General features: G+C 43.1%; 43 protein-coding genes, 1 tRNA gene and 1 riboswitch. Of the genes, 31 read left to right on the top strand and 13 right to left on the bottom strand.

Translation table 11 applies throughout. The annotated features are described in order from the left end of the window. Window positions 1-166 precede the first annotated feature (166 nt). Window positions 167-646, top strand: coding sequence for a SixA phosphatase family protein (locus tag H8B19_RS17935; protein ID WP_186508398.1), 480 nt, complete (start codon window positions 167-169; stop codon window positions 644-646). Between the two features lie 34 nt (window positions 647-680). Here the strand turns inward: H8B19_RS17935 and H8B19_RS17930 are convergent, their stop codons facing one another. Beyond that, on the bottom strand, window positions 681-2,528 hold the full coding sequence (locus H8B19_RS17930; RefSeq protein WP_186508397.1) for a M2 family metallopeptidase: 1,848 nt from the start codon (window positions 2,526-2,528) through the stop codon (window positions 681-683). 149 nt (window positions 2,529-2,677) lie between these two features. Continuing rightward, on the bottom strand, window positions 2,678-3,808 hold the full coding sequence (gene ald, locus H8B19_RS17925; RefSeq protein ID WP_186508396.1) for an alanine dehydrogenase: 1,131 nt from the start codon (window positions 3,806-3,808) through the stop codon (window positions 2,678-2,680). 136 nt (window positions 3,809-3,944) lie between these two features. On the opposite strand from ald, the gene lrp reads away from it, so the two are divergent. The 6 genes from lrp to serS all read left to right on the top strand — a co-directional run bounded on the left by lrp (window position 3,945) and on the right by serS (window position 10,673). Beyond that, complete coding sequence (gene lrp / locus H8B19_RS17920; RefSeq protein WP_186508395.1) at window positions 3,945-4,427, top strand: leucine-responsive transcriptional regulator Lrp; 483 nt, start codon at window positions 3,945-3,947, stop codon at window positions 4,425-4,427. A gap of 137 nt (window positions 4,428-4,564) precedes the next feature. Further along, a complete protein-coding gene (locus tag H8B19_RS19280; RefSeq protein ID WP_186508394.1) occupies window positions 4,565-7,006 on the top strand; it encodes a DNA translocase FtsK 4TM domain-containing protein in 2,442 nt (813 codons plus the stop codon). Window positions 7,007-7,021: 15 nt separating this feature from the next. Continuing rightward, on the top strand, window positions 7,022-7,657 hold the full coding sequence (gene lolA / locus H8B19_RS17910; protein WP_186508393.1) for an outer membrane lipoprotein periplasmic chaperone LolA: 636 nt from the start codon (window positions 7,022-7,024) through the stop codon (window positions 7,655-7,657). Beyond that, complete coding sequence (locus H8B19_RS17905) at window positions 7,638-8,966, top strand: replication-associated recombination protein A (RefSeq protein WP_186508401.1); 1,329 nt, start codon at window positions 7,638-7,640, stop codon at window positions 8,964-8,966. The genes lolA and H8B19_RS17905 overlap by 20 nt, the downstream gene beginning before the upstream one ends. Next, window positions 8,959-9,342, top strand: a complete 384-nt coding sequence (gene crcB / locus H8B19_RS17900) for a fluoride efflux transporter CrcB (protein ID WP_186508392.1) — start codon at window positions 8,959-8,961, stop codon at window positions 9,340-9,342. Before H8B19_RS17905 ends, crcB begins: the two co-directional genes overlap by 8 nt. Before the next feature lie 41 nt (window positions 9,343-9,383). After that, window positions 9,384-10,673, top strand: a complete 1,290-nt coding sequence (gene serS, locus H8B19_RS17895; RefSeq protein ID WP_186508391.1) for a serine--tRNA ligase — start codon at window positions 9,384-9,386, stop codon at window positions 10,671-10,673. A gap of 55 nt (window positions 10,674-10,728) precedes the next feature. Here serS and H8B19_RS17890 read toward each other — a convergent pair whose 3' ends face one another. The 5 genes from H8B19_RS17890 to H8B19_RS17870 all read right to left on the bottom strand — a co-directional run bounded on the left by H8B19_RS17890 (window position 10,729) and on the right by H8B19_RS17870 (window position 12,843). Continuing rightward, complete coding sequence (locus tag H8B19_RS17890; RefSeq protein ID WP_186508390.1) at window positions 10,729-11,067, bottom strand: TusE/DsrC/DsvC family sulfur relay protein; 339 nt, start codon at window positions 11,065-11,067, stop codon at window positions 10,729-10,731. A gap of 7 nt (window positions 11,068-11,074) precedes the next feature. After that, on the bottom strand, window positions 11,075-11,359 hold the full coding sequence (gene tusB, locus H8B19_RS17885; protein WP_186508389.1) for a sulfurtransferase complex subunit TusB: 285 nt from the start codon (window positions 11,357-11,359) through the stop codon (window positions 11,075-11,077). Between the two features lies 1 nt (window position 11,360). Next, window positions 11,361-11,720, bottom strand: coding sequence for a sulfurtransferase complex subunit TusC (gene tusC, locus H8B19_RS17880; protein WP_186508388.1), 360 nt, complete (start codon window positions 11,718-11,720; stop codon window positions 11,361-11,363). Next, the gene (tusD, locus tag H8B19_RS17875; protein WP_186508387.1) at window positions 11,720-12,109 is read right to left on the bottom strand and encodes a sulfurtransferase complex subunit TusD; all 390 of its coding nucleotides are present in this window, start codon (window positions 12,107-12,109) and stop codon (window positions 11,720-11,722) included. The genes tusC and tusD overlap by 1 nt, the downstream gene beginning before the upstream one ends. 65 nt (window positions 12,110-12,174) lie before the next feature. After that, window positions 12,175-12,843, bottom strand: a complete 669-nt coding sequence (locus tag H8B19_RS17870; RefSeq protein WP_186508386.1) for a Bax inhibitor-1/YccA family protein — start codon at window positions 12,841-12,843, stop codon at window positions 12,175-12,177. A gap of 256 nt (window positions 12,844-13,099) precedes the next feature. Here H8B19_RS17870 and H8B19_RS17865 point away from each other — a divergent pair. From H8B19_RS17865 to H8B19_RS17850, 4 genes are all read left to right on the top strand, one after another. Next, window positions 13,100-13,191 (top strand) — tRNA-Ser (locus H8B19_RS17865). Between the two features lie 301 nt (window positions 13,192-13,492). Further along, entirely contained in the window at window positions 13,493-14,308 is an 816-nt protein-coding gene (locus H8B19_RS17860) for a sulfite exporter TauE/SafE family protein (RefSeq protein ID WP_186508385.1), read from the top strand. Next, the gene (locus H8B19_RS17855) at window positions 14,308-15,177 is read left to right on the top strand and encodes an MBL fold metallo-hydrolase (protein WP_241737670.1); all 870 of its coding nucleotides are present in this window, start codon (window positions 14,308-14,310) and stop codon (window positions 15,175-15,177) included. Before H8B19_RS17860 ends, H8B19_RS17855 begins: the two co-directional genes overlap by 1 nt. A 13-nt stretch (window positions 15,178-15,190) precedes the next feature. After that, window positions 15,191-15,610 carry a protein tyrosine phosphatase family protein gene (locus tag H8B19_RS17850; protein ID WP_186508384.1) on the top strand — a complete coding sequence of 140 codons (420 nt, stop codon included), beginning with the start codon at window positions 15,191-15,193 and terminating at the stop codon, window positions 15,608-15,610. Between the two features lie 166 nt (window positions 15,611-15,776). Here the strand turns inward: H8B19_RS17850 and H8B19_RS17845 are convergent, their stop codons facing one another. Continuing rightward, window positions 15,777-16,784 carry a LysR substrate-binding domain-containing protein gene (locus H8B19_RS17845; RefSeq protein ID WP_186508383.1) on the bottom strand — a complete coding sequence of 336 codons (1,008 nt, stop codon included), beginning with the start codon at window positions 16,782-16,784 and terminating at the stop codon, window positions 15,777-15,779. Window positions 16,785-17,134: 350 nt separating this feature from the next. On the opposite strand from H8B19_RS17845, the gene H8B19_RS17840 reads away from it, so the two are divergent. The 4 genes from H8B19_RS17840 to H8B19_RS17825 all read left to right on the top strand — a co-directional run bounded on the left by H8B19_RS17840 (window position 17,135) and on the right by H8B19_RS17825 (window position 22,609). Then, complete coding sequence (locus H8B19_RS17840) at window positions 17,135-18,727, top strand: flavin monoamine oxidase family protein (RefSeq protein WP_277816422.1); 1,593 nt, start codon at window positions 17,135-17,137, stop codon at window positions 18,725-18,727. After that, window positions 18,717-19,358, top strand: coding sequence for a c-type cytochrome (locus tag H8B19_RS17835; RefSeq protein WP_186508382.1), 642 nt, complete (start codon window positions 18,717-18,719; stop codon window positions 19,356-19,358). Before H8B19_RS17840 ends, H8B19_RS17835 begins: the two co-directional genes overlap by 11 nt. Then, window positions 19,358-19,864: a RidA family protein gene (locus H8B19_RS17830; protein WP_186508381.1), complete on the top strand. Its 507-nt coding sequence runs from the start codon at window positions 19,358-19,360 to the stop codon at window positions 19,862-19,864. Before H8B19_RS17835 ends, H8B19_RS17830 begins: the two co-directional genes overlap by 1 nt. A 138-nt stretch (window positions 19,865-20,002) precedes the next feature. After that, window positions 20,003-22,609, top strand: a complete 2,607-nt coding sequence (locus H8B19_RS17825) for a TonB-dependent receptor plug domain-containing protein (RefSeq protein ID WP_186508380.1) — start codon at window positions 20,003-20,005, stop codon at window positions 22,607-22,609. A 26-nt stretch (window positions 22,610-22,635) separates the two neighbouring features. Here H8B19_RS17825 and H8B19_RS17820 read toward each other — a convergent pair whose 3' ends face one another. Both H8B19_RS17820 and H8B19_RS17815 read right to left on the bottom strand, forming a co-directional pair. Then, entirely contained in the window at window positions 22,636-23,298 is a 663-nt protein-coding gene (locus tag H8B19_RS17820) for a hypothetical protein (protein WP_186508379.1), read from the bottom strand. Between the two features lie 369 nt (window positions 23,299-23,667). Then, the gene (locus tag H8B19_RS17815; protein WP_186508378.1) at window positions 23,668-25,200 is read right to left on the bottom strand and encodes a serine hydrolase domain-containing protein; all 1,533 of its coding nucleotides are present in this window, start codon (window positions 25,198-25,200) and stop codon (window positions 23,668-23,670) included. Window positions 25,201-25,397: 197 nt separating this feature from the next. Between H8B19_RS17815 and H8B19_RS19180 the strand changes: the two genes are divergently transcribed. Together H8B19_RS19180 and H8B19_RS17805 are read left to right on the top strand one after the other, a co-directional pair. Further along, window positions 25,398-25,949, top strand: coding sequence for a type II secretion system protein (locus tag H8B19_RS19180; protein ID WP_186508377.1), 552 nt, complete (start codon window positions 25,398-25,400; stop codon window positions 25,947-25,949). 126 nt (window positions 25,950-26,075) lie between these two features. Then, entirely contained in the window at window positions 26,076-26,288 is a 213-nt protein-coding gene (locus H8B19_RS17805; protein ID WP_186508376.1) for a DUF2061 domain-containing protein, read from the top strand. A gap of 51 nt (window positions 26,289-26,339) precedes the next feature. Here H8B19_RS17805 and fabA read toward each other — a convergent pair whose 3' ends face one another. Beyond that, on the bottom strand, window positions 26,340-26,858 hold the full coding sequence (fabA, locus tag H8B19_RS17800) for a bifunctional 3-hydroxydecanoyl-ACP dehydratase/trans-2-decenoyl-ACP isomerase (protein WP_186508375.1): 519 nt from the start codon (window positions 26,856-26,858) through the stop codon (window positions 26,340-26,342). A 160-nt stretch (window positions 26,859-27,018) separates the two neighbouring features. Here fabA and H8B19_RS17795 point away from each other — a divergent pair, with 160 nt between their 5' ends. The 5 genes from H8B19_RS17795 to H8B19_RS17775 all read left to right on the top strand — a co-directional run bounded on the left by H8B19_RS17795 (window position 27,019) and on the right by H8B19_RS17775 (window position 30,964). Further along, window positions 27,019-27,264, top strand: a complete 246-nt coding sequence (locus H8B19_RS17795; RefSeq protein WP_186508374.1) for a hypothetical protein — start codon at window positions 27,019-27,021, stop codon at window positions 27,262-27,264. Window positions 27,265-27,295: 31 nt separating this feature from the next. Beyond that, window positions 27,296-28,261, top strand: coding sequence for a magnesium transporter CorA family protein (locus tag H8B19_RS17790; protein ID WP_186508373.1), 966 nt, complete (start codon window positions 27,296-27,298; stop codon window positions 28,259-28,261). Between the two features lie 12 nt (window positions 28,262-28,273). Continuing rightward, a complete protein-coding gene (locus H8B19_RS17785) occupies window positions 28,274-29,140 on the top strand; it encodes a mechanosensitive ion channel family protein (protein WP_241737669.1) in 867 nt (288 codons plus the stop codon). 78 nt (window positions 29,141-29,218) lie between these two features. After that, a riboswitch (FMN riboswitch) is annotated at window positions 29,219-29,378 on the top strand. Window positions 29,379-29,487: 109 nt separating this feature from the next. Continuing rightward, window positions 29,488-30,138, top strand: coding sequence for a 3,4-dihydroxy-2-butanone-4-phosphate synthase (gene ribB / locus H8B19_RS17780; RefSeq protein ID WP_186508371.1), 651 nt, complete (start codon window positions 29,488-29,490; stop codon window positions 30,136-30,138). 76 nt (window positions 30,139-30,214) lie between these two features. Continuing rightward, entirely contained in the window at window positions 30,215-30,964 is a 750-nt protein-coding gene (locus H8B19_RS17775; protein WP_186508370.1) for a hypothetical protein, read from the top strand. On the opposite strand, the gene H8B19_RS17770 is transcribed toward H8B19_RS17775, so the two are convergent. Together H8B19_RS17770 and H8B19_RS17765 are read right to left on the bottom strand one after the other, a co-directional pair. Beyond that, window positions 30,961-31,500 (bottom strand): mechanosensitive ion channel domain-containing protein, encoded by a 540-nt coding sequence (locus H8B19_RS17770; RefSeq protein WP_186508369.1) that lies wholly within the window; start codon window positions 31,498-31,500, stop codon window positions 30,961-30,963. The genes H8B19_RS17775 and H8B19_RS17770 overlap by 4 nt on opposite strands. A 199-nt stretch (window positions 31,501-31,699) precedes the next feature. Beyond that, on the bottom strand, window positions 31,700-32,980 hold the full coding sequence (locus tag H8B19_RS17765; protein ID WP_186508368.1) for a citrate synthase: 1,281 nt from the start codon (window positions 32,978-32,980) through the stop codon (window positions 31,700-31,702). Between the two features lie 358 nt (window positions 32,981-33,338). Here H8B19_RS17765 and sdhC point away from each other — a divergent pair, with 358 nt between their 5' ends. The 9 genes from sdhC to glnS all read left to right on the top strand — a co-directional run bounded on the left by sdhC (window position 33,339) and on the right by glnS (window position 45,199). Beyond that, on the top strand, window positions 33,339-33,713 hold the full coding sequence (gene sdhC / locus H8B19_RS17760) for a succinate dehydrogenase, cytochrome b556 subunit (protein WP_186508367.1): 375 nt from the start codon (window positions 33,339-33,341) through the stop codon (window positions 33,711-33,713). Next, on the top strand, window positions 33,707-34,057 hold the full coding sequence (gene sdhD / locus H8B19_RS17755) for a succinate dehydrogenase, hydrophobic membrane anchor protein (protein ID WP_186508366.1): 351 nt from the start codon (window positions 33,707-33,709) through the stop codon (window positions 34,055-34,057). The genes sdhC and sdhD overlap by 7 nt, the downstream gene beginning before the upstream one ends. Beyond that, window positions 34,054-35,826 carry a succinate dehydrogenase flavoprotein subunit gene (gene sdhA, locus H8B19_RS17750; protein ID WP_186508365.1) on the top strand — a complete coding sequence of 591 codons (1,773 nt, stop codon included), beginning with the start codon at window positions 34,054-34,056 and terminating at the stop codon, window positions 35,824-35,826. Before sdhD ends, sdhA begins: the two co-directional genes overlap by 4 nt. Before the next feature lie 15 nt (window positions 35,827-35,841). Next, complete coding sequence (locus H8B19_RS17745) at window positions 35,842-36,552, top strand: succinate dehydrogenase iron-sulfur subunit (protein WP_186508364.1); 711 nt, start codon at window positions 35,842-35,844, stop codon at window positions 36,550-36,552. Between the two features lie 104 nt (window positions 36,553-36,656). After that, window positions 36,657-39,485 (top strand): 2-oxoglutarate dehydrogenase E1 component, encoded by a 2,829-nt coding sequence (locus H8B19_RS17740; protein ID WP_186508363.1) that lies wholly within the window; start codon window positions 36,657-36,659, stop codon window positions 39,483-39,485. Then, a complete protein-coding gene (gene odhB, locus H8B19_RS17735; protein WP_186508362.1) occupies window positions 39,485-40,981 on the top strand; it encodes a 2-oxoglutarate dehydrogenase complex dihydrolipoyllysine-residue succinyltransferase in 1,497 nt (498 codons plus the stop codon). The genes H8B19_RS17740 and odhB overlap by 1 nt, the downstream gene beginning before the upstream one ends. A 206-nt stretch (window positions 40,982-41,187) precedes the next feature. After that, window positions 41,188-42,354, top strand: a complete 1,167-nt coding sequence (gene sucC, locus H8B19_RS17730) for an ADP-forming succinate--CoA ligase subunit beta (protein WP_186508361.1) — start codon at window positions 41,188-41,190, stop codon at window positions 42,352-42,354. Continuing rightward, on the top strand, window positions 42,354-43,226 hold the full coding sequence (gene sucD / locus H8B19_RS17725) for a succinate--CoA ligase subunit alpha (protein ID WP_186508360.1): 873 nt from the start codon (window positions 42,354-42,356) through the stop codon (window positions 43,224-43,226). Before sucC ends, sucD begins: the two co-directional genes overlap by 1 nt. A gap of 311 nt (window positions 43,227-43,537) precedes the next feature. Continuing rightward, window positions 43,538-45,199: a glutamine--tRNA ligase gene (gene glnS, locus H8B19_RS17720; RefSeq protein WP_186508359.1), complete on the top strand. Its 1,662-nt coding sequence runs from the start codon at window positions 43,538-43,540 to the stop codon at window positions 45,197-45,199. Window positions 45,200-45,323 lie beyond the last annotated feature (124 nt).

The following is a 45,323-nucleotide window of genomic DNA, read 5'->3' as shown; positions in this document are numbered from 1 at the left end:
GTGTACGTTTAACTCGTTGTTTATCTGCTGTTGTCATAATAAATCCTAAATGTGTAAACACATTTCAGGACAAGACACTGTAAAAACAATTAAAGGGAGCCATTGGGCTCCCTTTTTGTTTTAAACAGCTACTATTAATTATCGATGTAGCAATCTACGTGTCAAAATGAAGAGACTGACGTTATTTCGCCACGGAAAGTCCAGCTGGGAGTTTGATATTGCTGATTATCACAGACCCCTTAATCATAGAGGATTTAGACAAGCAGAGCAGATGGCACACGATTGCCAGTTGGACCATCCTGACCTTGTATTGTGTTCGCCCGCTGTAAGAGCGTATGCCACGGCGCTATTTTATATTCGTAACCTGGATATTAATCTATCGCGTTTGCAGCTTGAATGGTTATTGTACGAGAGTTTTACCCCAACTTTAGTCAAAGTATTAAAACAACAACCTGATAAAGACGATTATCTTTGGTTGTTTGGTCATAATCCTGGCTTAAGTAATTTGGCCTCGTACCTGACAGGTGAAGAATGTGACTATTTGGTCACCGCATCATATATTTGTCTGGAGCTCAAAGAAGACAGCTGGAGTAGTTTAAATGCGGGATGTGCCAGTATTATTCGCTACGAACGTCCCAAAAAATAAACCGGCATTTGCCGGCTTATTTTTATCTGATGTATTAAGTGTTGTCTGGCCATCCACAATTGCGGTTGGCGTTTTGCTCATCTAACCACTGCTTTAGAGGTGCAAAATAGTCCAACACCGCTGTTGCATCCATTTCCGGTGAGCCAGTTAAGCTTTGTAAAGCGGTTTGCCATGTTTCACTTTGTCCCATTGATAACATGTTGTTGAGTGCATCACCTGCTTCCTTGCTACCATATATTGAGCAACGATGAATAGACCCCGTGTCGCCCGCTTTTTCGCATAGTGCTTTGTGGAACTGGAATTGCAGAATATGCGCAAGGAAATAGCGGGTATAAGGTACGTTGCCCGGTACGTGGTATTTTGCACCAGGATCAAAGGCATCGGCAGAACGTTCAATAGGGGCTTTAACTCCCTGATAATGCTCACGTAATTGCCACCATACTTTGTTGTAATCTTCAGGTTTGACTTCACCGGTTAACACTTTCCAACGCCATTGATCCACCATCAGACCAAAAGGTAAAAACGCAATTTTATCCAATGCTACTTTTAGCAACATGCCAATATCATTTGACTCATCAGGAATGGTATCTATCAGACCAATTTGCTTTAAGTATTTAGGTGTGATGGACAGTGCAATGGTGTCACCAATCGCTTCATGAAATCCATCATTTGCAGAACCACGATACAACAGTGGCTGGTTTTTATAGGCACGTTGATAGTAGTTGTGCCCCAGTTCGTGGTGAATAACGTTAAATTCTTCGCCGGTTTTCTGGATGCACATTTTAATACGCAGATCGTCTTTGTCATCTAAATCCCAGGCTGATGCGTGGCATACCACTTCTCTGTCCTTAGGTTTTAAAAATAAAGAACGTTCCCAGAACGTCTCGGGTAGGGGGGCAAAACCAAGTGATGAGAAAAACGACTCGGCTTGTTTGACCATTTTAATTTCGTCATAACCCTTATCAGCCAGGGCTTTAGTGACATCAGGTACCTGAAGTTTCTGTGTTGGCTTGACCAGTTCGTAAATATTACCCCAGGTTTGTGCCCACATATTTCCCAGTAAATGAGCAGGTATTGCCTGATCTTGCCTGACTACATCTTCACCATAATACTCGCCTAACTTGGCGCGAACATGGCAGTGCAGAGCATCATACAAAGGCTTTACCTGCCCCCAGGTTTTGTCTAACGCTGCCGGGAATTCAGCTGCGGGCATATCATATTTGCTACGCCATAATTCACTGACATTTTCAAAACCAAGTTCATGTGCACCTTCGTTTGCTAATTCAACCTGCTCAGCAAACATGGCTTTCATTGGTGGTGCGACGTCACGCCAGCCTTTCCAGTACTCAAGTAACAGGTCAGGATCGCGGCTTTCTGCCATAAAGCCACTCATTTGGCTCAGGCTAAAACATTCATCTTCACTGCGGCAGTATTTACCTTTTCCATACATCCCCCCCAATTCTGAGCCTATCTGAGCCAGTCTTGCTGATTTTTTTTCATCTGCAGGAGGCGGCATGGTCAATGAATAGCGCATTAAATCCAGCTTACGTCGGGTATCAGCATCCACTTCAACCTGATTAAAGTCCGCAGCCTGTTTGGCAAGCTCTGCCACTCTGCTGGAAAGCTTTTCGCTTAGGTAAGCATCGACAGCTGCCGTGTCGTAGTTAATATTAGTGGCATAACTCCAGGACGCTTGCGCAGCGGGCAATTGCATTTTTTCTATTTCGTGTTGAGCGTCAACTAAAAATTGCTTGGCATCTTCTGCTGTTAGAACGTTGTCTGGTGCTGTTGTATCGGTGTTATTTGTTTTAGGAGCGGGTTGGCAACCGCCCAGTACCATTGCAGCCGCAATCATACTGACTTTGAGTTTAATGGTTTTCATTGAGTTTCCCTGTGTGCATATTGTTATTGTAAAACCACGATTGGGTGTAAATAAGCCGTAAAGACTTATGGAAAAGCCAGCATAACGCTTTTTCTGCCAAAAAAAAGCCTCCATACGGAGGCTTTATTCAATATAGTGGGGATAAAAGCTTATGCGCCCAATGCTTGTTTAGCATCTGTGTAGGTTAAACCTAATTGTTCACCTAACGCATCTACAACGGCTTTATATGTTACTTTACCTTCATGAACATTCAGGCCATTTAATAAATGTGGGTCGTCCAGCATGGCTTGTTTAGGGCCTTTATTGGCAAGCGCTAAACCAAACGGTAAAGTCGCATTGTTAAGTGCCATGGTTGAGGTTCTTGCTACACCACCTGGCATATTAGCCACACAGTAATGCACAACATCATCAATCACATAAACGGGATCCTGATGAGTTGTTGCTTTAGATGTTTCAAAACAACCGCCCTGGTCAATGGCCACATCAACCACCACTGAACCTTCTTTCATATTGGCAATATGTTCACGGGTTAGCAATTTAGGTGCTGCCGCACCAGGAATTAATACGGCACCTACAACTAAATCTGCACTGGCAGAATAGTGCTCAATGGCATCAACGGTAGAAAATACGGTTTTGACTCGACCCATAAAGATGTCGTCCAATTCACGTAAGCGCGGTAAAGAACGGTCCAAAATAGTTACGTCTGCACCTAAGCCAACTGCCATTTTTGCTGCATTTACACCAACAACGCCGCCACCAATAACTAATACTTTGCCAGGTGCCACACCGGGGACGCCACCCAATAGGGTACCGCTGCCGCCTTGAGCTTTTTCTAAGTAATGTGCACCAGCCTGAACCGCCATACGACCAGCCACTTCACTCATTGGCGCGAGTAAAGGTAAACCGTTGCGGCTATCGGTTACGGTTTCATACGCGATACAGGTTGCACCTGATTCAACTAAAAGTTGAGTTTGAGTAGGGTCAGGGGCCAGGTGCAAATAAGTGTATAAAGTTTGGCCTTTACGCAACATTTTACATTCGTTTGGTTGCGGCTCTTTCACTTTCACAATCATTTCTGCACGTGCAAAGATTTCTTCTGGCGTATCCACCAGCTCTGCACCTGCAGCGGTATATTGTTCGTTACTAAATCCAATTGCTGCACCGGCATTGGTTTGTACTAATACGCTGTGCCCATGAGTGACAAACTCTTTAACAGCAGCTGGGGTTAGGCCAATTCGGTATTCGTGGTTTTTTATTTCTTTAGGTACACCAATTAACATAATTATCAGACCTTCTTGTAATATTTCAGTCAAAAAATCAGACCGCGAAGTATAGGTGATGTTTTTTAGTTAATTGTGCTTTATTTATGACATAATTAGATAATTGTGCTGTAAAATTAATTTGTGGTAGTTAATTATGCTAATTAAAACGCCGAAGCATTTAGACAGAATCGATCGTAACATATTGATTGAATTACAAAATGACGGTCGGTTATCAAACGTAGAATTAGCCAAGCGTGTTGGACTGAGCACAACGCCATGTCTTGAAAGAGTTAGGCGTTTAGAGCAGCAAGGTTATATCACCGGCTATGAAGCGCGAGTTGCACCTGAAAAGCTCGGCGCAGCCATGCTTATTTTTGTGGAGATTAACCTCACCAAATCGCCGGATATTTTTGAAAAGTTCGCACAGGCTGTGCGGGAACTGGAAGACATTCAGGAATGTCATCTGGTGTCAGGTAATTTCGATTTCTTATTAAAGGCACGTGTGTCAGATATGTCGGCATACCGAAAATTGCTCGGCGACACCTTACTTAAATTACCCGGCGTAAGTGAGTCCCGCTCCTATGTGGTAATGGAAGAGGTGAAACAAACCAGCCAAATTCGGATCAATCTTAAGTAATTCTTTAAATTGGTTTTTTAATAAACAATCACGTGTTTTTTAGTTGGCTTTTAACGATTTGATAGCTGGGCATTTAACAAGTGGGCTGGTATCTTATACAGCCGAATGAATAAAAGAACTAAATGAATTAAATATTTATGGCGCGTCTTTCTGGTATCCAACGGATTTTGGAAGCAGGCATGATTTTAACCTGTGCCTTTGCTTTATTTTTATTATTGGCGCTGGGCACATTTGATCCAGCCGACCCCAGCTGGAGTCAAGCCGGCCATAGTGGTAGTGTAAGCAATGCGGCTGGCCCTGCCGGAGCCTGGTTTGCAGATATTCTTTTGTTCACCTTTGGTTTTGTCGCTTATATTTTTCCTTTTCTATCGGCTCTATTAGGTTGGTTTTTGTTTCAACAGGCTAAAGATTTGCTGGAAATGGATTACCTAACCATATCGCTGCGTGTGATTGGAGGCATACTCGGCGTATTAGGCGCGTGTGGTCTTGCCAGCCTCAATTTTGACGATCCTTTTTACTTTCCGGCCGGTGGTTTTATCGGCGATATTTTAAGCGCATCCTTATTGCCCATGTTAAATATGCCCGGCAGTATTTTGTTGCTGCTGTGCTTTTTATGTACCGGCTTTACCCTGGTCACGGGAATTTCCTGGTTAAGCATTATTGATTTTGTGGGGGAGTGGGTGATCCGCGGAGCCAAAGGCACAGCGCGTGTATCAGGAAGTCTGGGGAATTTTTCTGCGCCTCGTTTGATGGACTTTTCCAGGAAATCACAACAATTGGAAAATAAACAACAAGAGCCAGAACGCAATATTGAAATCACTTCCATGCGTGTTGAGCCTGAAGTGGAAGTCACGCCAGTACATTCACCTAAAATCGACGAATTTGATCAACCTGCCGCCACCCGCAAAAAGCGCAAAGATAAAGCAGTGAAGTCGGACGTTAAGCAAGAGCCGGTGGTGAATCTGGATGATATGATGGATTTATCAGATGATATGCCCATTGCCCATGATTCAGATGAAAGTAGTTCAGCTACCCATCGCACTGCGCAGGATGTTCCGTGGGAAAGCGATGCTAGCGCGAGTGGCAGTGTAACCCCAATGCCAACCCTGGATTTACTCGACCGTGCCGATAAAGTTGAAAATCCAATTTCTAAGGAAGAACTGGAACAAGTCGCCAGATTGGTTGAAGAAAAACTAGCCAACTTTAATGTGGATGCCAAAGTGGTTGGTGTATACCCCGGCCCGGTTATCACACGTTTTGAGCTTGATTTAGCCGCCGGGGTTAAAGTAAGCCGAATTTCCGGATTATCTAAAGATTTAGCCCGTGAGTTATCCGCTATTTCCGTGCGTGTGGTTGAAGTGATCCCCGGCAAATCGGTAATAGGTTTAGAATTACCGAATAAAAATCGCGAAACCGTGCGCTTATCTGAAGTATTAAGTTGTCAGGATTTTGCGGATTCGGCTTCACCGTTAACTATGGTTTTGGGGCAGGATATAGCCGGTCAACCCGTTGTGGTTGATTTAGCCAAGATGCCTCACTTACTGGTTGCGGGAACCACAGGTTCCGGTAAGTCGGTAGGGGTGAATGTGATGATCCTCAGCTTGCTTTATAAATCAACGCCTGAAGATGTTCGCATCATTATGATTGACCCCAAAATGCTTGAATTATCGGTTTACGAAGGCATTCCCCATTTGCTGACTGAAGTGGTTACCGATATGAATGATGCTTCTAATGCGCTGCGCTGGTGTGTGGCCGAAATGGAGCGTCGTTATCGACTGATGTCTGCGTTAGGTGTGAGAAATTTAAAAGGTTTTAACGCTAAAATTAAAGATGCCATTGCAGCAGGTCAGCCAATTAAAGATCCTCTGTGGAAAGCGGAAGAGGGCATGGCTACAGAGGCGCCGGATCTTGAAAAGCTGCCCAGCATAGTGGTCATCGTTGATGAATTTGCCGACATGATGATGATTGTGGGCAAAAAAGTGGAAGAACTGATCGCCCGAATCGCACAAAAAGCACGGGCTGCCGGTATTCATTTAGTGTTAGCCACCCAGCGTCCGTCTGTGGATGTTATTACCGGTTTAATTAAAGCCAACATTCCAACTCGTATTGCGTTTCAGGTGTCTTCCAAAATTGACTCAAGAACCATACTTGATCAGCAAGGGGCTGAATCCTTATTAGGCATGGGGGACATGCTGTACTTGCCTCCTGGAACCAGTGCTCCAACCCGGGTACATGGTGCGTTTGTGGATGACCATGAAGTACATGCCGTGGTCTCTGACTGGAAACAACGTGCTAAGCCCAACTATATCGATGAAATTTTAAACGGCGATCAGGGCTCTGATGGTCTGTTACCGGGAGAGCAACCCGAAGGCGGCGATTCTGATGTGGATGCCTTATTTGATGATGTGGTTGCATTTGTAACCACATCACGCAAAGTGTCTACCTCATTGGTGCAACGTCACTTCCATATCGGTTATAACCGCGCAGCACGAATTGTTGATCAAATGGAACTTAATGGTGTAATCAGTGCCGCAGCTCATAACGGTAATCGCGAAGTACTGGCACCACCGCCAGTTTAATTAAAGAGAATAAACGTGAAACGAATTTCCAGTGTTATTTTATGTGGTCTGATGTTGATATCGGGCACCGCAAGTGCAGAGTCTGCAAAGCAGCAATTACAATCCAAATTATCTGCGCTAAAAAGTTATTCGGCTGTTTTTGCACAAACTGTTATTGATGCAAAAGGGCAGGTATTGCAGCAAGCCACAGGCAAAATTCGTCTGTTACAACCTAATAAGTTATTTTGGGAAGTAGACGAACCCAATGAAAATGTCTTAATCGCCGATGGCATTAGTTTGTGGCATGTGGATCCCTTTGTGGAACAGGTGGTTGCCATGGATCAGTTAGCTGCCGTTAGTAACAATCCCATTGTGTTGCTGGCACAACCAGACAGTAAAGCCTGGGACGAATACTCGATAGCGGCCAATGAAAGTGGCGATAAATTCACTGTCAGTACCAGTAGCGAAAGCAGTCAAATTGAGCAGTTAGTATTTGTGTTTGACGGGAAAACGTTAAAAGCACTGGATATTATTGACCGCCAGCAACAAACCACCCAACTGATCTTTGATGATATAAAACAAGGTGCGCCAATCAGTACTGCTATTTTTAAATTCAGTTTACCCGATGGTTACACTCTGGACGATCAACGAAATGTCGCAGCAGGAGATTGATACCCAGCAGCAATTTGCGCCTTTAGCGGCGCGTATGCGTCCTAAGAAAATAGATGAATATTTTGGCCAGTCTCATATCGTTGCACCTGGTAAACCTTTATATCAGGCGATACAAGTAGGCAGAGCGCATTCCATGATCCTGTGGGGACCTCCCGGTACAGGTAAAACCACACTCGCCGAGCTAATTGCCCGACATGCCAATGCTCACTTAGAACGTATTTCTGCGGTTACATCAGGGGTGAAAGATATTCGTAATGCCATTGAGGCAGCCAAATATCATGCGTCCAGTCGTGGTAAAAGCACCATCTTATTTGTGGACGAGGTTCATCGTTTTAATAAAGCGCAACAAGATGCGTTTCTGCCCTTTATTGAAGATGGCACAGTGACCTTTATTGGTGCGACTACGGAAAATCCGTCTTTTGAATTAAACAACGCATTGTTATCGCGCACCCGGGTTTACCTGTTAAAAAGTCTGAGTAATGAAGAATTACAGGATATTCTCACAAGAGCTTTGTCTGACGAGGAAAAAGGGCTGGGTCAGTTATCCATTCGCATTGATGAGGAAGCACGTAACAAGCTTTGTGACCTAAGTGGTGGTGATGCCAGACGATTGCTTAACTATCTGGAATTGTCGGCTGATTTTGCTGATGATCAGCATATTTCTCTCGACACCATTAAACAGGCGGTTGGCGATAAGGTTAGTCAGTTTGATAAAGGCGGCGATCATTTTTATGACATGTTGTCGGCGCTGCATAAATCGGTAAGAGGTTCATCACCTGATGGTGCGCTTTATTGGTACGCCAGGATTTTACAAGGCGGTGGTGAAGCTTTGGTGGTGGCAAGACGTTTACTGGCAATTGCTTCAGAAGATATAGGTAATGCCGATCCCAGAGCACTGGAAGTGACGTTAAATGCCTGGGATATTTACCACAGAGTCGGCCCCGCCGAAGGGGAACGAGCTATCGCTCAGGCGCTTATATTTTGCGCCAGTGCGGCTAAAAGTAATGCGGTTTATATGGCGTTTAGCCAGGCCAAAGACGATGCTAAAAATTTACCTGATTATGACGTGCCGCTACATCTTAGAAATGCACCCACTAAGTTACTCAAAGAGATGGGACATGGTGCAGAATACCGTTATGCGCATAATGAACCCGGCGCATTTGCCGCCGGCGAAAGTTATTTGCCACCAGAATTAGCGACCCGCCAGTATTATCAGCCCAATGAGCGTGGCATGGAAAAGCAAATAAAAGCCAAGCTTGAGTACTTGCAGCAATTAAACCAACAAAGTGAGTTAAAACGTTATGAATAATCTGACGATTTACGCCTATATTGCCGTTGGCGGTGCATCAGGTGCCTGTTTACGTCATTTTGTTAACCAAATTATGATTCAGCTGCTTGGCAAAGGTTTTCCTTTTGGTACACTGCTGGTTAACGTTGTTGGCTCGTTTTTATTAGGTTTTTTATACAGCCTGCTGGAACAGGGACATGTTGCCGTAGCACCATGGCGCTCTTTAATTGCCATTGGATTTCTCGGTGCGTTAACCACTTTTTCCACCTTCTCCGTTGATAGCATGTTGCTGTTGCAACAGGGCTCGTGGATGAAGGCATTAGCCAACATTACATTAAATTTGGTGAGTTGTTTTATCGCAGCCTGGCTAGGGTTAAACCTGATAAGCCGCCAATAATCTCCATATTATTTATAAACGAAGAGTTAAACAGACATAAGATGTTAGATCCTAAACACCTCCGCAATGATATTGAAGAAACTGCGCGTCGTCTGGCGACACGTGGGTTTACCCTGGATGTAGATACTTTTAACGCGCTGGAAGAAAAGCGTAAGTCGCTGCAAATGCGTACTGAAAAGTTGCAAAACGAGCGTAATGTGCGCTCCAAGTCCATCGGTAAAGCTAAAGCGTCGGGTGAAGACATCGCACCGTTAATGGCTGAGGTGGGCAAACTGGGTGATGAACTCAATGCGGCTAAAGCTGAACTCACAGAATTACTGGCGCAGATCAGTGATATGTCGATGAGTGTGCCTAATTTACCTGATGACGTTGTTCCTGTAGGCAAAGATGAAAATGACAATCAGGAAATACTGCGTTGGGGTGAACCTGCATCTTATGACTTTGAAGTTAAAGATCATGTTGATATCTCTGCTGCATTGGGTAAAGGTCTGGATTTTGAAACTGCAGCAAAACTAACCGGATCTCGCTTTGTGGTAATGCGGGGTGCTATCGCCAGCATGAACCGGGCAATAGCGCAGTTTATGCTGGATTTACACACACGCGAGCATGGTTATCAGGAAACTTACGTTCCTTTGTTGGTTAATGAAGATAGTTTGTATGGTACCGGTCAGTTGCCAAAATTTGGTGAGGATTTATTCCATACCAAACCTGCAACCGAAGAAGGTCAGGGACTATCACTTATCCCTACCGCTGAAGTACCACTGACTAACATTGCCCGTGATGAAATTTTTGCGGCAAAAGATTTGCCAATAAAAATGACGGCGCATACGCCATGTTTTCGTAGTGAGGCAGGTTCATACGGTCGAGATACCCGAGGTTTAATTCGTCAGCATCAGTTCGATAAGGTTGAGTTAGTACAATTGGTTAAACCCGAAGAGTCTGATAACGCACTGGAAGAATTAACCGGCCATGCCGAAAAAGTACTGCAGTTATTAAAATTACCTTATCGTAAAGTATTGCTATGTACCGGCGATATGGGCTTTGGTGCACGTAAAACCTATGACCTGGAAGTATGGTTACCGGCGCAGGATACCTACCGTGAGATCTCTTCCTGTTCAAACATGGGCGATTTTCAGGCGCGTCGTATGCAAGGTCGTTATCGTAATCCTGAAACCAATAAACCTGAATTACTGCATACATTAAATGGGTCGGGTCTGGCCGTTGGCCGTACGTTGGTAGCGATTTTAGAAAACTATCAGCAAGCCGATGGCTCAGTGAACGTGCCTGAGGTACTACAACCTTATATGGGCGGCTTAACCAGCATTCGCTAAAGTCGGCACAATTCATAGATAAAATAATACCCGGCAGAAGCCGGGTTTTCTATTTCTACAGACATTTGGCCGGTTTAGGTAATCCGGCGATTTTGGTGGCTTGTTTGGCTGGGCCTTTAGGGAATTGACGTTGCAAGTAGCGGCTGTTGCCGATATCTGGGCCATATTTCTCGGCCATGGCTTTCACCAGAGCGCGAATAGCCGGGCTGGTATTAAACTCCAGATAAAAGTTACGCACAAAATTGACGATTTCCCATTTTTCTTCCGTCATTTCAATGCCATCTAACGCGGCAATATGCAGAGCCAGTTCTGGCGACCAGTCATCGACATTTAACAAATAACCCGCTTTATCGGTGGCGATCTGTTGCTGATTAAATTCTATAAAGTGGGACATAAAAAACTTACCAGGTTTGGTTATTCGAGTGTTTAAGCGTCAAGCCCACAAATTGTTCGTAATTACAGGCATTGGCATTTTGCCCGGTGCTTTGAATTCCACGCGCTTGGGCATCTGTATTTAAATAATAAACGTGAGATGCCGATGAGAATATGGAGTTCAGACTTTGCGGGTTAAGCAAATAATAAACCGCATCCTGAATCAGGATTACCTCATCCTGTTCAGAAATATTAGTGCTTAACTGTGTCGCTAACGCCGTATTAGCGGGTGATTGAGTGACAATATGCAACATGCTAAAACCTTAAGATTACGTCAAATTGCGCTAATTTATTTTGCCATTGCTGCGCGTTTAGAACCTGTGGTGAAATAACAAGGCTATCTAAGAGTATACCTCGTTGCGTTAAGCTTTCGGCACAGATAAAAACATCATCAACATCGTAAAAGGGTAAAGCAGCAAAGGTTTTATGAAAGGCTTTGCGGCCGGTTTGAGTGGCGTCTTGTCCGCTTAATAACTGAAAAACACCGTCTCCCTGAATAAACAATGCGCATTGCTGGCCATAGGTGCCATGTACCATACACAGTTCAAGTGCGTCTTGAGCTTTAGCACTGGAGTAGGGCGCACTGCTACTAATTATTGCAATGGAATCTGCCATTAAAATTGCACCACTTTATCGGATTGTTTAACCAGGCTAACCCATTCACCGAGGCCGGAGGCCAAAAAAGGTGGCTCCAGGTTGTAATGGGTACTGTTATTTTCAGCGGCTTCCTCACCATTGCGTACACCACGTTTGCTGGCTGCTGTGACGCAAATATGTAGCTCAACGTTATTGTAGTTAGCTAACGTAATCCATTCCTGAGTCAGGTTAGTTTCATCAGCAAGTGGATGATTAAAGCTATTGGCGTTGTGCACACCTTGTTGGTAGAAAAACACGCCTTTTATATGATGGCCAAGTTTTAATAAGGCCTGCGCAAATTGCAATGCAGTGTAAGCGCCAGCGTGATCGGTTGGAGAAGAAGTTACAAATAAACTGTAGGTCGTCATATTCAATACAAAAAAATAACCCCGGCATTTGCCGGGGTTACCTGATATAGGGTTAATGGAGTGGCTTAGTCGTCGTTGCCACTAAACGCCATTAACAGGTTTAGCAAACTGATGAAGATATTATACAGAGATACATATAAAGTCACAGTTGCTAACACATAGTTACGTTCACCACCTTTTATGATGTCGCTGGTCTGAACCAGGATCACACCTGATGAGAACAAAATGAACAGGGCGCTCATGCCTAAGCTCAGGGCAGGGATGTTCAGGAACATATTGGCAATCATGCCAATTAGAATGACCCAGAATCCAGCGAATAACATACCGTTTAAGAAAGACATATCTTTCTTAGTGGTTAATACATAAGCAGACAGCGCAAAGAAAATTAATGCGGTACCGCCTAATGCGGTTGTAACCAGTTCACCACCGCCAGCACCAATTACCATATTTAAAATTGGGCCAAGGGTATAACCTAAAAAGCCAGTGAAGGCGAAAACACTAACGACACCTGCGCTGCTGTTGCTGGTTTTGTGTACCAGGAATAATAATCCGTAGAAGCCCACCAGGGTGATGATTAAACCCGGGTGTGGCAAATTCAGTGACATAGTAATACCAGCAACTGCGGCACTGAATAATAATGTCATCGCAAGTAACATGTAGGTATTACGCAAAACTTTATTTGTTTGCAGTACCGACGTTTGTGACGACGTTGAATAGACTGACTGTTGGTTCATTGGTTCCTCCAGATTAACGCAACAATGATAAGTTTATCATTAAGGCTATTTGTATGGGTTTTAGTTCAATAATTCAAGAATTATAGGATTTTATGATTGTAAGAATTCATGTTTGGCACATTATTTGTCCTAATTGTTCAAAGATAGCGCAAACAGTTCTTTTATGTAGAATTTACCCTTTACAAGCCGATCAAAGCTCATTAATATTCGCACCATCTTCTGACGGGGTACCAAATACGTCGTAAGAAAATACTTAGGAGAGCTGGCAGAGCTCGGTTGAATGCACCTGACTTGAAATCAGACGTAGGGTCAAACCTACCGGGGGTTCGAATCCCTCGCTCTCCGCCATATTCAAAGGCCTCGCATAATGCGGGGCCTTTCTCGTTTTGGGCTGTGGTAAATATTGCGTTGGGCATATTCCATGGCGATTTTATCTTCACCATTTATATCTCTCTTGCATTAATTTCATCTGCTCAAATTGTTTTTAGCTAATTTAAGATTTTTCTAAATAATTAATATTGTTAATTAACAATAGGTTACTGTTTAATTTAGCTTTTACTTAAAAATAATCTTTGACCACCTGTTGATCATTCGTTAATGTGTATTCCATAATGTTATTAAGATATTCCCAAATGAAATATGGTGGGTTATGTTAATTATCTTAGGTTATCTGGCAGCAGTGTTAATGGGCGTTGTGTTAGGCACCATAGGTGGTGGTGGCTCGATTCTGACTGTTCCAATTTTAGTGTACTTAATGGGTGTGTCGCCTGATGTTGCCACTGGTTATTCGCTTTTAATTGTTGGCACAACCGCAGCTTTCGGTGCGTATCGTTACGTTAAACAAGGGCTGGTGGACATTAAAGCCTCCTTATTATTTGCTTTGCCGTCCATTATCGCGGTTTATCTTACCCGTGCTTATGTAATGCCGTCATTACCAGAAGTACTGATAAATGAGCCTGTTACTGTCAGCAAAAATACAGCGATTATGCTGTTATTTGCTTTGTTGATGCTGACTTCTGCCTGCATGATGTTACGTAAAGCAAAAAAATCCATCATTGTTAAAAATACAACTGGCCAGTTAAATCAGTCTCCTGCGAAGTTCAAATCTGCTTTAATCATTGTTGAAGGTGCCGTTGTGGGCGTGGTGACCGGGGTTTTGGGAGCAGGGGGAGGCTTTCTGATTATTCCCGCGCTTGTATTGTTTGTCGGTATGCCAATGAAAAATGCTGTGGGTGCATCGCTATTAATTATTGCCCTTAAGTCGTTGATTGGTTTTACCGGTGATTTGCAGGCGGGGATCGTGCTTGAGGTTCCTTTGTTGCCGTTGATGTTGGTAGCAACGCTGGTGGGAATGGTTGCCTCTACGCATATTGCCAAACAGATTGCAGGGGAATTACTTCAAAGACTGTTTGCTTATTTCACGTTAATAATTGCAATCGTCATTATTACTAAGGAGATGATCTAATGGCTAATTCAAATATGCACATTGAAACGCTGTATCATCAAGCCACATCTACTTTTACCCATATTGTGGTGGATAAACAAACCCGACGCAGTGCAATCATCGATTCTGTGCTGGATTATGATCAATTCGCCGGAAAAGTAAGTACTGAAAGTGCAGACGAGGTCATTGCCTATTTGCATAACAATAATCTGATCAACGATTGGATACTTGAGACCCACGTACATGCCGACCATATTACTGCCGCGCATTATTTACAGGAACAAGTGGGGGGAAAAATTGCCATTGGCAGTAACATAAAAAAGGTGCTGGAGATGTGGGTTCCAGTGTTTGAGATTGAACATGACACACCTTTGTCAGGTGAACAATATGACCTGTTATTTGAAGAAGGTGACAGTTTTGCAATTGGTAACTTGCCCGTTACAGTATGGCATACACCTGGTCATACACCTGCTTGTGCTACGTATTTAATCGAAGATGCGATTTTTGTTGGTGACACCATGTTTGCGCCACATCTGGGCACCGCCAGGTGTGACTTTCCGGGAGGAAGTGCGACAGAGTTGTACCACTCTATACAGCGATTCTATCAGTTGCCCGACGACACCCGCGTCTTTTTGGCTCATGACTACCCTGAAGAGGGCGATGAGCCATTGTCGATGATTAGTATTGCCCAGGCAAAATCCACCAACGCTCAGTTACGCCCGGATACACCGTTAGAGGAATACGTGGCGAAACGTGAAGCAAGAGACGCAACATTGGCCGTTCCCAGGTTATTGTTGCCTTCAATTCAGGCCAATTTGCGCAATGGTCAATTTGGTGATGTATCCAAAAGCGGCAAACAATTTGTCAAAATTCCTGTCAACGTGCTTTAAATGAGGTAATAAGATGAACATTAAACCTGTAAATGACGTCATTTCAGTTTCTGCGCAAATTACCGCTGCAGATGTGGCAACGATTAAAAAACAAGGGTTTAAAAGTATAATTTGCAATCGACCTGATAATGAACAAGCCGATCAAATAAACTTTGCGGAAATAGAACAAGCTGCCATTGATGCGGAGATAAATTGTTATTTTTTACCGGTTATTACCGGCAACATTACAAAACAGGACGTGGAAAAATTTGCCGATTTGGTGAATCAAATATCAACACCAATCCTGGCTTATTGCCGAACCGGTAACCGTTCTATCACGCTCTGGGCTCTGGTAAATAAAGGAAAGCTGGAACATACACAATTAATTAAAATAATTGAAGCAGCCGGTTACGATGTAAAACATTTTTTAGATGCGCTGCATGCTACTAGCTGAAAATTTTGGTAGCACTGTTAGATTTACACTATTTATTTTAATTTATTGTTTTCTCGCAGGCTGAATGTTGATTGTCAGCCTCAAATAAAGTCGCCTATTCGTGGTGTGTTTGGGGGCGTTAGTCTTTTATGTGTAAATTTGTTTAGAGCTAAATACACAGCAAACATTAACACGCTCCGGGTGATCCTATTGCATTTATCTGTTTCAGATCGGCCCGGTAATATTTTTGGTCTAATAGCTCACCCCGCCATTGCTGTGCCATATATTTGTTAGCGCATATCTCTCTAATCAGTTCTGTAACTGCATTGGCCGCTGCCACGTTGTATTTTCCATTGGTGGCGCTTATACAAACTTCGCGTTGTAACTGGGGTTGAATTAAAGGTAAGCAACGAATTTGATTAGAATCGATCAGGTGAAATACCGCAGAGGAGGGTAACACAACCAGGCCAAAGCCCTGGCTTACATAGTGTAAAGTAGTCATAAGTTGTCCAAAAGCATTTTTGCGCTTTAAGGTAAAATTCAGCTGTTGTGCTTCCCGTTGCAGTATTTGTGACAAGGAATCTTCCGTTTCAGACATAAATAATTCGTAATGCTGTAATTCTTCCACGGGCAGAGAGGCATAGTGAGCGAGCTCGGCATGGATAGGGTTTTTAGGCACTTGAGCCATGACCAGATATAAATCTTCCTTAATTAAAGCAATGCTGTTTGACAGATAGTGGCCATTGTGACGTTCAAAAGTAATACCGATATCAGTGGTTTTTTCACTCATCCATTGTTCTATGGTGTGTGATGGGCCTATTCTTAGTTGCAAATCAATCTCGGGAAAACGATGTTCTAACTCCTGAAATAAATCGACGGAAAGAATGTTCCCTATAGCTTGATCTACTGCAAGGGTGACTTTACCTTTGATTGTTTCCTTATTGCCACTGATATCCTGTTTTGCCAGCGAAATTTGCTGCATGATCAGTTCTGCATGTTGCTTAAACTTTTGGCCTGATTCTGTTAACTGAACACCGCGAAAATCACGTTCAAACAATTTGACTTTAAGTTCATGCTCCAAATTGGCTATTTGCAGACTGATGGCGGGTTGCGCAACATCAAGAGCCCGTGCCGATGCCGTGATACTGCCTTTATTGGCTGTCACTAAAAAATATTGCAGTTGCTTGGTATTCACGTTGCACACCCCTGTGTAATGGTCACCAAACCTATTATTGTTGTTAAGTTTTATGGGTAAGATATTTACAAATAACGCGGTGTAGTTATTTGTATTAAAGATTGTCTGGATTACATTTATGCAAATTTAACACCACGCTCATTTGATAGGGGACAATTGCTGGCAAATATAGCCAGTTGCATAACTTTATTACCGCATGCATCGCTGATATTTGGCGACCTATAAAAAAAATATTGACCCCCCTGAATATTTTTCTTCGTTCTTAGCCTTCCTTAATCCCGCTAGCATGAGTTCACCCAATAAGAGTTTCGGGACAACAAAAAACTCAAAATAAAGGAAGCTCAGAAGTAATGAAGCAGCATTTTTCTCGTCGTCAGTTTTTAAATTTAATCGGAGCCGTCGGTGGTTCATCCGCTTTGCTCAAAGCCAGTCTGGCCATGGGGTTGATGCAATCTAACGATTTTCAGGGCCCAGTCTCAGTCGCACCAGTAAAAGGTAAAAATAAGGCAAAAGTGGCTGTCTTAGGCGCTGGTATTTCTGGTCTTAGCACCGCATATGAATTGGAGCGGGCAGGGTATGACGTGGTCATTATTGAAGCATCATTCCGTGCAGGCGGTCGTAATATGACGGTTCGCCACGGTGATAAAATCGACGAAATGGGCCACACCCGCTATTGCCAGTTTGATCAGGATGAAAATTTGTATTTCAACTGCGGGCCGGCACGCATTCCCGGACACCATAAACGTTTATTGCACTATTGCAGAGCATTGAATGTGCCATTACAGATCAAAGCCAATTCGAATCAGCTTGCTTATATTCAGGATGAAAAAATTAATGGCGGAAAACCCATTAGGCAGGTTGATTATCGTGCCGATGCCAATGGGTTTTTAAGCGAAATGATGAGTAAGTCCATTGATAAAGGTGCTTTCGAACAGCAACTGAGCGAAGAAGACACCGAAAATTTTCTGTCGTATCTCAAAGCCTTTGGAAGCCTGAATGAAAAAGGCAAATATACCGGCAGTGATCGTGCTGGTTCACAACGCGATCGGATGTTATTTCCACCCACACCCAAAGCACCTATGCCGTTGCATGATGTATTTAAAAGTGATGTGTGGCGTGGTGTTTCTTTCGCTTCGCAAATATACGATTGGGTAGAACCTTTGATGGAAGTGAAAGGGGGTATGGATGGTATTGTAAAAGGCTTTTTGCGCAATATTTCATCGCCTGTCGAGCTGAATGCACAGGTACGTAAAATCCATAATCTGAGTGATGGAGTTGAAATTGCGTACGAGCAAGCTGGCAAGCTCAACACCATCAAAGTGGATTATTGTTTTAATAATATTCCTGCGTACTTTATGGCCGGTATTGAGAACAACCTCTCACCTGATTATCTCAATGCACTGAATAAGTTTAAACGCGGCCATCTTTTTAAAATTGGTTTCCAGATGCGTGAACGTTTTTGGGAAAAAGAAGGAATTTATGGCGGGATAACCTACACCAGTCAGGATAATGCGCAACTTTGGTACCCCTCTCACGATATTCACGCAGCCAAAGGGGTCATGCTTGGCGCTTACTGCTGGGATGAAAAACAATGTGCCAGATTTGAAGCTATGACCCCCGAGCAGCGTTTTAAATATGCCGCACAGTGCGGTGAAAACATACATCCGGGCTACAGCGGTTACATCGAAAATGCAGTGAGTATTCCCTGGGCGCGTATGAACAATCAGATGGGATGCGGCATCCACATGGAAAAGGAAGACTGGGAGCACTGTTTACCTATTTTGCAAAAGCCCGATGGTCGCCACTTTATGATAGGGGATCAAATTAGTCAGCACAGTGGTTGGCAGGAAGGTGCATTAGCGGCTTCACAACAGGCACTTTCCCAGTTTAATCAGTTACAGGCATCGATAACCTCATCCCATGGAGCGGCTTATGTTAGTTAAAAATACGTTTTTTGCGTTAGTCGTGAGCAGTTTTAGCGTGTCAGCCAGCGTCGATAAGACAGACTGGACGCCAACACCACAGCAATTTAAATATTGTACGGTTTGTCATGGTAACCAACTGATGGGGAACCCCAATATAGGAGCTCCCAGATTAAGCGGCTTATCTGCCTGGTATATCGAAAAACAATTACAAGCATTTAAACAGGGCAAGCGGGGAATGCCGGATCAGAGTGTTCCCGCCCATGAAATGCAATCGATGGTAAAAGAATTATCAGATGAACAAATTCATCAGGCCGCTATCTGGGCAAGCAAAACACAGTCTCCTGTACCCTCAGAAACGATTGTTGCTGACGCTAAAGCGGGAGAGTCTTTGTATAAGCAATGTGCAGCTTGTCATGGTGCTGATGGAAAAGGTAACCAAACAATTGGGGCTCCAGCTTTAGCCGGGTTACATGACTGGTATTTGCTTAATCAGTTTGACGCCTTTAAATCTGGTAGCCGTGGCAATGTTCAGGGTGATAGTCAGGCGCAGCAAATGCAAGCCGCAGCGAATTTAGTCAATAGTGAACAGGATTTAAAAGCCATCGTTGCTTATATCCAACAATTAGAAAAACACGAGGAGCACAACTAATGCAAAAATTGTTAACCCGCGGTTTATCGCTGTTAGCTTTAACGACCACTTTAACCGCAACGGCTGATGTTACGCGCCATGCGTTGCCAAACAATAATCCGTTTCCAATATCGCGTGCTGTTGAAATTACACCTGATACCAGTTTGATATTTCATAGTGGTATGGTGCCTGGGCCAGTTAATCCTGACGCTGAGAAAGGCAGTCGTGCCTACTACGGTGATACAGAGACACAGGCATTAAGCGTGTTCAAGCGCTTTGAAGCATCGTTCAAGGAGTTGGGGGTTGGTTTTGAAGATGTCATTAAAATGCAGGTGTTCATGGTAGGCGATCCTGAACTGGGCGGAAAAATGGATTTTGGTGGATTTATGAAAGCCTACACCAAATATTTTGGCACTGAGGAACAGCCAAACAAACCTGCGCGCTCAGCATTTCAAATAGCAGGTTTAGCGGGTGGCCCCAATATGTTAATCGAAATAGAGATGGTCATAGCACGACCCCAAAAATAATAAAGCATCCAGTTTAGTGGTTTAACGCATTGCCTTATGCGAAAGGGGCCGGGGTCTTTCGCTTAAAATGCGTTACGCGTAACCCGGAAAATAATAATAACATAATTGAAGACAACAAGAACACATGAGGATAACTCCATGATTATTAACAATAAAGTTAGTTGCGCAGTGAAAACTGCTTTGGCAACTTGTGCATTAGGATCAGCGATCACCATGCCCGTTATTGCACAAGAAGCACAAGCGCCAGATGGTGCTTCAGATGTGGAAAAAGTAATTATTACTGGTACCCGTGGGGCGCCTCGTTCTGTTCAGGATTCACCTGTTCCGGTGGATGTATTCAGTGAAGATGATCTCGAAGCCGTTGCCTTTACTGATACCAACGACGTATTAAAAACCCTGGTACCGTCTTATACCTTGCAGCGTCAGCCGATTAGTGACGGGGCATCTTTTATACGTCCAGCCAGTTTGCGTGGTATGCCTACCGATAAAACCTTAGTTTTAGTTAATTCTAAGCGTCGTCACCGCTCAGCCTTAGTTCAAATTGGTGGTTCAGGTACACAAGGTCCTGACGTTGCGACAATTCCTTCATCTGCATTAAAAACCATTGAGGTATTACGTGACGGTGCAGCTGCACAATATGGTTCGGATGCAATTGCCGGGGTTATCAACTTCGTATTAAAAGATAATGACGAGGGTGGTTCATTATCTGCTGAAACCGGCCAGTACTATGAAGGTGATGGCACCATGTTTACCTTAACGGGTAATATGGGATTTGCGCTGGGCGCGGATGGTTTTTTAAGTATTTCTGCTGAGGTATCAGACAGTGACTCTACCAATCGAGGTACTCAATACTGTGATACCTGGTTCTGCCTTGATCCTAGCAGTGATCTATTTGATCCGGATAATGCATATACTGCGGATCCAGCGTTTATGGAAGCAACTAAAAACGCTAATTTAGGTGGTGAAGATGTGGTGCAGCCGTGGGGACAACCCAATGCCAGTGCGACACGCCTGTTCTTCAATGCTGGCTATGAGCTTAATGCTAATACCAAGCTATATGGCTTTGGTAACTATTCTAAAAGCGAAGCCGACGGCAGCTTTTATTACCGTTACCCGGGTAACGGTACTATTGAAGATTTACGTCAGGAAGATGGTTCCATTTATTCGCCACTGGAAAAGTATCCGGGTGGTTTCACACCGCGTTTCTTTGGGGACATTACCGATTACTCTTTAGTTGGTGGAATTGAAGGTGAATTTGGCAGTGAAGTTGGTTATGACCTCAGTGCACGTTTTGGCTCAAACAAAATTGAATACACCTTAAAAAATACCATTAACCCGTCAATGGCCGCTGCGTCTCCAACTGAATTTCACCCTGGAGATCTAATCAATGACGAGATGCAGTTGTCGGCGGATTTTTCCAAATATGTAGGTGTGGGATTATATTCGGATTTGTTGGTCGCATTCGGTTTAACCTATATGGAAGAGAGTTATGAACTGGTAGGCGGAAATCCTGAATCGTATGAAGCAGGTCCACACGCGGTGTCTGATCCTTTTGGTTTTTGTGATGGTGACACAGCTACCGCAGCGGGTCTTGCTGTTATTGCCAATGGTTCCACACTTGACTGTGCTGATTCGTCTGATCCCGTTTATACGGTTGTCGGTGTTGGCTCAAACGGTTTTCCCGGATACTCACCTGAATTCTCGGGTAAATATGAGCGTGATATGTCGGGGATTTATGTGGACTTAAGCGCTGATATCAATGAATCCCTGTTTATGCAAGGGGCAATGCGGTACGAAGACTATTCTGACTTTGGCTCAGAATTGGTGGGTAAAATTGCGTTTAAATATACACTTACCGACGACTTTAATATGCGTGGTTCTGTTGGTACCGGATTCCGTGCTCCAACGCCGGGTCAACAGGGGACGACTAACGTATCTACTCGTTTACCCAATGGTTTACCTGTGGCAACAGGTTTATTCCCCGCTTTAAGTGCGGTGGGACAGGCTTTAGGTGCCAAGCCTTTGGATCCCGAAAAGTCGCTTAATTACACCTTAGGGTTTACCGGCAGTATTGACGATCTGAAAATCACTTTGGACTTCTATCAAATTGAGTTAGAAGATCGATTCTATGCTGTATCCACTCGCGATGTATCAACCGATCCAACCTCCGGTGATGCTTATGCTAACTATCTGGCTCTCGCTGCTGCCAATGTGGCTGGTGCTGAATCTATTGGCGGGGTGAATTACTTCCAAAATGCGTTTGATACCGTAACCAAGGGCATGGACTTTGTGGCGACTTATACCATGGGAGATACCATTTTCACCGGATCACTTAATTACAATAAAACAGAACTGGATTCTGATCCTTCTGAGTACTTAAATGCAGAAGATCAATTCGATTTGGAAAATTCAGAACCTTCAATTCGGAGTGTTTTAAGTGTCAGACATAGTTTTGATGATTTGAGTCTAATGGTTCGCGCTAACTATTATGGCTCCTATGAAAACTATGATGGCGGATTTGTACAAAAGTATGACCCTATTGTATTTCTGGATCTGGAGCTGAAATATCAGGTAACTGAAAACATGAGTATCGCTGTCGGTGGTCGTAACCTGCTGGATGAATACCCTGAAAAAGATACCGTTAATACTTATGGCGATGATTGCTGTGGCGCAGTTTACTGGGCAAGTAATACGGTTGACTGGCAGGGAGGTTACTATTACGCCCGTGCTAATTACGAGTTTTAACTTACGTAAATCCTAGTCAATGTGAGTTATAAAGCGCCTTCGGGCGCTTTTTTCACGAGAGCAAATTTAATCGAAAGATGAAGAAACCATATAATTTGCAATAGTCCGAACACCGCGCCTAAAAACGCTAAACCTGGTATAAACGTTAACACACCAGACACTCCCACCAGATAACCTGTTATGAGCAGGCCGGGATCCCAGTCTGGATGTTTACGAGCCAAAGTGGTTACCAGTAGCATCCATAATCCTCCTATGATTTCTGTGCCGCCACCTAATGCTTGTTTAATGGTTTCGATAATGAGCCAGAGTTGATTCGCTTCTGTGGGGGATTTGTCGAGTAAGTTTAAGGCGGCAGTTAAGCCTGTATTTGCCAGTAAACCTGAGGTAATAACCAGTCCTGCCCAGAAAACACCAAGAATAGTACTTACCTGGACCAGTAAAGATGGTTTTTGATTAAAAGTATGGTGCAGAGCTAATACAAGTGTCAGCAAACTTAATCCAAATACGATGTAGATGACAAAATGCCACCATTGATACATCTGGTTGTGTAATTTTAACGCAGGGAGTTGCATTAAAACGTCAGGTGGTAAATCGGCGAAAAAAACAAATAACACAATAAAGCCGAATAAGTAACAAATCGCATTTATTGCACTGCTAGCGGCTATCAGGCGTGAGAGTGTTTGTAACATAATGTACAGATCCGGTAGTGATATATAGATAAATTTTTGTTGGTAATAGTTGCATTAACTTATTGAAGTTTATTAATTTAATAGATTAAAAATTTACCAGGGTTAGCAATTTCAGTCAGTAAAAGTTCTGTGTGGTATTAAACCGCAAAACTCAAAGCAATCTGTAACATTATGTAGAAAGCTATTATCAGTTTGATCAGATGCAAGGCGAGCAGCTAAAACCCGATGTTAATATAAAGGTTAGCTGGCAGGATGTATTGCAAAATAAAGATGCTGTTTTGCAATGGGTTATGCAAACTGAATAGAGAACAAGCATTATAAGGTAATAAACAGAGCCAGAAAGTCTGGCTCTGTTTTAAAAGAAGCCGATTACTGCTTTTTAAATATCAGTCCTTCAAGTTCAAGGTTTTCTACCTGATTATTCTTTAGGTTAAATTGTAAAACCTGCGCCTGAGACGGGCGAAATTTAATGCGAATACTATCAGCCTGCTTGTAGGGGGTACTGGTGCTGTGAGCTAATCCCCAGTCAACGGATAACTGACCATCATCTGCCAGGCTAACCTTAACCGAACCTGCCAGAGGATGATAATATTGGCCCGTGTAAGCGTCATTATTTAGTGTGAGTGACGACGGTAAGTCGGCATAGGATTGCTCTTTTTCGAGTATTTTTTGCCTGATCTTTGTAGCCATAGCAGCCAGCTTTTGCAGACGTGCCGTTATACGCGGGAGTGGGTCTTCTTCATTCAGCATTATGCTATAGGCATAATCGGCAATAATATCGGTAAGCTTGTCATTCAACATATTTTCGTTATTTAAAATGACTAATCCCAGCTTTTTATCCGGCATAAAAGACACGTGGGGGCGATAGCCATCAAAACTACCAAAATGGTGGAGCAGGGTTTGTTGTTTATACTTGCCTTCATACCAGCCTAAAGTATAAAACTCACGGTTAAAATCGCCCTTATGCAGGGCCGGTTCGATTACCACACTGGGTTGTTGTGTTAGCGCAATGATTGAGGGGGATAATCGTTGTTGATTATTTACCACTCCCAGATTTAACTCATTGATAACAAAGGTTGCCATATCAGAACTGGTACTGTACATACCGCCTGCTGCATGTAAGGTTTGATCCTGTTTTACTATATTTACCGGCTGTTTTGGGGTTTTACTGAAATATAAATAAGGTAATGCGAACTGATCAGGATGCTGACGCCTTAAATCATCTACCCTGGTGGTTGTATTTGATAATCCCAGCGGTTGAATAACATTTTGTTCAATTAATTGCTGCCAACTTTTGTCTAATTGTTGCTGGTCAAACAAACTGAGTAAATTATACCCGAGATTACTGTACTCAAACTGGCCACTGGGGGCGTGTTGGTTGACTTTCAATTGCGCGAGCATTTCATTGGGAGCATGTTTTATACCGGTTAAAAAACTGCCCAGCTGGATGATGTCGTCATCCAATCCTGATGTGTGATTAAGCAATGCTTGTAGATTAATTTTGCTGCCAGGAATATTTTTATCAAACTTTACGTCTGGAAATAGCGTGTTGAGAGAGCTGTTTAACGTGAATTTTGTTTTTTCAAGTTCAATAGTTTGAGCTAAAGCCATAAAGGGTTTAGTGACTGATGCTATGTAGTAACGGGTCTGCGCTGTTGCTGGAATACGTTTTTCAATGTTACTAAACCCTACATTCCCCAAATAAATAACTTTTTTACCTTCAACCATTGCCACAGATGTTGCGTAGTCAATATCCATGGTTTGATTCACTTGCTGTAAAAAAGCATCCATTTTGTCTTTGATTTTTGCAGCATCCAAGGTTGATGCCGTGCTGTGGGAACTTAATGTGAGTAATAAGCCGGGTAAGATGCATTTGGCTGATTTAACGAAATTTATATACATATTATTGTTTTCCTGGTTTAAGGGGTGTTATTAGGAGCAATTTTTAAACCAGGAATAAAATTCTTTATTTTACAAAGTGTTACCTGTAAATTTGCACGATAAATAATGGTTGGATATAGCAAAAATACTAATTTTTAGTCAATTTAATTAATGTTAGAGCAACTCGCTCTGGGAATATCGCCATCAAGAGGTATTAAATGAAAAGTAGTAGGTATGTCCAGGGCTTTACCCTGATTGAGTTGATAATTGTGGTAGTTATTCTTGGAATTTTGGCGGTGACAGCCGCCCCTAAGTTTATCAGTTTGAGTGACGATGCTGATTTAGCGGTTATTAAAGCGCAGCAGGCCAGTATTAAAACAGCGATTAATCTGGTTTATGCCAGGACTCAAATTAATAAAGGAGCGTCCTCAATCACTACCAATGGTGTTACATTTAATATTGATGCATCCGGATGGCCGGTTGGAAGCGGAACAGGCACAACTATGTGTATAGATTTATGGAACAAACTATTGCAAGACCCGGAACCTGTTAGCGCCATATCGAATCCCACTACGGCAGTACCTGTGGGGTGGCATGCTTTTGGCTACACTGGCCTGTGTATTTATGGTAAAGGCGATGGCGAAAATGGCTTCACCAACAGCAGCGGTTCGGCGGTAAGCAATCTGCCATTTTTCGTTTATTTTTATCAGGACTTTAATCAGTTTGGGTATAGCGGTACCGCAGGTGAAGTCAGAGCATACAATCTGTGACACGATAAAGTGACTTATTGGTTGTGTTATCGAAATTACCTATCAATTCCATTTGAATTATCCATTAGTGAAATAAACTGGCTTTTATTAATGTTATATCCATTGAGTTATACACAGGGGTAATTAATGAAAACGGTCACTTTTACTATTATGCATTTCGCTATTGCGTTCAGTGTTGCTTATGTATTGACTGGTAGTTGGACTGTAGGAGGCTTAATTGCTCTGGTCGAACCCCTGGTTAACAGTGTTGGATACGCTGTGCACGAGCATATATGGTCAAGAGCCGGAGCAGATGATTTTTCAAATCAACCTTTAATCTGGCGACAGCCAATGATTTAACTTTCGATAAAAAAAGCCGCATATTTAGCGGCTTTTTTGTATGGGGGCTAATTAGAAGTTGCTGGTATCCTGAAATAAACCAACTTTCAGATCATTGGCCTGATAGATAGGACGACCATCTACCTCGACCACACCATCACCCAGGCCCATAAACAATTTACGTTTAATCACTCGTTTCATATTGATTCGATAGGTGACTTTCCTGGCGGTAGGCAGAATCTGACCGGTGAACTTCACTTCACCAACACCCAGCGCCCGGCCTTTACCCGGGCCACCACTCCAGCCAAGGAAAAAACCTACTAGTTGCCACATTGCGTCCAGCCCTAAGCATCCGGGCATCACCGGATCGCCGGGAAAATGGCAATCAAAAAACCACAAGTCCGGTGTAATATCCAGTTCAGCATGGATAAACCCTTTGCCATGTTCACCACCGGATTCACTAATTTGTACAATGCGGTCCATCATTAGCATGTTAGGTGCTGGTAATTGGCTGTTACCCGGGCCAAATAACTCGCCCTGACTGCACTTAAGTAAATCTTCCTTGCTAAAACTGTTTTGTTGTAATGTCATAAACTACGTCACTATTTTTGAAGAGCCCGTAATTTAGCGAACACTTGTACGCTAAACAACTCTGAGCAGTGTTTTTTTTAAATTATTTTGTGCAGTGCAGGACAAAGGATATGATATTCGCACATTCAGGTGACTAAATTATTGCAGGAGAAGCTGCTTCGTGAAAAAACTAAACGCAAATGCTGAAAAACAGCGGCGTTACAGGGAGAGACAAAAGCTAAAAGGAAATAAAGAAATTAGGGGATATGTGACACCGGAAGCATTGCAGTGTTATCAGGATTTAGCTGACAAATCAGGCTGGACAGACAGCGAATTGTTGAGCAATGCGTTGCGCATAACCTATGCTGCATATAAATGTGGGCAAATTAAGCTGTTAAATGAATGGTTAAAGGATCATAAACGTTAAGCATTTATTATGCTAAAGCATTGGAGAATCAATGATACGTACTCAACTACTCGACCAACATGGTGACATTCAGCATGGGCAACAGGACCTCATCGCGCAATTAACCGATAAACATAAAATCTGGATTGATATTGAACTTAACAACAATAATCGTGACATGGTTCAGTCGCTGTTAACAGAGCGCGGTTGCCACCCTCTGGCCATTGAAGATGCATTGCGTGCTCGTCATCCTCCTAAAATAGAATTTTTTGATGAACACATTTTTATCCTTTATCGCGGTGTACTCGCGATTAATGCTGATTTAGATATTACCCATCTTCAACTGGCATTTTTTGTCAGTGGGAATTGTGTGATTAGCGTGCGTCATGGTCATTCTAAAGGTATTGATAAAGTATGGGGTACAAAGCAACGTTATTTGTCAGAAAGCCCGTTACATGTTGCACTGAAAGTCATGCATGCCTCAGCGGGTGTGTACCTGGAACAGATTCTCGAATTTGAGTCGAACTTAAGTGATATGGAAGATGAGTTTTTACAGCGCGGTAATGACCAGATGATGGCGGAGCTCGTATCGTACCGTTCACGGCTGGTTAAACTCCGTCGGGTATTTAACTATCACACCGGAATTAGTGATGTGTTGCAGTCCGAATACGCGTTGGAAAGCACCTATATTTCTCCACAGCATCACCACGATATTATCGATTTAAAAGACCGATTTGACCGGCTGTATACACTGGTGCAAATGCATTACGAAATATGTGGTGATTTACTCGATGGTTATTTATCGATTAGTTCTCACCAGCTAAATAATACCATGCGGGTATTAACTGTGATAACAGCGATTTTTGTACCCTTAAGCTTCCTTGCTGGTCTGTATGGCATGAACTTTGAGGTTATTCCCGAATTAAAATGGAAATATGGTTATTTTATTTTACTGGGGGTGATGGCGATTATTGCCATTAGCTTGTTAACCTTCTTTAAAAAACGACGCTGGATGTAGCAGAAAATGGATATGAAATGGTGGAATACAGAGCTGTTCCGTTTCGGTGAATACAGTATCACCCTGAACCAACTGATTACCGCACTGGTTATTGTGGTATTAACTTTTGTCTTGTCTAAATTATTACGACGCGGTCTATCCCGTCTTGGTCATGGGCGCGATAACTCCGCACTGGCACAAATATACGTTATAAATCGCATCTTACATTATGTTGTGCTGACCATTGGTTTTGTTGTGGCGGTTTCCAGCCTGGGAATTGATGTTGGGAAACTAGCCCTGATTGCCAGTGCACTGGGCATTGGGATTGGTCTGGGTTTGCAAGGTGTCGTGAATAACTTTGTTTCCGGCCTTATTATTCTGTTAGAAAAAAGTATCAAGGTAGGTGACTTTATTGAGCTAAGTTCCGGCGTAGTGGGAGAAGTGAAGGCTATCCATATGCGGGCAACCTTAATTCGCACCAATGATAATGTCGATGTATTGATCCCAAACTCTGAACTCGCCAGTGGCATGCTAACTAACTGGACGTTACAAGATAATATCCGCCGTTTTCGTATTCCATTTGGTGTGGCTTATGGCAGCGATAAGACCATTGTTAAAAAGGCGGCGCTTGAAGCTGCTTTAAATGTGAAATATACGTTGGATACACAAGGACATGAGCCTGTTGTCTGGATGACAGGATTTGGTGACAGCGCACTTAATTTTACACTTGGCGTTTGGGTGAACCCTGAGCAAGTTAAACGGCCTACAGCACTCTATTCAGACTATCTGTGGGCGATTGATGATGCCTTACGTAAATACGACATTGAAATTCCATTTCCACAACGGGATTTACATATTCGCTCAAGTGAATTACCAGTTCACCATTCTGTACAAAACTAATTATGGTTCCGGGCTTGCCCGGGCCTCAACTCTTTTTTATAGTTCCACTGCCTGAAATTACTCAGGTAAATACATTTGTTTTATTCTCAGGGCGGGGTGAAATTCCCCACCGGCGGTGTTTTGTTCGTTACGAATAATCAGCCCGCGAGCGCCTGAACTTTCAGGGTCAGCAGATCTGGTGCGATATCTTTATTTAATCCAGAGCCGACGGTTATAGTCCGGATGGGAGAGCATAAAACAACCTGATGCCATGTTTTGACATGGCTTTTTGTGTTGTTCAAAAATAGTTCGCTGTTTTTGTGCTTTTTAACGCCCTGATTCTGGTTATCTTATATTGAGGAATTACCATGAGTCAGATCATTTCAACGTTTCAACATTCCACACCATCATCGAGATTGCAAAGTGCAATTGCTTCCTTAAAGCGAGGAGGGGCAGTTTTACTGCTTGATGATGAAGATCGTGAAAATGAAGGCGATCTTATTTATTCAACCGATTTTCTTACCGAGCAACAAATGGCGTTTATGATCCGCCATTGCAGTGGCATCGTGTGTTTATGTCTGCAAGATGAAGATATAAACAGGCTTGGCCTAAGGCCAATGGTAAAAAATAACACTAGCGCATATCAAACCGCTTTTACGGTATCAATTGAAGCGAAAGACGGTGTTACGACAGGCGTGTCGGCAAAGGATCGGTTAACCACGATTAAAGCAGCCGTCAATACTCAGAACAATCATGAAAATATTTGTTCGCCTGGACATGTTTTTCCTCTTCGAGCCAATCCCGGTGGCGTTTTAGCCCGAAGAGGACATACTGAAGGAACGATTAACTTAATGCAGCTTGCCGGTTTATCACCAAGTGGTGTGTTGTGCGAGTTAACCAACGACGATGGTACTATGGCTAAAACGCCCGACGTTGTCCGCTTTGCAGAGCTGCACGCAATACCAGTGCTGACAATTGACGACATTGTTAGCCATCTTAGTATGCAAAAAGCGAGTTAATAACCTGCTTTTGTACTTGGGAACTAATTAGAATTTGATGGCTCTTATGATTGCTTAAAGTTTTGTTTACCGGATCATGGACGCCATCAATTCTTTGTCAGATTTAACACAAGATATTCATTTTACGGCACCCAAAGTAGAACACTTTCCGTGGAAATTACTGGTTATTTCAGTTTTAGCTCATGGGTTAGTTTTATACCTTTGGCAATGGCCCATCTCAGCGTATAAAGAAAAACAAATACGTCCAGCATTAAAAACGATAAAAGCTAAACTGGTTTTTGCTAAACCTGAGACATCAACTATCGTTGTTGAGAAAACCGAATCAGAAACTGAACCACAAATACTGGCTGCACCAACTATAAATGAAACTGAAAAACCTCCTGTAGCCATTAAACAGCAAAAAGAAAATCAGCCACAACCTGACACTACTGAAATTGAGCAAATTCAAAAAGATACTCCGCTGTCTAAATCTCCAACAAACAAAAAGCGAGAAAGTCAAACTACGCTAAAAATGACCAGACAATATATGCGTAATTTAAATGCAGAACACCAGTTAAAAATGGCAAATGAACAAGCTCAGAATTTTCGTTTTAGACAAATCTCGCCGTTAATTAAACCTTCGCAGATTCCACAACTATCAGAGCAGGAAAAATTAGTAGAGGATTTGACTGTCAAAGCTAATTGCGACGGCGTGGCACGCAAAGTTACTGCAGTCATGACCGGGTTATTGGGCGGCATGATTAAATGCTCAGCACCACCCGATGCCGGTCAGTATATTAAGCAGCGCCAACAAAGAATGGGCATTCGTCCTGCTACTCAACCTTAATTATTTTTTGTATCACTCACCTTGGCGATAACATCTGTCATTTCTGTTGATGCTTCACTTAATTTAATGACCGGTGTTTGCAGGATTAAACTGTTGGGGTAGGTGATAAGTTCACCATTTCTGTGGCGAATAAGTACGTGAAAGCTGCTGATTTCTTCAATAATTCCGACTAAATCATAATCTTTGTTCACAACTCGTATGCAATCTCCGACACGATAGGGAAAGTTAAAGAACATTAGTACACCGGCGGTAACATTACTTAATATTGACCATTGTGCAAACAGAGCGACGCCTAATATGGCAAAGGCTGACGACAAAAATACAGTAAACTGACCGTAATCAATCCCCAAAATAAGTGTGCCAACAATGATAAAAAATATTGAGTGGGCAACTAACAGTAATTGACGAACCATTAATTTACGCTGCAGTGAAGCCTGTTTGGTTGCAGTAATACGATCAAACAGCATATTCAGCCATTTTCGTGTCAGCAAGAATCCAGCAATAACGGCAAAAATAAACAGGTAATCAAAATTCATTAATGAGTCCGGTGCTTTATTTGGCAATAACATGTAGATGTTCTGTATAGCACAGCTACGTATTCAGTTCACTGAATAAACAAATAAGAAGTGATTGATTTAACTAGCCTTAATTTTGTTAACATTTATTTTACGCATTAAAAAAGCCGAATTAACATCCGGCTTTTTTTCTTTACGATTTAACTTTTTGTTAAACGTATTATTTGTCGATTTTGTTAAATGGACGCTGGGCGTGGCCAGTATATAACTGACGAGGACGACCAATTTTCTGACCTGGCTGCGATAACATTTCATGCCAGTGAGAAATCCAACCAACTGTACGTGCTAATGCAAAAATACAAGTGAACATATTAGTTGGGATACCTATTGCTTTTAAAATGATGCCTGAATAGAAGTCCACATTAGGGAAGAGTTTCTTTTCAGCAAAATATTCATCATTTAACGCAATTTTTTCTAATTCCATTGCAACTTCTAACAAAGGATCGTCAATGTTCAATTCTGCTAATACTTCATGACAGCTCTCACGCATTACAGTTGCACGAGGATCGAAGTTTTTATACACGCGGTGACCAAAGCCCATCAAACGGAAAGGGTCATTTTTGTCTTTTGCGCGTTCAATAAACTCAGGAATACGGTCTACGCTGCCGATTTCCTGAAGCATATTTAAGCAGGCTTCATTGGCGCCACCATGTGCCGGGCCCCATAAAGATGCCACACCGGCTGCAATACATGCATAGGGGTTTGCACCTGAAGAGCCAGCCAGACGAACCGTTGACGTTGACGCGTTTTGTTCGTGATCAGCATGAAGGGTGAAAATACGGTCAACAGCGCGTGCAACTGCCGGGCTGATTTTGTATTGTTCTGCGGGTACAGAGAACATCATATTTAAGAAATTCTCTGAATAACTTAAGTCATTGCGTGGATACACGAATGGTTGACCTATGTTGTATTTATAACACATGGCAACCAACGTTGGCATTTTGGCAACCAAACGATACGCACTGCGTAAACGCTGATCTTCATCTGAAATGTTTAAATCATCATGATAAAAAGACGACATTGCACCAACTGTGCCACATAACATGGCCATAGGGTGTGCATCACGGCGGAATCCGCGGAAGAAATTGTTAACCTGATCATGTACCAAGGTGTGATGAGTAATGGTTTGCTTGAACTTAGCATACTCGTCAGCGCTAGGAGCTTCACCGTGCAGCAACATGTAGCATACTTCTAAATAATCAGCATCACGGGCCAGTTCATCAATGGGGTAACCGCGATGTAACAGAATGCCTTTTGCACCATCAATATAAGTGATGTCTGATTCGCAGGATCCTGTGGCCATAAAACCCGGGTCAAACGTGAAATAACCATTCGCACCAAGGCTGCGAACATCGATAACGGGATGACCAGCGGTACCAGTTAGAACGGGTAATTCAATTACCTTGTCTCCAACCGTCAGAGTGGCTTTATTATCTGCCATTTGTTGCTCTCCTTCAGAATTTTTCTGTGGTCTAAGCTATTAAAAATAGCCGCTATTTGTACTGATAAAGCGCACTTAAGTCAATTTTTATCACATTTCGACTATTATTTATCCACAATTGAATAATTGTGACCTTTGTAACTATCTAATTTGGAACAAAAATTGTATTTAGTCGGCGCTCTGGATATACTTTTGTCGATTGAGCTGAAGCTTCGATATTAGTCAATAATGCTAATTATCTTATGGCTTTAATCAGTCATTCGACTGAACGCGCTTCAGGTGTCAAAGATCAATTTGTTTAGATTTTTGATGACAATGATAATAACCAGTCCTTAGGGGACTAAACAGGCAACAAATCGTGAAAAAGCAAAGACCAGTAAATTTACAAATTAATACGATTAGTTTTCCGCCAGCTGCTGTTTCTTCCATCCTCCATCGTGTCACCGGTGTGGCATTGTTTTTTGCGCTAATTTTTGTAATTGGTGCCTGGGCGGTGTCGGTTTCTTCAGCAGACGGTTTTGACTGTGTTGTGCAGTCTTTAAACGGATGGTTTGGGAAAGTAATTGCAATTGGAACTATCTCTGCTCTGACGTATCACATTTTGGGTGGATTACGTCATATGGTGATGGACTTAGGTCACTGGGAAGAGTTGGGCTCAGGAAATAACAGTGCAAAAGCTATCATTGTATTGTGGGTTGTATTGACAGTTATCGCAGGAGTATTGGTATGGTAACAAATCAGGCCTCTTTAAAACGCAATGGAGTTCAGGACTTCGTCTCATTGCGTGCGACTGCACTGGTAATCTGTGCGTTTTCGTTTTTTATGCTGTGGTTTTTTATCTCCACACCTTCAATTACTTATGACGTCTGGCGTTCATTATTTGCCAATTTGGCTATGAAAGTGTTCACTTTCGCGACGTTGGTTTCCATAATGATTCATGTTCGCATCGGTTTATGGCAGGTATTAACTGACTATGTTAAACCCGCTGGCGTGCGTGCGACTATTCAGTTTCTGTTGAACTTGCTTGCGTTTGCTTATTGCGCAGCAGGTCTGTTTGTATTGTGGGGTGTCAAGTGAGTATTCCTGTTCATGAGTTTGATGCAGTTGTAATCGGAGCGGGTGGCGCGGGTATGCGCGCGGCTCTGCAAATTTCTCAGTCAGGTAAATCCTGTGCATTATTATCTAAAGTATTTCCAACTCGTTCTCATACAGTATCTGCTCAGGGTGGAATTACTGTTGCGTTAGGTAATGCGCATGAAGATAACTGGGAATGGCACATGTATGACACCGTTAAGGGTTCTGATTTCATTGGTGATCAGGATGCTATCGAATACATGTGTAAAACCGGTCCTGAAGCTATTATTGAACTTGAAAACATGGGTTTGCCATTTTCTCGTTTTGAAAATGGCCGTGTTTATCAGCGTCCATTTGGCGGTCAGTCAAAAGCCTTTGGTGGTGAGCAGGCTGCACGCACTGCCGCAGCTGCCGACCGTACAGGCCATGCTTTATTGCATCTTCTTTATCAACAAAATGTTAAAAACAAAACCAAAGTATTCAGTGAATGGTACGCGCTTGATTTAGTTAAAAATCAGGATGGTGACGTTGTTGGTTGTACCGCTATCGATATGGAAAGCGGAGAGGTGGTTTACTTTAAGTCGAAAGCCGTTGTTTTAGCAACGGGCGGGGCAGGTCGTATTTACGCCTCTACTACTAATGCGCACATTAATACTGGTGATGGTGTTGGTATGGCGTTACGTGCAGGCGTAGCGGTACAGGATATGGAAATGTGGCAGTTCCACCCGACGGGTATTGCTGGCGCAGGTGTTCTTGTAACGGAAGGTTGTCGTGGTGAAGGTGGCTATCTGTTAAATAAAGATGGCGAGCGTTTTATGGAGCGTTATGCGCCTAATGCTAAAGACCTTGCCTCTCGAGACGTAGTTGCACGTTCAATGATGACTGAAATTCGCGAAGGGCGTGCATGTGACGGTCCCTGGGGGCCACACATCAAGCTTAAGCTGGATCACTTAGGTAAAGAAGTACTGGAATCCCGCTTACCAGGTGTTTGTGAATTATCCCGTACTTTCGCACACGTTGATCCTGTTAAAGAACCGATTCCTGTTATACCAACTTGTCACTATATGATGGGTGGTATTCCAACTAATGTTGATGGCCAGGCACTAACCTTGGACGAAAACGGTAAAGAAACTGTTGTTAATGGTTTATTTGCTTGTGGTGAAATTGCTTGTGTATCTGTACATGGTGCAAACCGTCTTGGCGGTAACTCGTTACTTGATTTAGTGGTATTCGGTCGCGCAACCGGATTACATCTGGGTAAAGCATTGGATCAAATTGGTGAACAACGTGCGGCGTCCAATGATGATGTTGATCAATCTCTGGCACGTTACAATCGTTGGGAAAATTCTGCTCCGGGTCAGGGTGAACGTCCTGAAGATATCCGTAAAGATATGCAACAGTGTATGCAGCTTAACTTCTCGGTATTCCGTGAAGGCGATGCAATGGCTAAAGGTTTGCAGGAACTGAAAGAAATCCGTGAACGCTTGCAACATGCGCGTCTGGATGACAAATCAGCTGACTTTAATACTCAACGTATCGAGTGTTTAGAGTTGGATAATCTGATGGAAACTGCCTATGCAACTGCGGTAGCAGCTAACTTCCGTACCGAAAGCCGTGGTGCACACAGCCGCTTTGACTTCCCTGAACGCGACGATGAAAACTGGTTATGTCATAGTATTTATCGCCCTCAGTCTGAGTCGATGATTAAGCGTGATGTTAATATGGCACCTGTCACTCGTGAAGCTTTCCCACCGAAAGCACGTACTTATTAAGAGGAGCATGGTCAGATGAAATTGAACTTTTCAATTTATCGTTACAACCCAGATGTCGATTCAGCCCCTCGGATGCAGGATTATCAGCTGGATGTTGAAGAAGGTCAGGATATGATGGTGCTTGACGCACTTATCCTGCTGAAAGAGCTAGATCCGACTCTGGCGTTCAGACGTTCATGCCGAGAAGGTGTATGTGGCTCTGACGGTATGAACTTGAATGGTAAAAATGGCCTGGCGTGTATCACACCGCTATCGGCGTTAGGTAATGGTAAGATCGTAATCCGTCCTTTACCTGGCTTACCGGTAGTGCGCGATTTAGTAGTTGATATGAGTCAGTTCTATCAGCAATACGAAAAAATTAAACCTTATCTGATTAACGATTCTAAACAGCCGCCTGCGCGTGAGTATCTGCAGTCGCCTGAAGAACGTGAAAAACTGGATGGTTTGTACGAATGTATCTTGTGTGCATGTTGTTCAACCTCTTGTCCTTCATTCTGGTGGAATCCGGATAAGTTTATTGGTCCTGCAGGTTTGTTGCATGCTTATCGTTTTCTGGCTGACAGCCGCGATACTGCAACGGAGCAGCGTTTAAACGATTTGGATGATGCATTCAGCGTATTCAGATGTCACGGCATTATGAATTGTGTCAGTGTCTGTCCCAAGAGTTTGAACCCGACCAAGGCAATTGGTCAGATTAAGTCTATGCTATTGCAACGTGCAGTGTAGATGATGCAAAAAATGATGCAGAAAATATCTGTTGATTTAAATTAAATGTTCTTAGTTAGACAGGCCGGATAACCGGTCTGTCTTGATCCGATTAAGGGACAGCAATGCAAAAAAGCGCGATGAAAGCATGGTGGGATTCTTCTCACATGGCTGGTGGTAACGCAGCTTATATCGAAGAAATATACGAAGCTTATCTTGAAAATCCACAAGATGTGGCGCCCGAGTGGCGCGAGGTCTTTGACCAACTTCCAGCAGTGGAAGGGGTTGAAGTTGAAACCAAACATAGCGACGTGCGCGATCTGTTTAAGAAGCTTGCTCAGTTAGGGCCGGCAGGCAGAGTATCAGCACCAGCCGCTTCAGGTGGTACCGATGCGAAACAAGTAAAAGTATTACAGCTAATTAATGCATATCGTTTCCGTGGTCACCAACATGCTAATCTCGATCCCTTGGGCTTATGGAAGCAAGAGAGAGTTCGAGATTTAGAATTATCGCATCACGAATTATCTGAACAGGATTTTGATTCTGTTTATAGCGTGGGCTCTTATGCAATTGGCAAAGAAACCATGCCGTTAGGAGAATTATTTAAGTCTCTTAACCGAACTTATTGTGGTTCCGTAGGTGCAGAATATATGCACATTACCAATACGGAACAAAAACGCTGGCTTCAACAGCGTTTAGAGTCAGTTGAATCAAGACCAGCCTTCAATCGCGATACAAAGATTGCCATTTTAAAAGGTCTCATAGCTGCAGACGGTATGGAAAAATACCTGGGATCAAAATTCCCAGGAGCTAAACGTTTCTCGCTGGAAGGTGGTGATTCGTTAATTCCAATGCTTAAAGGTTTGATCAGCCATGCTGGCGCCAATGGTGCAAAAGAAGTGGTTGTTGGTATGGCTCACCGTGGTCGCTTGAACGTACTGGTTAACGTGTTAGGTAAAAACCCATCCGTATTGTTTGATGAGTTTGCTGGCAAACACCACGATACGCTAGGTTCAGGTGACGTTAAATATCACGCTGGTTATTCCTCAGATTTTGCGACGCCAGGTGGTGACGTTCACCTTGCATTAGCATTTAACCCGTCTCATTTAGAAATTGTTAACCCTGTAGTTATCGGTTCAGTACGTGCGCGTTTAGATCGTCGTCACAGTAACGATGGCGGTGCTGTTCTTCCTATCACCATTCATGGTGATTCAGCAATCGCTGGTCAGGGTGTTGTTCAGGAAACCTTTAACATGTCGCAAACCCGCGGTTTTTCTGTGGGTGGTACAGTGCGTATTGTTATCAACAACCAGGTTGGTTTTACCACATCAAAACGTGAAGACACGCGGTCTACTCAGTATTGTACCGATATCGCAAAAATGGTTCAGGCACCGATATTCCATGTGAATGCGGATGATCCTGAAGCTGTATTATTTGTGACGCAGTTAGCGCTTGAATATCGCAATACGTTTAAACGTGACGTAATGATTGACCTGGTTTGTTATCGTCGTCATGGCCATAACGAAGCTGATGAGCCAAATGCAACGCAACCTTTAATGTATCAAAAGGTGAAAAAACATCCGGTTCCAAGAGAACTTTATGCACAGCAGTTACTAGCTGAAAAAGTGATTGAGCAACACGAAGTTGATAAATTAGTGTCTGATTATCGTGCTGCTTTAGATCATGGTGCTTGTGTGGTTGATGAATGGCGTCCCATGACTGAACATTCAGTTGACTGGTCTCCTTACATCGGTCAGGAATGGACAGTCCCTTACGACGCATCGCTTTCGGTCGAAAAACTACAGGAGCTGGGTAAGAAAGTTTGCCAATTCCCTGAAGGTTTTAAATTACAATCCCGCGTCGCTAAATTGTATCAGGAACGTCTGAATATGATTAATGGTGAGAAAAAGCTGGATTGGGGTTGTGCAGAAATTCTCGCTTATGCATCAGTCGTTGAAGCCGGTTCCAGAATTCGTTTTACAGGTCAGGATTCTGGTCGTGGCACATTCTTCCATCGTCACGCTGTTTTGCATAATCAAAAAGATGCTGCGACTTATATGCCGCTACAGCACATTAGTGAAAATCAGGGGCCCATTGAAATTTACGATTCGGTGTTATCTGAAGAAGCGGTAATGGCATTTGAATACGGTTACGCAACCGCAGAACCTGGTGCTCTGACTATTTGGGAAGCTCAATTTGGTGATTTCGCCAACGGTGCGCAAGTAGTGATTGACCAGTTCTTAAGTTCTGGTGAGCAAAAATGGGGACGTTTGTGTGGTTTAACATTGTTATTGCCACATGGTTATGAAGGGCAGGGACCAGAACATAGCTCTGCACGTTTGGAACGTTTCTTACAGTTATGTGCCGACCACAATATGCAGGTTTGTGTACCTTCAACTCCGGCTCAGGTTTATGCCATGTTACGTCGTCAGGTGGTGCGCCCAATGCGTCGTCCGCTTATCGTAATGTCTCCTAAATCATTGTTGCGTCATCCACAGGCTGTATCTTCGTTAGAAGAATTAAGCTCCGGAGTATTCCACAATGTATTGGCAGAGGTTGATGAGCTGGATGCAGCTAAAGTTGATCGCGTGGTGATGTGCTCAGGTAAAGTGTATTACGATTTACTGGATGCGCGCCGTAAAAATGAATTAAATAATGTTGCAATTATTCGTATTGAGCAGCTTTATCCATTCCCGCATGACGATATTCAGCAAGTATTGGCGGATTACCAACATGTTAAAGAGTGGGTCTGGTGTCAGGAAGAGCCTCAAAACCAGGGTGCCTGGTATTGTATGCAACATAATTTCTGGGCGTCTATCCCGGAAAGTGGCAAGTTAACATATGCAGGCCGTCCTGCATCGGCATCACCAGCCGTAGGTTATATCGCTGAGCATAATCGCCAGCAAAAAACACTGGTTGAAGATGCATTAAATTTTAAAGAAGGGACAGAATAATGACCATTGATATTAAAGTGCCCGTTTTACCAGAATCTGTCGCTGATGCGTCTATTGCAACCTGGCATGTTAAGCCTGGCGAAAAGGTGATCCGCGATCAAAATCTGGTGGACATAGAAACCGATAAGGTTGTGCTGGAAGTTGTCGCACCTGCCGATGGTGTTATTTCTGAAGTGTTAGAGCAGGAAGGTAGTACGGTTTTAGCCGAACAAGTTATCGCTAAGTTTTCTGAAGGTGGTGAAGCCTCACCTGAGTCTTCTTCGGAGGCTGCGCCCGCAGCGTCAAGTGAACAATCAAATCAATCCAGTAGCAAAGGTGAATCTGTGGAAATTAAGGTACCTGTACTGCCAGAATCTGTGGCAGACGCAACAATTGCTACCTGGCACGTTCAGCCAGGTGAAGCTGTGTCACGCGACCAAAATCTGGTCGATATTGAAACTGATAAGGTGGTTTTGGAAGTTGTTGCACCTGCTGATGGTAGTCTGTCTGAGATTTTGGCTCAGGAAGGTGACACCGTTAATGCGGAACAGGTTATCGCAAACTTCCAGGCAGGTGCTGCACCTGCAGCATCAAAAGAAACATCAGCGCCAGCAGAATCTTCTGACGGTGACAACGATGCACTGAGTCCTTCTGTACGTCGTTTGTTAGCTGAAAAAGGCCTTGATGCTAACAATATTAAAGGTACAGGCAAAGGCGGCCGTGTGACTAAAGAAGATGTAGAAAAACACTTGCAGTCTGGTTCATCTAAACCGCAAACATCTGCTAAAGAAGAAGCTCCAGCAGTAAGCATGGGTGAGCGTACTGAAAAACGCGTGCCTATGACGCGTTTACGTAAAACGATTGCTAACCGCCTGTTAGAAGCAAAAAATTCTACAGCCATGTTAACCACGTTTAACGAAGTTAACATGAAGCCAATTATGGATTTGCGTAAGCAATATCAGGAAAGCTTTGAAAAACGTCATGGAATTCGTTTAGGTTTTATGTCTTTCTATGTGAAAGCGGTAACTGAAGCGTTAAAACGTTTCCCTGAAGTGAATGCATCCATTGACGGTGATGACATTGTTTATCACAACTATTTCGATATCTCGATTGCGGTTTCAACGCCACGTGGTTTGGTAACGCCAGTATTGCGTGATTGTGATGCGCTGGGTATGGCAGGTGTTGAAAAAGGCATTAAAGATTTAGCCATTAAAGGTCGTGACGGCAAATTGTCAATGGATGACTTGCAGGGTGGTAACTTCACCATCACCAATGGCGGTGTATTTGGTTCACTGATGTCTACACCTATTATCAATCCACCACAAAGCGCGATTCTGGGTATGCATAAAATCCAGGACCGTCCAATGGCTGTTGATGGTAAGGTAGAAATTCTGCCAATGATGTATCTGGCATTGTCTTATGACCACCGTATCATTGATGGTAAAGAATCAGTGGGCTTCCTGGTAACTGTTAAAGAAATGCTGGAAGATCCAACACGTTTACTGTTGGATGTTTAAGAATAATTTAGTCACCTTAATTCGTATGTGGAATTTTGGAAATTATTAAGCCGGAACAATGAGTTTTGGCTACCAACTCAGCCGGGTAATGACTATAATTCCCGGCGGTTTAATCAAGCTGCCAAGGCAGCTTTTTTGTCATTGTAAAGTCGACGCTGTAATTGGCAGTTGAGATTTAAACATTAAATTAAACGGATAAAAACGCCATGAATTTGCATGAATATCAAGGTAAACAGTTATTCCGTGAATACGGTTTGCCTGTTTCTGAAGGCTTTGCTGCTGATACGCCTCAACAAGCAGTAGAAGCAGCGGACCGCATTGGCGGTTCTGAGTGGGTTGTTAAATGTCAGGTGCATGCTGGTGGCCGTGGTAAAGCCGGTGGTGTAAAACTGGTAAAAAACAAAGATGACATTCGTCAATTTGCCGAAAACTGGTTAGGTAAGAACCTGGTCACCTTCCAAACTGACGAAAATGGTCAGCCTGTAAGCAAAATATTGGTTGAATCTTGTACCGATATCGCCAACGAATTGTATTTGGGCGCGGTAGTAGACCGTGGTAGCCGTCGCATTGTTTTCATGGCGTCTACTGAAGGCGGTATGGAAATTGAAACTGTTGCTGAAGAAACACCAGAAAAAATTCTGAAAGCCGAAATCGATCCACTGGTTGGTGCTCAGCCATATCAAGCGCGTGAAATGGCGTTTAAATTGGGTCTTGAAGGCGTTCAAATCAAGCAGTTCACTCAAATTTTCTTAGGTTTAGCTAAGATGTTTGAGGACCTAGACGTTGCTTTGATTGAAATTAACCCATTAGTTATCAAGACTGACGGTAATATGCACTGTCTGGATGCCAAAGTAGCTATCGATGGTAATGCTTTATATCGTCAGCCTAAAGTTAAGCAAATGCAGGATCCTTCTCAGGAAGATGCGCGTGAAGCTCACGCAGCACAATGGGAACTGAACTACGTTGCATTAGACGGCAACGTTGGTTGTATGGTTAACGGTGCGGGTCTGGCCATGGGTACCATGGATATCGTGAACCTGCATGGTGGTAAACCAGCTAACTTTCTGGATGTTGGTGGTGGTGCAACTAAAGAACGCGTAGCTGAAGCATTCAAAATCATCTTATCTGATGACAATGTAAAAGCCGTATTGGTTAACATCTTCGGCGGTATTGTACGTTGTGACATGATCGCCGAAGGTATTATCGGTGCAGTTAAAGAAGTGGGCGTAAATGTTCCTGTTGTTGTACGCCTTGAAGGTACCAACGCTGAACTAGGCCGTGAAGTTCTGGCTAATTCTGGTCTGGATATCATTGCTGCTGAGTCTTTAACTGATGCAGCGCAAAAAGTTGTTGCAGCAGCGGAGGGCAAATAATGTCAGTTTTAATTAATAAAGACACTAAGGTTATCTGTCAGGGTTTCACCGGTGGTCAGGGAACTTTCCACTCTGAACAAGCGATTGCCTACGGCACTCAAATGGTTGGCGGTGTTACCCCTGGTAAAGGTGGAACTGAGCATTTAGGTTTGCCTGTATTTAATACTGTACGTGAAGCAGTCGAAGCCACTGGTGCAACGGCAACCGTTATCTATGTTCCTGCGCCTTTCTGTAAAGATTCTATCGTTGAAGCGGCGGATGCGGGTATCGAATTGATCGTTTGTATCACTGAAGGCATCCCAACCATCGATATGCTTTACGTGAAAGAATACGTTAACCGTAAAGGTGTGCGTATGATCGGTCCAAACTGCCCGGGTGTTATCACTCCGGGTGAATGTAAAATCGGTATCATGCCTGGTCATATCCACAAGCCAGGTAAAGTCGGTATCGTTTCACGTTCTGGTACCTTAACTTATGAAGCTGTTAAGCAAACCACAGACGAAGGTTTCGGGCAGTCTACCTGTGTAGGTATCGGTGGTGACCCAATTCCGGGTTCAAACTTCATCGACATCCTGGAAATGTTCCAGAATGATCCACAGACTGAAGCTATCGTAATGATCGGTGAAATCGGTGGTACCGCAGAAGAAGAAGCGGCAGCGTTTATCAAAGAAAACGTCACTAAGCCTGTAGTATCTTACATTGCAGGTGTCACTGCTCCTCCAGGTAAGCGTATGGGTCATGCTGGTGCAATTATCGCTGGTGGTAAAGGTACTGCAGACGATAAATTTAAAGCTCTGGAAGCAGCAGGTGTTAAAACTGTTCGCTCACTGGCTGATATTGGTAAGGCGTTACGCGAAATTACCGGTTGGTAAAAATTTACAAGCACTTTTAGTTACTGACAAAGTGCTTGGCAAATTCAATACAACGGCGATTGCTCTGCTAAAGGACAAGTTAAGTGTGTCGAAATTGCTCATTTATAAATTATAAACTGCGCATTTCTTCTGCTTATTTCGCCCTTTAGCTTCACAATCACCCGCTGTAGTCGCTAAAATAGTTTTTTAAACCCGCTTCGGCGGGTTTGTTTATTTTTATTGCTTATAAAAGCCATAGGATTTCAACAGATTGGCCTTTATAATGCGGGCTAATTGAAAAATATAATCTAAACATTTAAGGGGTTGTCTTTATGGCCGAGACTGAAAATCGTCCGACCAACTTTATCCGTCAAATCATTGATAAGGATTTAGCCAGTGGGTTGCACAAAAGTGTTCACACCCGCTTTCCGCCTGAGCCAAATGGCTATCTTCATATAGGCCATGCTAAATCCATCTGTCTTAACTTTGGACTGGCACAGGATTATCAAGGCCAGTGTAATCTCCGTTTTGACGATACTAACCCTGAAAAAGAAGACATCGACTACGTTAATTCAATAAAAAATGATGTGAAGTGGTTAGGCTTCAACTGGGATGGGGAAATCTGTTATTCCTCTAATTACTTTGACCAGTTATTTGATTTTGCTGTTGAATTAATTAGCAAAGGTTTAGCTTATGTGGATTTCTCTGCGCAGGAACAGATGCGAGAAATGCGCGGCACGCTTAAAACGCCAGGGCAAAACAGCCCTTATCGCGATACCAGCGCCGAAGAAAATTTAAACCTGTTCAACAAAATGAAGAACGGTGAGTTTAAGGAAGGCGAGTGCTGTTTGCGTGCCAAAATCGATATGGCATCACCTTTTATGTGTATGCGAGATCCGGTACTTTATCGGGTTAAATTCGCACATCACCACCAAACCGGCGATAAATGGTGCATCTACCCAATGTACGATTTTACTCACTGTATTTCGGATGCATTGGAAGGTATTACTCATTCACTGTGTACACTGGAATTTCAGGACAATCGCCGTCTTTATGACTGGGTGTTGGATAATATTACGATTGATTGCCAGCCACGTCAGTACGAGTTTTCGCGATTGAACCTCGAATATACGGTATTGAGTAAACGTAAGTTAATTCAGCTCGTTACCGAAAACCACGTGGAAGGCTGGGATGATCCTCGCATGCCAACTGTGGCAGGTTTACGTCGTCGTGGTTATACACCCGCTTCAATTCGCGAGTTCTGTAAGCGCATTGGTGTAACTAAAATGGATAACATGGTTGAAATGGGTATGCTTGAGGCGTGTATCCGTGACGATCTGAATGAGAACGCTGCGCGTGCTATGGCGGTTCTTGATCCAGTTAAAATTGTGATTGAGAACTATCCGGAAGATAAAGTGGAAATGTTAACCGCCCCTAATCATCCTAATGATGAATCAATGGGGTCACGAGAAATACCATTTACCCGCGAAATTTATATTGAGCGTGAGGATTTCCGTGAAGAAGCCAATAAAAAGTTCAAGCGACTCGTATTAAATAAAGAAGTCCGCTTACGCAATGCTTACTATGTTAAAGCCGTGCGCATTGAACGCGATGATCAAGGTGACATTCAAACTATATATTGTGAGTATGATCCTGATACCTTAGGTAAAGATCCGGCAGATGGACGTAAAGCCAAAGGGGTTATTCACTGGGTTAGCGCAACTGAATCCGTGCCTGCTGAGATTCGTTTGTATGACAGACTATTTCAGGTAGCAAATCCTGCTGCAGAAGATGACTTTGTCGCCGCTATTAACCCTGAGTCATTAGAGATCAAACAAGGCTTTATCGAACCCTCGTTAGTGAGTCTTGCAGAAAATACCGGAGTACAGTTTGAGCGAACAGGGTATTTCTGTAAGGATAAGTTGTCCTCAGATGGCAACTTGATATTTAACCGCACTGTTGGTTTACGCGATACTTGGTCAGACAACCAGTAAACAATAATAAAAAGCCGGTTTAAAACCGGCTTTTTATTTACACCATCTGTCTTGTCCTGAAATGTGTTTACACATTTAGGATTTATTATGACAACAGCAGATAAACAACGAGTTAAACGTACAC

Origin of the sequence: Neptunicella marina, assembly GCF_014270035.1 — a bacterium.
Taxonomy (GTDB): Bacteria; Pseudomonadota; Gammaproteobacteria; order Enterobacterales; family Alteromonadaceae; genus Neptunicella; species Neptunicella marina.
The sequence above is the reverse complement of the archived record's forward strand: the minus strand, read 5'-3'. Positions and strand labels throughout refer to the sequence as shown.

Bases quoted from the DNA above. Each gene is read 5' to 3' on its own strand.
- H8B19_RS17770 (WP_186508369.1), bottom strand. From the start codon at position 31,500: ATGAATTTTGATTACCTGTTTATTTTTGCCGTTATTGCTGGATTCTTG.
- H8B19_RS17890 (WP_186508390.1), bottom strand. From the start codon at position 11,067: ATGTCCCACTTTATAGAATTTAATCAGCAACAGATCGCCACCGATAAA.
- serS (WP_186508391.1), top strand. From the start codon at position 9,384: ATGTTAGATCCTAAACACCTCCGCAATGATATTGAAGAAACTGCGCGT.
- H8B19_RS17815 (WP_186508378.1), bottom strand. From the start codon at position 25,200: ATGTATATAAATTTCGTTAAATCAGCCAAATGCATCTTACCCGGCTTA.
- H8B19_RS19280 (WP_186508394.1), top strand. From the start codon at position 4,565: ATGGCGCGTCTTTCTGGTATCCAACGGATTTTGGAAGCAGGCATGATT.
- sucD (WP_186508360.1), top strand. From the start codon at position 42,354: ATGTCAGTTTTAATTAATAAAGACACTAAGGTTATCTGTCAGGGTTTC.
- tusC (WP_186508388.1), bottom strand. From the start codon at position 11,720: ATGGCAGATTCCATTGCAATAATTAGTAGCAGTGCGCCCTACTCCAGT.
- odhB (WP_186508362.1), top strand. From the start codon at position 39,485: ATGACCATTGATATTAAAGTGCCCGTTTTACCAGAATCTGTCGCTGAT.
- H8B19_RS17745 (WP_186508364.1), top strand. From the start codon at position 35,842: ATGAAATTGAACTTTTCAATTTATCGTTACAACCCAGATGTCGATTCA.
- sucC (WP_186508361.1), top strand. From the start codon at position 41,188: ATGAATTTGCATGAATATCAAGGTAAACAGTTATTCCGTGAATACGGT.
- sdhD (WP_186508366.1), top strand. From the start codon at position 33,707: ATGGTAACAAATCAGGCCTCTTTAAAACGCAATGGAGTTCAGGACTTC.
- H8B19_RS17935 (WP_186508398.1), top strand. From the start codon at position 167: ATGAAGAGACTGACGTTATTTCGCCACGGAAAGTCCAGCTGGGAGTTT.
- H8B19_RS17825 (WP_186508380.1), top strand. From the start codon at position 20,003: ATGATTATTAACAATAAAGTTAGTTGCGCAGTGAAAACTGCTTTGGCA.
- H8B19_RS17765 (WP_186508368.1), bottom strand. From the start codon at position 32,980: ATGGCAGATAATAAAGCCACTCTGACGGTTGGAGACAAGGTAATTGAA.
- ribB (WP_186508371.1), top strand. From the start codon at position 29,488: ATGAGTCAGATCATTTCAACGTTTCAACATTCCACACCATCATCGAGA.
- H8B19_RS17775 (WP_186508370.1), top strand. From the start codon at position 30,215: ATGGACGCCATCAATTCTTTGTCAGATTTAACACAAGATATTCATTTT.
- H8B19_RS17820 (WP_186508379.1), bottom strand. From the start codon at position 23,298: ATGTTACAAACACTCTCACGCCTGATAGCCGCTAGCAGTGCAATAAAT.
- H8B19_RS17870 (WP_186508386.1), bottom strand. From the start codon at position 12,843: ATGAACCAACAGTCAGTCTATTCAACGTCGTCACAAACGTCGGTACTG.
- H8B19_RS17740 (WP_186508363.1), top strand. From the start codon at position 36,657: ATGCAAAAAAGCGCGATGAAAGCATGGTGGGATTCTTCTCACATGGCT.
- H8B19_RS17830 (WP_186508381.1), top strand. From the start codon at position 19,358: ATGCAAAAATTGTTAACCCGCGGTTTATCGCTGTTAGCTTTAACGACC.
- fabA (WP_186508375.1), bottom strand. From the start codon at position 26,858: ATGACATTACAACAAAACAGTTTTAGCAAGGAAGATTTACTTAAGTGC.
- glnS (WP_186508359.1), top strand. From the start codon at position 43,538: ATGGCCGAGACTGAAAATCGTCCGACCAACTTTATCCGTCAAATCATT.
- H8B19_RS17930 (WP_186508397.1), bottom strand. From the start codon at position 2,528: ATGAAAACCATTAAACTCAAAGTCAGTATGATTGCGGCTGCAATGGTA.
- H8B19_RS19180 (WP_186508377.1), top strand. From the start codon at position 25,398: ATGAAAAGTAGTAGGTATGTCCAGGGCTTTACCCTGATTGAGTTGATA.
- H8B19_RS17805 (WP_186508376.1), top strand. From the start codon at position 26,076: ATGAAAACGGTCACTTTTACTATTATGCATTTCGCTATTGCGTTCAGT.
- lrp (WP_186508395.1), top strand. From the start codon at position 3,945: ATGCTAATTAAAACGCCGAAGCATTTAGACAGAATCGATCGTAACATA.
- H8B19_RS17850 (WP_186508384.1), top strand. From the start codon at position 15,191: ATGAACATTAAACCTGTAAATGACGTCATTTCAGTTTCTGCGCAAATT.
- H8B19_RS17860 (WP_186508385.1), top strand. From the start codon at position 13,493: ATGTTAATTATCTTAGGTTATCTGGCAGCAGTGTTAATGGGCGTTGTG.
- tusB (WP_186508389.1), bottom strand. From the start codon at position 11,359: ATGTTGCATATTGTCACTCAATCACCCGCTAATACGGCGTTAGCGACA.
- H8B19_RS17835 (WP_186508382.1), top strand. From the start codon at position 18,717: ATGTTAGTTAAAAATACGTTTTTTGCGTTAGTCGTGAGCAGTTTTAGC.
- tusD (WP_186508387.1), bottom strand. From the start codon at position 12,109: ATGACGACCTACAGTTTATTTGTAACTTCTTCTCCAACCGATCACGCT.
- H8B19_RS17855 (WP_241737670.1), top strand. From the start codon at position 14,308: ATGGCTAATTCAAATATGCACATTGAAACGCTGTATCATCAAGCCACA.
- H8B19_RS17905 (WP_186508401.1), top strand. From the start codon at position 7,638: ATGTCGCAGCAGGAGATTGATACCCAGCAGCAATTTGCGCCTTTAGCG.
- H8B19_RS17785 (WP_241737669.1), top strand. From the start codon at position 28,274: ATGAAATGGTGGAATACAGAGCTGTTCCGTTTCGGTGAATACAGTATC.
- H8B19_RS17840 (WP_277816422.1), top strand. From the start codon at position 17,135: ATGAAGCAGCATTTTTCTCGTCGTCAGTTTTTAAATTTAATCGGAGCC.
- ald (WP_186508396.1), bottom strand. From the start codon at position 3,808: ATGTTAATTGGTGTACCTAAAGAAATAAAAAACCACGAATACCGAATT.
- crcB (WP_186508392.1), top strand. From the start codon at position 8,959: ATGAATAATCTGACGATTTACGCCTATATTGCCGTTGGCGGTGCATCA.
- H8B19_RS17790 (WP_186508373.1), top strand. From the start codon at position 27,296: ATGATACGTACTCAACTACTCGACCAACATGGTGACATTCAGCATGGG.